This is a genomic window from Nonomuraea sp. 10N515B (assembly GCF_052245915.1).
Classification (GTDB): Bacteria; Actinomycetota; Actinomycetes; order Streptosporangiales; family Streptosporangiaceae; genus Nonomuraea.
This window is the reverse complement of sequence record NZ_JBQQBQ010000001.1, coordinates 397,893-454,699: the sequence shown is the minus strand read 5'-3', so window position 1 is coordinate 454,699 and position 56,807 is coordinate 397,893. Positions and strand designations below refer to the sequence as shown.

Annotated in this window: 47 protein-coding genes and 1 pseudogene (2 of these 48 cut by a window edge); 18 read left to right on the top strand and 30 right to left on the bottom strand. The window is 70.1% G+C overall.

Going from position 1 to position 56,807, the window contains the following annotated elements; all coding sequences use genetic code 11:
- From ACTWQA_RS02020 to ACTWQA_RS02010, 3 genes and pseudogenes are all read right to left on the bottom strand, one after another.
- Positions 1-535, bottom strand: the 5' portion of a protein-coding gene (locus ACTWQA_RS02020) for an ABC transporter permease (protein WP_443157572.1). 242 nt of this gene lie to the left of the window's left edge; 535 of the gene's 777 nt are visible here — the first part of the coding sequence; its start codon is at positions 533-535; its stop codon lies off the left edge, out of view.
- Between the two features lie 142 nt (positions 536-677).
- Entirely contained in the window at positions 678-1,442 is a 765-nt protein-coding gene (locus tag ACTWQA_RS02015; RefSeq protein WP_443157571.1) for an ABC transporter permease, read from the bottom strand.
- Positions 1,442-2,158, bottom strand: a pseudogene (locus tag ACTWQA_RS02010) (ABC transporter ATP-binding protein); the annotation flags it as partial. The pseudogene ACTWQA_RS02010 and the gene ACTWQA_RS02015, both read right to left, overlap by 1 nt.
- 113 nt (positions 2,159-2,271) lie before the next feature.
- Here ACTWQA_RS02010 and ACTWQA_RS02005 point away from each other — a divergent pair.
- Positions 2,272-3,519, top strand: coding sequence for a sensor histidine kinase (locus ACTWQA_RS02005; RefSeq protein ID WP_443157570.1), 1,248 nt, complete (start codon positions 2,272-2,274; stop codon positions 3,517-3,519).
- Complete coding sequence (locus ACTWQA_RS02000) at positions 3,516-4,157, top strand: response regulator (protein WP_443157569.1); 642 nt, start codon at positions 3,516-3,518, stop codon at positions 4,155-4,157. The genes ACTWQA_RS02005 and ACTWQA_RS02000 overlap by 4 nt, the downstream gene beginning before the upstream one ends.
- Before the next feature lie 396 nt (positions 4,158-4,553).
- Here ACTWQA_RS02000 and ACTWQA_RS01995 read toward each other — a convergent pair whose 3' ends face one another.
- Together ACTWQA_RS01995 and ACTWQA_RS01990 are read right to left on the bottom strand one after the other, a co-directional pair.
- Positions 4,554-5,687, bottom strand: coding sequence for a hypothetical protein (locus ACTWQA_RS01995; protein ID WP_443157568.1), 1,134 nt, complete (start codon positions 5,685-5,687; stop codon positions 4,554-4,556).
- 70 nt (positions 5,688-5,757) lie between these two features.
- Entirely contained in the window at positions 5,758-7,014 is a 1,257-nt protein-coding gene (locus ACTWQA_RS01990) for a glucarate dehydratase family protein (RefSeq protein ID WP_443157567.1), read from the bottom strand.
- A 104-nt stretch (positions 7,015-7,118) separates the two neighbouring features.
- On the opposite strand from ACTWQA_RS01990, the gene ACTWQA_RS01985 reads away from it, so the two are divergent.
- Entirely contained in the window at positions 7,119-8,588 is a 1,470-nt protein-coding gene (locus tag ACTWQA_RS01985; protein WP_443157566.1) for an aldehyde dehydrogenase (NADP(+)), read from the top strand.
- Between the two features lie 163 nt (positions 8,589-8,751).
- Here the strand turns inward: ACTWQA_RS01985 and ACTWQA_RS01980 are convergent, their stop codons facing one another.
- The 5 genes from ACTWQA_RS01980 to ACTWQA_RS01960 all read right to left on the bottom strand — a co-directional run bounded on the left by ACTWQA_RS01980 (position 8,752) and on the right by ACTWQA_RS01960 (position 13,592).
- Positions 8,752-9,657 carry a 5-dehydro-4-deoxyglucarate dehydratase gene (locus ACTWQA_RS01980; protein ID WP_443157565.1) on the bottom strand — a complete coding sequence of 302 codons (906 nt, stop codon included), beginning with the start codon at positions 9,655-9,657 and terminating at the stop codon, positions 8,752-8,754.
- A 12-nt stretch (positions 9,658-9,669) separates the two neighbouring features.
- Positions 9,670-10,437, bottom strand: a complete 768-nt coding sequence (locus ACTWQA_RS01975; RefSeq protein WP_443157564.1) for an IclR family transcriptional regulator — start codon at positions 10,435-10,437, stop codon at positions 9,670-9,672.
- A 64-nt stretch (positions 10,438-10,501) separates the two neighbouring features.
- The gene (locus ACTWQA_RS01970; RefSeq protein WP_305923440.1) at positions 10,502-11,362 is read right to left on the bottom strand and encodes a carbohydrate ABC transporter permease; all 861 of its coding nucleotides are present in this window, start codon (positions 11,360-11,362) and stop codon (positions 10,502-10,504) included.
- Positions 11,359-12,285 carry a carbohydrate ABC transporter permease gene (locus ACTWQA_RS01965; RefSeq protein ID WP_443157563.1) on the bottom strand — a complete coding sequence of 309 codons (927 nt, stop codon included), beginning with the start codon at positions 12,283-12,285 and terminating at the stop codon, positions 11,359-11,361. The genes ACTWQA_RS01970 and ACTWQA_RS01965 overlap by 4 nt, the downstream gene beginning before the upstream one ends.
- Positions 12,282-13,592 carry a sugar ABC transporter substrate-binding protein gene (locus ACTWQA_RS01960; protein WP_443157562.1) on the bottom strand — a complete coding sequence of 437 codons (1,311 nt, stop codon included), beginning with the start codon at positions 13,590-13,592 and terminating at the stop codon, positions 12,282-12,284. Before ACTWQA_RS01960 ends, ACTWQA_RS01965 begins: the two co-directional genes overlap by 4 nt.
- A 136-nt stretch (positions 13,593-13,728) precedes the next feature.
- Here ACTWQA_RS01960 and ACTWQA_RS01955 point away from each other — a divergent pair, with 136 nt between their 5' ends.
- The 3 genes from ACTWQA_RS01955 to ACTWQA_RS01945 all read left to right on the top strand — a co-directional run bounded on the left by ACTWQA_RS01955 (position 13,729) and on the right by ACTWQA_RS01945 (position 16,517).
- On the top strand, positions 13,729-14,523 hold the full coding sequence (locus tag ACTWQA_RS01955) for an NAD-dependent epimerase/dehydratase family protein (RefSeq protein ID WP_443157561.1): 795 nt from the start codon (positions 13,729-13,731) through the stop codon (positions 14,521-14,523).
- Between the two features lie 99 nt (positions 14,524-14,622).
- Positions 14,623-15,585 (top strand): LacI family DNA-binding transcriptional regulator, encoded by a 963-nt coding sequence (locus tag ACTWQA_RS01950; RefSeq protein WP_443157560.1) that lies wholly within the window; start codon positions 14,623-14,625, stop codon positions 15,583-15,585.
- Positions 15,582-16,517, top strand: a complete 936-nt coding sequence (locus ACTWQA_RS01945) for an aldose epimerase family protein (RefSeq protein WP_443157559.1) — start codon at positions 15,582-15,584, stop codon at positions 16,515-16,517. The genes ACTWQA_RS01950 and ACTWQA_RS01945 overlap by 4 nt, the downstream gene beginning before the upstream one ends.
- On the opposite strand, the gene ACTWQA_RS01940 is transcribed toward ACTWQA_RS01945, so the two are convergent.
- Positions 16,507-18,942, bottom strand: coding sequence for a SpoIIE family protein phosphatase (locus ACTWQA_RS01940; protein ID WP_443157558.1), 2,436 nt, complete (start codon positions 18,940-18,942; stop codon positions 16,507-16,509). The two genes, ACTWQA_RS01945 and ACTWQA_RS01940, sit on opposite strands and share 11 nt — an antisense overlap.
- 103 nt (positions 18,943-19,045) lie before the next feature.
- On the opposite strand from ACTWQA_RS01940, the gene ACTWQA_RS01935 reads away from it, so the two are divergent.
- Complete coding sequence (locus ACTWQA_RS01935; RefSeq protein WP_443157557.1) at positions 19,046-23,062, top strand: HAMP domain-containing protein; 4,017 nt, start codon at positions 19,046-19,048, stop codon at positions 23,060-23,062.
- Positions 23,062-23,682 (top strand): response regulator, encoded by a 621-nt coding sequence (locus ACTWQA_RS01930; RefSeq protein WP_443157556.1) that lies wholly within the window; start codon positions 23,062-23,064, stop codon positions 23,680-23,682. Before ACTWQA_RS01935 ends, ACTWQA_RS01930 begins: the two co-directional genes overlap by 1 nt.
- Here ACTWQA_RS01930 and ACTWQA_RS01925 read toward each other — a convergent pair.
- Positions 23,672-24,337, bottom strand: a complete 666-nt coding sequence (locus ACTWQA_RS01925) for a tyrosine-protein phosphatase (RefSeq protein ID WP_443157555.1) — start codon at positions 24,335-24,337, stop codon at positions 23,672-23,674. The genes ACTWQA_RS01930 and ACTWQA_RS01925 overlap by 11 nt on opposite strands.
- A 287-nt stretch (positions 24,338-24,624) precedes the next feature.
- Here ACTWQA_RS01925 and ACTWQA_RS01920 point away from each other — a divergent pair, with 287 nt between their 5' ends.
- The 6 genes from ACTWQA_RS01920 to ACTWQA_RS01895 all read left to right on the top strand — a co-directional run bounded on the left by ACTWQA_RS01920 (position 24,625) and on the right by ACTWQA_RS01895 (position 31,185).
- Positions 24,625-26,994, top strand: coding sequence for a DNA translocase FtsK (locus tag ACTWQA_RS01920; protein ID WP_443157554.1), 2,370 nt, complete (start codon positions 24,625-24,627; stop codon positions 26,992-26,994).
- 101 nt (positions 26,995-27,095) lie between these two features.
- Positions 27,096-27,863 carry a helix-turn-helix domain-containing protein gene (locus tag ACTWQA_RS01915; RefSeq protein WP_443157553.1) on the top strand — a complete coding sequence of 256 codons (768 nt, stop codon included), beginning with the start codon at positions 27,096-27,098 and terminating at the stop codon, positions 27,861-27,863.
- A 122-nt stretch (positions 27,864-27,985) separates the two neighbouring features.
- Positions 27,986-29,395, top strand: coding sequence for a 30S ribosomal protein S12 methylthiotransferase RimO (rimO, locus tag ACTWQA_RS01910; RefSeq protein WP_443157552.1), 1,410 nt, complete (start codon positions 27,986-27,988; stop codon positions 29,393-29,395).
- Between the two features lie 82 nt (positions 29,396-29,477).
- On the top strand, positions 29,478-30,047 hold the full coding sequence (gene pgsA, locus ACTWQA_RS01905) for a CDP-diacylglycerol--glycerol-3-phosphate 3-phosphatidyltransferase (protein WP_443157551.1): 570 nt from the start codon (positions 29,478-29,480) through the stop codon (positions 30,045-30,047).
- Positions 30,048-30,077: 30 nt separating this feature from the next.
- A complete protein-coding gene (locus tag ACTWQA_RS01900) occupies positions 30,078-30,542 on the top strand; it encodes a CinA family protein (RefSeq protein ID WP_443157550.1) in 465 nt (154 codons plus the stop codon).
- 286 nt (positions 30,543-30,828) lie between these two features.
- Positions 30,829-31,185 carry a helix-turn-helix domain-containing protein gene (locus tag ACTWQA_RS01895; RefSeq protein ID WP_091084154.1) on the top strand — a complete coding sequence of 119 codons (357 nt, stop codon included), beginning with the start codon at positions 30,829-30,831 and terminating at the stop codon, positions 31,183-31,185.
- Here ACTWQA_RS01895 and ACTWQA_RS01890 read toward each other — a convergent pair.
- The 3 genes from ACTWQA_RS01890 to ACTWQA_RS01880 all read right to left on the bottom strand — a co-directional run bounded on the left by ACTWQA_RS01890 (position 31,182) and on the right by ACTWQA_RS01880 (position 33,555).
- Entirely contained in the window at positions 31,182-31,967 is a 786-nt protein-coding gene (locus ACTWQA_RS01890; RefSeq protein ID WP_443157549.1) for a DNA-formamidopyrimidine glycosylase family protein, read from the bottom strand. The genes ACTWQA_RS01895 and ACTWQA_RS01890 overlap by 4 nt on opposite strands.
- Positions 31,968-32,112: 145 nt before the next feature.
- Positions 32,113-33,012, bottom strand: a complete 900-nt coding sequence (locus ACTWQA_RS01885) for a PP2C family protein-serine/threonine phosphatase (protein ID WP_443157548.1) — start codon at positions 33,010-33,012, stop codon at positions 32,113-32,115.
- 93 nt (positions 33,013-33,105) lie between these two features.
- A complete protein-coding gene (locus ACTWQA_RS01880; protein WP_305923423.1) occupies positions 33,106-33,555 on the bottom strand; it encodes an RrF2 family transcriptional regulator in 450 nt (149 codons plus the stop codon).
- A gap of 236 nt (positions 33,556-33,791) precedes the next feature.
- On the opposite strand from ACTWQA_RS01880, the gene ACTWQA_RS01875 reads away from it, so the two are divergent.
- A complete protein-coding gene (locus ACTWQA_RS01875) occupies positions 33,792-34,970 on the top strand; it encodes an ROK family transcriptional regulator (protein ID WP_443157547.1) in 1,179 nt (392 codons plus the stop codon).
- A 22-nt stretch (positions 34,971-34,992) separates the two neighbouring features.
- On the opposite strand, the gene ACTWQA_RS01870 is transcribed toward ACTWQA_RS01875, so the two are convergent.
- From ACTWQA_RS01870 to ACTWQA_RS01855, 4 genes are all read right to left on the bottom strand, one after another.
- The gene (locus ACTWQA_RS01870) at positions 34,993-36,477 is read right to left on the bottom strand and encodes a glycoside hydrolase family 3 protein (protein ID WP_443157546.1); all 1,485 of its coding nucleotides are present in this window, start codon (positions 36,475-36,477) and stop codon (positions 34,993-34,995) included.
- Between the two features lie 79 nt (positions 36,478-36,556).
- Positions 36,557-37,408 (bottom strand): carbohydrate ABC transporter permease, encoded by an 852-nt coding sequence (locus ACTWQA_RS01865; RefSeq protein ID WP_305923420.1) that lies wholly within the window; start codon positions 37,406-37,408, stop codon positions 36,557-36,559.
- Entirely contained in the window at positions 37,405-38,325 is a 921-nt protein-coding gene (locus ACTWQA_RS01860) for a carbohydrate ABC transporter permease (RefSeq protein ID WP_443157545.1), read from the bottom strand. Before ACTWQA_RS01860 ends, ACTWQA_RS01865 begins: the two co-directional genes overlap by 4 nt.
- A 101-nt stretch (positions 38,326-38,426) precedes the next feature.
- Positions 38,427-39,755 carry an extracellular solute-binding protein gene (locus ACTWQA_RS01855; RefSeq protein ID WP_443157544.1) on the bottom strand — a complete coding sequence of 443 codons (1,329 nt, stop codon included), beginning with the start codon at positions 39,753-39,755 and terminating at the stop codon, positions 38,427-38,429.
- 166 nt (positions 39,756-39,921) lie between these two features.
- Here ACTWQA_RS01855 and ACTWQA_RS01850 point away from each other — a divergent pair, with 166 nt between their 5' ends.
- Positions 39,922-41,079: an ROK family transcriptional regulator gene (locus ACTWQA_RS01850; protein WP_305923417.1), complete on the top strand. Its 1,158-nt coding sequence runs from the start codon at positions 39,922-39,924 to the stop codon at positions 41,077-41,079.
- 12 nt (positions 41,080-41,091) lie between these two features.
- Positions 41,092-41,745, top strand: a complete 654-nt coding sequence (locus ACTWQA_RS01845) for a M15 family metallopeptidase (RefSeq protein ID WP_327584487.1) — start codon at positions 41,092-41,094, stop codon at positions 41,743-41,745.
- A 22-nt stretch (positions 41,746-41,767) separates the two neighbouring features.
- Here the strand turns inward: ACTWQA_RS01845 and ACTWQA_RS01840 are convergent, their stop codons facing one another.
- The 10 genes from ACTWQA_RS01840 to ACTWQA_RS01795 form a co-directional block, all read right to left on the bottom strand.
- Positions 41,768-42,502 (bottom strand): sulfite exporter TauE/SafE family protein, encoded by a 735-nt coding sequence (locus ACTWQA_RS01840; RefSeq protein WP_305923415.1) that lies wholly within the window; start codon positions 42,500-42,502, stop codon positions 41,768-41,770.
- On the bottom strand, positions 42,499-44,334 hold the full coding sequence (locus tag ACTWQA_RS01835) for a gamma-glutamyltransferase family protein (RefSeq protein WP_443157651.1): 1,836 nt from the start codon (positions 44,332-44,334) through the stop codon (positions 42,499-42,501). The genes ACTWQA_RS01840 and ACTWQA_RS01835 overlap by 4 nt, the downstream gene beginning before the upstream one ends.
- Before the next feature lie 50 nt (positions 44,335-44,384).
- Positions 44,385-45,320 carry an ABC transporter ATP-binding protein gene (locus ACTWQA_RS01830; protein ID WP_443157543.1) on the bottom strand — a complete coding sequence of 312 codons (936 nt, stop codon included), beginning with the start codon at positions 45,318-45,320 and terminating at the stop codon, positions 44,385-44,387.
- Positions 45,317-46,282 (bottom strand): ABC transporter ATP-binding protein, encoded by a 966-nt coding sequence (locus tag ACTWQA_RS01825; RefSeq protein WP_443157542.1) that lies wholly within the window; start codon positions 46,280-46,282, stop codon positions 45,317-45,319. The genes ACTWQA_RS01830 and ACTWQA_RS01825 overlap by 4 nt, the downstream gene beginning before the upstream one ends.
- Positions 46,279-47,109, bottom strand: coding sequence for an ABC transporter permease (locus ACTWQA_RS01820; protein WP_443157541.1), 831 nt, complete (start codon positions 47,107-47,109; stop codon positions 46,279-46,281). Before ACTWQA_RS01820 ends, ACTWQA_RS01825 begins: the two co-directional genes overlap by 4 nt.
- On the bottom strand, positions 47,102-48,061 hold the full coding sequence (locus ACTWQA_RS01815) for an ABC transporter permease (RefSeq protein WP_443157540.1): 960 nt from the start codon (positions 48,059-48,061) through the stop codon (positions 47,102-47,104). The genes ACTWQA_RS01820 and ACTWQA_RS01815 overlap by 8 nt, the downstream gene beginning before the upstream one ends.
- Positions 48,061-49,674, bottom strand: a complete 1,614-nt coding sequence (locus ACTWQA_RS01810) for an ABC transporter substrate-binding protein (RefSeq protein ID WP_443157539.1) — start codon at positions 49,672-49,674, stop codon at positions 48,061-48,063. The genes ACTWQA_RS01815 and ACTWQA_RS01810 overlap by 1 nt, the downstream gene beginning before the upstream one ends.
- A 77-nt stretch (positions 49,675-49,751) precedes the next feature.
- The gene (locus ACTWQA_RS01805) at positions 49,752-50,435 is read right to left on the bottom strand and encodes a GntR family transcriptional regulator (protein ID WP_443157538.1); all 684 of its coding nucleotides are present in this window, start codon (positions 50,433-50,435) and stop codon (positions 49,752-49,754) included.
- 26 nt (positions 50,436-50,461) lie between these two features.
- Complete coding sequence (locus tag ACTWQA_RS01800) at positions 50,462-51,241, bottom strand: hypothetical protein (RefSeq protein ID WP_443157537.1); 780 nt, start codon at positions 51,239-51,241, stop codon at positions 50,462-50,464.
- Between the two features lie 62 nt (positions 51,242-51,303).
- Positions 51,304-51,882, bottom strand: a complete 579-nt coding sequence (locus ACTWQA_RS01795) for a TetR/AcrR family transcriptional regulator (RefSeq protein WP_443157536.1) — start codon at positions 51,880-51,882, stop codon at positions 51,304-51,306.
- Positions 51,883-51,971: 89 nt separating this feature from the next.
- On the opposite strand from ACTWQA_RS01795, the gene ACTWQA_RS01790 reads away from it, so the two are divergent.
- Positions 51,972-52,457 (top strand): nuclear transport factor 2 family protein, encoded by a 486-nt coding sequence (locus ACTWQA_RS01790; protein ID WP_443157535.1) that lies wholly within the window; start codon positions 51,972-51,974, stop codon positions 52,455-52,457.
- Between the two features lie 113 nt (positions 52,458-52,570).
- On the opposite strand, the gene ACTWQA_RS01785 is transcribed toward ACTWQA_RS01790, so the two are convergent.
- Positions 52,571-56,807: the 3' portion of an Lhr family helicase gene (locus ACTWQA_RS01785; RefSeq protein WP_443157650.1), read on the bottom strand. It continues 548 nt past the right edge of the window; the window shows 4,237 of its 4,785 coding nt (coding positions 549-4,785); the start codon falls outside the window, past its right edge; the stop codon is at positions 52,571-52,573.

Below are 56,807 nucleotides of genomic sequence, written 5' to 3'. Positions count from 1 at the left end.
TGATCGCGCCTGCGGCGGACCGCAGGATGACGCCGAGCCCCAGGCCGAGCAGGGCGAATGCGGGCACGGTGAGGCTCGTGGCGGTCAGGAGCGGAAGCTTGTCCAGGAGCGAGGTGGCGTAGGCGCCTGAGAAACGGTCGCCGAGCACCCATCGGGAGGCGAGGTAGGTTCCGAACACCGCGGCTGGGCCGACGACGGCGCCCAGCGTGCCCACGACCGCGGCCTTGGCGGCGAGCAGGGGCCAGCGGCGGGGGACGACGGTCAGGCTCATCCTGATCAAGCCGGTGACGTATTCCGGCGTTATGGCGAAGGCGCCGAGGATGCCCATGCACAACTGGGGCACGATCACCACGACCTCTTCCAAATCGGCGATCCGGGCGCTGGGCCGTTTGTCTGGGGGAGCGCTGTCGTACATGCCGGCGGCCATCACCGCGAGTGCAAGGCCCAGGAAGATGGCGCCGAGGCTGAGGCCGATGATCAAGTATGTTGAGCGGACCGAGCGTACCTTCAGCCATTCCGCAGTGAGGACGCTCATGCAGGTGTCCTTCCAGCGGTCGGAAAGGCCATGCTTCCCGCCGCAGGTAGGCCGGTTGCGGCCCTGTCGACTGCATTGGCGTGGGGTGCCTCGTGGGCCTTGCGGTGGGGAAGGGTGCGGGAGTTGTCGTTGACGGGCGTGATCAAGCGTCTCTCCGAGCGAGCAGGTAGGAGCCGATGGCGAGAGCGACGATCGGGTAGGCGACCAGGACGGCGAGTGCCGCCCAGGGAGGCAGGAATCCGTCGCCGAGGCGGGTGGACAGGCGTTCGTCCGCTATCTGGGGCACGAGGTTGGGCAGGAGCAGCGTCGCCACGCGGGTGTTCCACGGCGGTGGGAGGTAGTTGACGACGCCAGGCAGGACGAACAGCAGCGCCACGACCGACACGATCGCCCCCGCCGTCGAGCGGATGGCGGCGCCGAGGCCGAGGCCCACCAGGGCCAGAGCGGTCACCGACAAGCCCGACGCGAGCAGTTTGGGCAGGTCGTCGGCGAAAGGCGTGTCGTTGAAGCCCAGGTGGCGGCCGTTCGCGATCAGGCGGCTCGCTGAGTAGGTGACCAGAAGGATGGCGTTCGCGGCCGCGAATGTGGCCAGGCCGACGATGCCGGCCTTGGCGAGGAGTAACACGCCCCGCTTCGGGACGGTGATGAGGCTGGTGCGGATCATGCCGGTGGCGTATTCGTTCGTGATCGCGAGCACTCCCAGGACCGCGAGGCTGATCTGGACGAGCGGGAGGAAACCCTCTTCCGGCGCCGCCGCCCGCAGTGAACCGCGCTCGTCGGCGAGGCCGCTCACATAGAACGTCCACGCCACGCCGAGGGCCACCGTGAGGGCTGCTGTGCCCATCGCGTGGTAGGTGGAGGTCACGGAGCGCAGCTTCAGCCATTCGGAGGAAAGGATCGCCTTCATCGGCTTACTCCGTATTGCACGCTGTCGGCGGTGAGAGCCATGTAGGCGTCTTCCAGGGACGGGTAGCGGGCGGTCAGCTCCGCGACGGTGGCCTCGGCGATCAGCCTGCCTCGGCCGATGACGACGATGTGCTCGGCGGTGAGTGCCATCTCGCTCATCAAGTGGCTGGAGAGGAGGATCGTGCGGCCCTCGGCGGCGAGGGAACGCATGAGGTCGCGGATCCACCGCACGCCGTCGGGGTCCAGGCCGTTGACGGGCTCGTCGAACATGAGCACGCCAGGGTCGCCGAGTAATGCGGCGGCGATGCCGAGCCGTTGCTTCATCCCCAGGGAAAAGCCGCCTACGCGCTTGCGTGCCACGCCTGAGAGGCCGACCTGCTCGAGCACTTCGGCCACGCGTGTGGCGCTGATGTCGTTGGTGCGGGCCAGGCAGAGCAGGTGGTTGTAGGCGCTGCGGCCACCGTGGACGGCGCCGGCGTCCAGCAGCGCGCCGACCTCGTGCATCGGTCTGCTGAGCGATGTGTAGCGGCGGCCGTTGACCAGTGCCTGGCCGGAGGTCGGGGCGTCGAGCCCGAGGATCAGGCGCATCGTGGTGGACTTGCCTGCGCCGTTGGGGCCGAGGAAGCCGGTGACGTGGCCGGGCTCGACCGTGAAGGACAGGTCGTCCACGGCGGGCGTGTCGCGGTAGCGCTTGGTGAGGTGATGGAGTTCGATCACGGCGTCAAGCGTGCGGTGCGGCGGGCCGCGGGCGCGTCGGACCAGGGTTCGAACTTCAAGGTCAGACCGTGGGTTGACGAGCGAAGGCCATGCCAGCGGCTACGGTTCAACGCGTGGACGAGACCCACCCCTTTTTCGCCAGGCGCCTGAGCCGCGGCCAGCTGATCCTGCTCGATCTGGCGGCGGGACTGGTGACCGCCTTCGTGTTCTTCACCTCGACGGCCAACGCGACGGCGCTGCCGCCCTGGATGAGGATTGCCCTTCCCTTCGCACTAGGGTTACCGCTGGCTGCGCGGCGGCTGTGGCCGCTGTCGGTCTTCTTCCTCACGCTGGTGCTCGCGATCTTCGCCGGGGTGATCGGCGCCGTCGGGTTCCCGTATTTCGCACCTGCGTATGCGCTCTATGTGGTCGCTCTGACCAACCGTGCCGGCACCTTGCTTCCTGTATCCGCCATAGGGACATTGAGCCTGCTCACCATCGTGGGACTCGCCGTGGCGGGCACGCCGCGGCAGCACGCACCGGAGTGGATGCTGCACCTCGACCAGCCGCTCATGGGAATCGCGGCGCTGGGCAGCGCTTGGACAATCGGGCGGGCTGTGCACGAACGGAGGCTGTTCGCCGCGCGCGACGCCGAGCGGCTGGCGGCGCAGGCCGTGACGGAGGAGCGGTTACGCATGGCCCGGGAGCTTCACGACGTCGTCACCCACAGCGTCGGGTTGATCGCGGTCAAGGCCGGCGTGGCCAACCATGTGATGGCGACCAGGCCGGAGGAGGCGCACGACGCTCTGCGGGTGATCGAGACCGCCAGCAGGAGCGCGTTGGTCGAAATGCGGCATCTGCTGGGTGTGCTCAGGTCTGCTGAGGTGCCCGAGCTGGGGCCCGCGCCGGGAGTTGAAGGGCTGGAGGGCTTGGTGCAGCGGACTCGGTCTGCGGGGGTGGAAGTGCAGTTCGAGCTACGGATGGAAGACGATGGCAGCGGACCAGCCGGGGATGGAAGAGGAGTGGGCGGGCGCGACGGTGGCAGGGCGCCGGGGTCTGCGGTTCCTGGGAGGGCGCGGTTGCCTGAGGGGGTGGAGCTGGCGGTTTATCGGATTGTGCAGGAGGCGCTCACCAATGTGGTCAAGCATGCCTCGCCTGCTCGTTGCCGGGTGTCCGTTGTCGCCGACGGGAGGGATGTGCGGATCGAGGTGATCGATGACGGGCCTGGGCGGCGTACGTTGCCGGCGGCGGAAGGGGATGGGCATGGGCTGATCGGGATGCGGGAGCGGGTCATGGTGTACGGCGGGACGTTCGAGGCCGGGAGGCTTCCTGGGCGTGGGTTCCGGGTCTTTGCCCGGCTGCCATACCGGGAGGCCGCGTGATCCGGGTGGTCATCGCCGACGATCAGGCGTTGCTCCGGGGGAGTTTCAGGGTGCTCGTGGATTCCGAGCCCGGTCTGGTTGTCGTGGGCGAGGCCGCTACCGGGGTGGAGGCCGTGTCCGTGGCGATGGAGCAGCGTCCCGACGTGGTGCTCATGGACGTGCGCATGCCGGAGATGGATGGGATCGAGGCCACTCGGCGGATCAAGGACGTCTCCCGCGTTCTTGTGGTGACCATGTTCGACCTGGATGCGTATGTCTACGATGCGTTGCGGGCCGGGGCAAGTGGGTTCTTGCTGAAGGACACGCCGCCAGCCGATCTGCTGGTGGCCATTCGGGTGGTCGCGGGCGGGGAGGCGTTGCTGGCGCCCACGGTGACGCGCAGGCTGATCGAGCAGTTCGCGCGGACTCCTGGCGTGCCGCGGGTCAAGGGACTGGATGGGGTGACCGAGCGGGAGCGGGAGGTGTTGACGCTGATCGCGCGGGGGTTGTCGAATCACGAGATCGCCGATCATCTTCAGGTTGGCATGGCCACGGTGAAGACGCATATCACCCGGTTGCTGGCCAAGCTGGAGGCGCGGGATCGGGCGCAACTCGTCATTGCCGCTTATGAGAGCGGCCTTGTTTCTGCTGCGGGGTAAGGCGGTGGGAGCGGGGTCCCGGTGCCACCGCCGTTGATCACTTGAGGGCTTGCAGGGGTCGCGGTGACGTACGGATCGTGTATCGGAAGTACGGCGGGGCGTTGCACTGCAATCACCGGGTTGGCTTCTTGGTGAGGACGACCATGGGGTCTGGGCGGTTGTGTCCAGTGAGACGTCGCCTGACCTCGGGTGAGCGAGTGGAACTCTTAACCCACTAGGGGTGGTTTTCCTCTCCCGGACAAGACGGTCCGAAGCGGTGCATGTGGGGATGTTCTGATTGGTGGTATGCGCGAGGTGGGGGAGAAAATCGAACCCGGCGGCCTGCGCGTGCCGCTGGCGCTCGGCGGTCCCCGGATCCGTGCCGGTTCTCTTCGGGCTGTCCCTGTACGCCGCCGGCTACCTGGTCTGGCGCAGGGCCTCCGTGAGGGCGGTCAGGCGTTCTCGGGAGGCGAGCCCAGCGTGGTACAGGTGGAACTCCGTCGCACCTGCCTTGGCGTACGTCCTGAGGTGGTCGGCCAGGACGGCGGCGTCGGCGGGGCGGGGTGGGAGGGCGAGGACATAGGCGCCTACTCGCTGGCCCGCACGGGACAGCTCCGTCAGGCGGGTGAGGCGGGTGGCGTCCGTGGACGGGTCGCCCCAGCAGTTGGCCACCAGCGCGTCCGCTCCCGGCTCGCCCGCGGGGAGCGGGGCGAAGGCGCCGGCCGCCCATGGGTCCGGGTTGGCGTGCAGGGTGATGGGGACGTTCGGGGCGGTCCTTCTGGATACGGCGATCAGACGTTCCCTGAGGGAGGTGGACAGGCCGACGCGGATGGCGCGGACCTCGTCCGCCACCGGGCCGAGGGCCTCCTCGACGGTGGTGGGTTGGGGGGCCGACGTGCCGCCCGTGCGGTCTATCGCCGCGCGCACCTGGGTTCGGGTGAGTTCGGGATAGCGGGGGGCGCATGCCTCGCAGAAGCACAGGGACAGCAGGTCCGCGTCCACGGAGGTCCAGTCCGCTCCGGAGGTCTTCTCGTGGACGCTCTGGTGGCCGAACCCCAGCGGTCCACAGGCTTCCAGGATCAGGCCATCCGGCTCGCCGACCGTCAGGATCTCCTGGACGAGGCGTTCGCAGTACTCGATGACGTCCTCGTGGGCCGGGCACAGCGCGTACGGGTACGGGTCGCCGAAGGCGTTGCGTACGGCCAGGTCGGGATGGGCGGCGCCCAGGTGGGAGTTGTGGGTGAGGACGGTCCAGGCGTGGACGGGGAGGCCGACGGCCTTCAGCGCGTCCCTGGCCTGGAGGTAGGCATCGGCGGGGGTCCACGTGGGGGCGGCCGGGACGAGGCGGCTCCAGGCGGACGGGCGTACCGGGAGGTAGAAGGCCGGATAGGGCACGTCCAGGACGCGATGGGACGGATGGTACGGCGTGGCGGCCCGGGTGGAGTGGTAGACGGCGGCCAGGGCGACCGCGTCCACGCCCAGCGCGGCCAGGCGCTCGGGGGCGGAAGGGTCGCCGACGACGTCCCAGGGGTAGACGTAGGCGATGTTCATCGGAGCGGTCTCCTGGTGGACGGGCCGGGTGCGGCGTTCATCGGACGGGGCTCAGTGAGCCGAAACAGGGTCACCACCGCGGCCTCGCCGCCGTGAAGCCAGGCTCGAACCGCTGCATGTACGTCGTGTCGTCACGCGCCACGATCCCGCACTTCTGATACTGCTCGTGCATGCGGGCCAGCGCGTCCCGGTCGAGCTCCACGCCCAGGCCGGGGCCGCTGGGGACGGGGACGGCCCCGTCGGTGAAGCGGAGGCTGCCCGGCGCGACCACGTCCTGCCCGTCCTGCCACGGGGTGTGGGTGTCGCAGGCGAAGGTGAGGTTCGGGGTGGCGGCGGCCAGGTGGGTCATGGCGGCCAGGCTGATGCCGAGGTGGGAGTTGGAGTGCATGGACAGCGACAGCCCGAAGGTGTCGCAGAGGGTGGCGATATGCGCGGAACGTACGAGTCCGCCCCAGTAGTGGTGGTCCAGGAGGAGGACCCCGATCGCGCGGGATGTGATGGCGGGTGGCAGGTGTTCGGGGGTGACCACGCACATGTTCGTGGCGAGGGGCATGGGCACGGCGGCGGCGACCTCGGACATGCCGGGAATGCCGGGCGTCGGGTCCTCCAGGTACTGGAGGGTGCCTTCGAGCTCAAGGCCGACCCGGATCGAGGTCTCGACCGACCAGGCGGCGTTGGGGTCCAGCCGGAGCGGCACGCCGGGGAACGCCTCGTGCAGGGCCTTGGTCGCGGCGATCTCCTGGTCGGGCGGGAAGACGCCACCCTTGAGCTTGATCGACTTGAAGCCATACTCCTTGATCAGGAGCGCGGCCTGCTCGACAACGCCCGCCTCGTCCAGTGCCGCGCCGAATCTGTCCGGCTCCTCGCCCGGGTGGCCGGCCCACTTGTAGAAGAGGTACGCGCTGTACGGCACCGCTTCCCTGACCCGGCCGCCGAGCAGGTCGACGATCGGCACGCCGGCCGCCTTGCCGCGAATGTCCAGGCAGGCCACCTCGAAGGCGGCGAAGACCCGGTCGACGCTCTTCTCCTTGGTGGCGACGCCGGTCAGGCCGTGCAGATCGGTCACCACGTCACCGACGCGCGCGTTGATCCGGGCGTACATCGTGTTCACGGCGTGCACGTCGATTCCGATCAGGGCCTGCGCGCACTCACGCACCCTGCCGAGGTGCTCGAGATCGCCGTACGTCTCACCGAGGCCGGTCAGGCCCTCGTCCGTGACGACCTCGACAATGGTACGGAGGGCCCACGGCTCGTGGACCCCGGCGGCGTTCAGAAGGGGCGGATCCCGGAAGGCAACGGGTGTGACGCGGATCTCCCTGATGATCATACAACCGCCGTCCATATATGTGAACAATAGCCAGATTTGTGGACAAGTTGCCAAAACTGTAAGAATCAGGCTGAAGAAGTGTCAAGACTCCGAAGGGCCATTCGATGATCTACGGACACGACCCCAGGACCGGCGAGACCGTGGGCGCCGCCCTGCAAGAGACCGACAGCGCCGGGGTCGACATGGTCGTTTCTGCCGCGGCCGCGGCCGGCCAGGCCTGGCGGTCGACGCCGGCGGCCGAGCGCGCGCTCGCGCTCGAGGCGGTCGCCGACGCCCTGGCCGCGCACGTGGACGAGCTGTGGCAGCTCGCCGACGAGGAGACCGCGCTCGGCGAGGTACGCCTGCGCGGCGAGGTCGCCCGCACCGCCGGGCAGTTCAGGCTCTTCGCCCAGGTCCTCAGGGACGGCGCGTACGTCGAGGCCATCATCGACCACGCCGACCCGTCGCTCACGCCGCCCCGGCCCGACGTGCGGCGGATGAAGCATCCGCTGTCCGGCGTCGTCGCCGTGTTCTCGGCCAGCAACTTCCCGTTCGCGTTCTCCGTGGCCGGCGGCGACACCGCCTCCGCGCTGGCCGCGGGCTGCCCGGTGGTCGTCAAGGCGCATCCCGGTCATCCGAACACCTCCGAGCGGGTCGCGAAGATCGTGCGGGACGCGCTCCCGTACCCGGACCTGCTGGGTCTCGTGCAGGGCATGCAGGCGGGGATCGACCTGGTGCAGCACCCGTCGGTGGTCGCGGCCGGGTTCACCGGGTCCGTGGCCGGTGGGAAGGCGATCCAGAAGCTGATCGACGAGCGGGAGGTGCCGATCCCGTTCTTCGGCGAGCTGGGCAGCGTCAACCCCGTGGTCGTGCTGCCGTCGGCGCCGGTGGAGGGGGTGGCCGCCGGTTTCGCGGGGTCGCTGACGCTGGGAGCCGGGCAGTTCTGCACGAATCCCGGGCTCATGTTCGTGCCCGAGGGCGACGAGCTGCGCAAGGCCCTGGTGGAGGCCGTCGAGGGGACCAGCGGCGGGCCCATGCTGGCCGAGCGGATCAGGGACGGGTATCTGGGCGGGATCGAACGGCTCGGCGAGCTGCAGCTGCTGGCCGAGGGCAAGCCGGGCGAGGGCGCCTGGGCGGTCACGCCGAAGGTGTTCACCACCGATCTGGACACCTTCGCCGGGAAGCTGCCGCACATCGGCGAGGAGTGCTTCGGGCCTGCGTCGATCGTAGTGACATATCGGGAAATTTCCGATCTGCGGCCCGTGCTCGAGCGGCTGGACGGCTCGCTGACCGCCACCGTCCACGGCACCGACGCCGACGAGGCCGGTGAGCTCGTGGAGGTTCTCAGGAGGAGGGCCGGACGGCTCATCTGGAACGGGTGGCCGACCGGTGTGGCCGTGTGCTGGGCGATGCAGCACGGAGGCCCCTGGCCTGCCGCCACGACGACGCACACCTCCGTCGGGGCCACGGCCATCGACCGGTGGCTGGCGCCGACCGCATACCAGGACTGGCCGGGGGCGCTGCTGCCGGACGAGCTGAAGGATGACAACCCGCTCTCCATTCCGCGACGGGTGGATGGGCGTCTGCAGGTGTGAAGCGCGTAGGCCTGGAGGCGGCGTCGATGCCGCCTCCAGGCGCATCGCCAGGCTCCGGCGATCTCCAGCCGGGTGGCGATGAGCCGCTTCTGCGCCGCGACCTGCTCAGGCTCCGGCGATCTCCAGCCGGGTGGCGATGAGCCGCTTGAGCGCCGCGACCTGCTCAGGCCCCGGCGATCTCGAGCCCAGTGGCGATGAGCCGTTCCAGCACCGCCACATGCTCTGGCGACGGATCCATCAGCGGCGCCCGCACACCCCCGACGTCCAGCCCGCGCAGCCGCACCCCTGCCTTCACCAGCGAGACCGCATAACCGGGCACGGTGTCCCGCAGCTCCACCAGTGGCAGGTAGAACCCGGTGAGCAACCGCTGCACCAGCACCTCGTCCCCGCCGGTCACGGCCTTGTAGAAGGCGAGGGCGATCTCGGGCGCGAACGCGAACACCGCGCTCGAATACAGGCTCACCCCGATCCCCCGGTACGCGGGCACGGTGAACTCGGCGGTCGGCAGGCCGTTGAAGAAGGTGAACTCCTGGTCGGTGGACTGCCGCACGGTCAGGATGATGCGCTGCAGCAGGTCGAAGTCGCCGAGCCCGTCCTTGAAGCCCACGACGTTGGGCAGCTGCGCCAGCGACGCCACGGCCTCGGGCGTGAAGCGTGCGGTTCCCCGCTGATAGACGATGATCGGCAGCTCGACGGTCTCGGCCACCTCCCGCACGTACCGGACCAGGCCGGAGGCGGGGCCGGTGACCAGGTAGGGAGGCATCAGCAGCAGCCCGTCGGCGCCTTGGGCGGCAGCGGCGCGGGCGATCGCCTTGGCGCCGGGCAATGTGCCGCCGGCCCCGGCGAAGACGGGGGCGCGCCCCTCGGTGGCGGCGACGGCCGTGGCCACCACCCGGCTGTATTCGCCGAGATCGAGGGCGTTGAACTCACCAGTGCCGCATGCGGTGAACACTCCTCCCGCCCCGGCCGCGACCCCGTCGGCGACGTGCCGGGCGAGCACCGGTTCGGCCAGCTCCCCATCGACCCCGAACGGGGTCACCGGAAAGAAGAGAACACCATCTAGCCGCATCAGCAGTCCTTTCTAGCGGATGCCCTCCCTGCGCAGAGTGGCAGCCAGCTTGCGGGTGTGTTTGATCACCGCTTCGGTGATCCGCTCGACGTCGGCGGGCGGGAGACCGGCAGGCATGGAGCAGCTGATCGCGTCCGTGGCCGGGATGCGGTAGTCGACCGCCACGGCCACGCAGGCCACGCCGGGCGTGCCCTGCTCGCGCTCGTACGACCAGCCCCTGGTGCGGACCTGGTCCAGCTCGCCGGTGAGCTTGGCCAGGTCGATGATCGTGTGCTCGGTGAGCGACACCAGCGGCTCGGGCAGCAGCGCCACGACCTCGTCGTCGGTGAGCTGGGCGAGCAGCACCTGGCCGAGCGCCGTGACGTGGGCGGGCAGCCGCCGGCCCACTCTGGGGATCACGTGCGCGGCGTCGCGAGACTCCCTGGTCGCCAGGTAGAGCACGTGCGCGCCGTCCCTGCGGGCGAAGTGCACCGTACGCCCGATCTCGTCCCGCAGGTCCTCCAGCATCTCCTGCGCGAACGGCAGCGCGGGATCCTTGTCCAGGTATGCGGTGCCGGTCAGCAGCGCGTGCGGCCCGATCCCGAACGCGGACCTGCCGGAGTCGGTCTCGACCCAGTTGAGCTCGACCAGCGTGCGCATGAGGGCGTGCAGGCTGCTGCGCGGGAACCCGGTGCGCTGCTGGAGCTCCGACAGCGTCAACGTGTCGTGCGACTCGGCCAGGACTTCCAGGATGCGTACCGTCCGCTCGGCGGACTTGACCAGCTGGGGCTCCATGCTCATCCCATCTCGTGCCCTGAGGCTTCAAAGATCCAGGATATGGGATAGCGTCCAGATACATGGACGCTTAACCCTTGACAGCGCCGCTTGTCAGCCCACGCATGAACTGCCGCTGGAACGCCAGGAACGCGATGATCGACGGCAGCAGCGCCAGCAGCGACGCAGCGAGCAGCACGCCGATCCCGACCTCCTCGTCGGAGCGGAGCGAGCGCAGCGCGATGGGCAGCGTCCACATGTCCGACTGGGGCGCGACGATCAACGGGAGCAGATACTGGTCCCAGATCATCGTGAACCCGAAGACGCCGATCACACCGAGCGCGGGACGGCACAACGGCACGATGATCGTAGCGAAGATCCGAAGCTCGCCGGCGCCGTCGATGCGCGCGGCCTCCTCCAGCTCGACCGGCACCTCCTTCATGAACTCGGTCATGACCAGGATCGAGAACCCCCAGGCGCCGACCGGGAGGATCATCCCGGCGTACGTGCCGATGAGGTTGGTGTGGAACACCGGCATGTCGGCCAGGACGAGGGACAGCGGGATCGCGATGATCTCCTCGGGGAGCATCATCGTGGCGAGCATGAGCAGCATCACGAACGTCATGCCGCGGAACTTCTTGCGGGCCAGCGAGTACGCCGCGAAGACGCTCACCAGCATCTGCAGCAGCAGCCCGAAGCCCACGACGATGAACGAGTTGAGCAGGTAGAGGTAGACGTTCTTGTCCTTGGCCTGGACGAAGTTCTCCAGCGTGAACTCCTCCGGCCACAGCGTGAACGACGTCGGGTCGAGGGTCTTGCTGAACGCGCTGATCAGCAACCCCACCAGAGGTCCGGTGAAAACGATCACCATGAGGCCATAAAGGATGACCTTTCCGGTGATGGCCACAGGCCCTCTGCGCGACTCCAACCCCAGAGCGCTGTCGAACCTCATGCCGCCTGCCTCCTGCGCAACAACTGCACGACCACGGTGAGCGCCAGCGTGGCCAGGAACAACACGATTCCGCCCGCCGAGGCGACCCCCAGCTCGTTCGACTGGAACCCGAGCTTGTAGATCAAGGTCATCAGCACTTCGGACGACCCGTTGGGGCCGCCGTTCGTGAGCACGTAGACCTCGACGAACACCCGCAGCCCGCGGATCGCGGCCAGCGTGAACAGGATCCAGAACACCGGCCGCAGCGCCGGCAGCGTGATGTGCCGCAGCCGCCGCCACGTGGAGGCGCCGTCCACGGCCGCCGCCTCGTAGAGTGTGCGGTCCACGCCGACCAGCCCGGCCAGGAAGATCATCATGTCGTAGGGGGTGCCGCGCCAGATGCTCATCAGCATGATCGACCAGAGCGAGGAGTTCTCGCTGGCCAGCCACGGCTGCGGATCGACGCCCACCCAGCCGATGATCGTGTTGAGCATGCCGCTGTCGGCCGGGTGGAACATGATCCGCCACACCTCGGCCACGGCCGCCATCGTGGTCACGACGGGCAGGAACGCCGCCGTCCTGACGAACCACAGATACCGGGCCGGACCCTCGATGAGCAGCGCGAACCCGAGCCCGAGCACGAGCGAGCCGATCGTGGTGCCGAGCGCCAGCACGATGCTGTGCCAGATGGCGGCACCGAACGCGTCGTCGGTGAGGATCGTCTTGTAGTTGTCCAGGCCCACCCACGTGTCAGTGATGTAGTGGACCTCGTGGAAGCTCTTCCACAGGCCTAGGGCCATCGGGATGAACTTGAAGTACAGGAACAGCAGCAACGCCGGCGCCAGGAACAGCCACGCGATCAGCGACCCCCGCCACCGCACCGATTTGGTGCGGCGGTGCGGGGGCGCCGTCCGGGCCCCGGCCCGGGTGAGGGTCGACGTCATGACGCTTTCTGGCTCTGCAGTTCCTGGGTGAGCTTGGTGTTGAGCCCGTCCATCGCCGTCTTCACGTCAGCCGCGCAGTCGGCCCAGACCGTGTTGACGGCGTCGGCGGAGGTCTGGCGGATGGGCGCCCAGTTCGGCACCGGCGGGGCGTACACGGCGAACTCGTACGATTCCTGGAACACCTTCCAGCGCGGGTCCTGGCGCTCGGCGGCCATGTCCACAGTGGTGTTGACCGGTAGGCGGACGATGGCGCCGTTGGCGTCCTTGTTCATGCCGATCTTCTGGCCTTCGGGGGAGATCGCGTACTCGGCGAACTTCTTCTGGGCGTCCTCCATGGACGAGCCGACCATCATGTAGACGTTCTCGCCCTCACCGAGGGTGCCGGGGCCGCCGGACGGGCCCTTGGGCACGGGCAGGACCTCGATCTTGTCGGTGCCGACGCTCTTGACGAAACGGGCGAGCACGTACGGGCCGACCAGATAGATGCCGCCCTGGCCCTTCTCGAACACCTCGTGCGTGACGGTCGTGTCGTTGCTGACCGCGCCGGGGTTGACGGTCTTGGACTTGCAGAACTGGTCCTGCAGGTATTGGACGGCCTCCACGAACTTGGGGTCGTTGGCGGTGGCCGTGTACTTGCCGGGACCGGCGGCCTTGAGGAAGTCCGCGCCGTTGCCGTAGATGAGCGAGGAGGCGTACCAGGAGGCGTAGCCGCGCTTGGTACCGGCGGGGATGACGAAGCCGCTGGTGTCCTTCTGGCCGTTGCCGTCGGGGTCGTTCTCGGTGAACGCGGTGCCCAGCTTGGCGAGGTCCTCCCACGTCTGGGGTGGCTCCATCTTCAGCTTTTCGCGCCAGTCCTTGCGGACGATCAGCGCGAACGCCTGAGCCGAGAACGGGGCGGCGTACACCTTGCCGTCGCTGCCGGTGGCAGCGCTCCACGCCCGGTCCGACAGCTTGTCGCCGCCGGCCAGCGAGGCCTTGTCGACCTCTCTTAACCAGCCCTGCGACTGCATGTTGCCGAGCTGGGCGGTGTCGTTGATGACGATGTCAGGAAGTTGCTTCTGGGCGGCCTGCTGGTTGAGCTTGGTCTCGAAATCGTCGAAGAGGGCCACGACTTTCGTCTTGACACCGCTGGCCTGGGTGAATGCGTCGGCGAGCTTTTTCGCCGTCTTGGCGGAGTCGGAATCGGGCGCCTGCCTGATCCAGATCTCCAACGTGTCGTCAGTAGCTGATGATCCCCCGGAACCGCAGCCTGTCAGCGTTACGGCCAGGGACGCGATGATCGCGGTCCCGAGCAAGCGACGTGACATCAGACCGCCTCCCGTTCACATACGTGGACATGAGTCCGGTTTTTGAACTCGTGGGTGTGAACGTAACTACACGTATGCATCACGGTCAATATTCAAGGATGTGAATTTCAGTCAGAATCGTGTACACCATGGATGCATGCGCATTCTCATGACCGGTGCCGCGGGGAAAGTCGGCACGCTGCTCCGCCCGCGGCTCGCCCGCGAGGGCCGCATCCTGCGGCTCTCCGACCTCCGGGCGGTGGAGACCGGCCCGGGGGAGGAATGGGTGACGGCCGACCTCGCCGACCCGGCCGCCATGGCGGAGGCGATGAAGGGCGTGGACGCGGTGCTCCACCTGGGCGGCCAGAGCCGGGAGCGTCCCTGGGCCGACATCGTGCACGCCAACATCGACGGCATGCAGGTGCTGCTGGAGGCGGCGCGTCAGGAGGGCGTCCAGCACCTCGTGCTCATGGGCAGTCACCACGCCGCCGGCTTCCACACCCGGCCGGCGGGCGGCGAGGACCTGCCGGACTACGCCTTCCCGCGGCCCGACACCTACTACGGGGTCAGCAAGGTCGTCATGGAGGCGCTGGCCGGCCTCTACCATGACCGGTTCGGCATGGACATCACCGTTGTCCGGCTCGGCACCTGCAACGAGGGGCCGCTCGACACCCGCGGGCTGGCGACCTGGATCTCGCCCGACGACCTGGCCCGTCTCGTGGAGGCCGCGCTGGTGGCGCCCGGGTATCACGTCGTCTGGGGGGTTTCGGACAACACGCGGCGGTGGTGGTCGCTGGAGGAGGCCACCTCCCTCGGGTACGTCTCCCGGGACGACTCCGAGTCGTTCGCGCCGGCGCTGATCGCCGAGCACGGCGAGCCGGATCCGACGCAGCCGATCCACGACCGGGCGGGCGGCGTCTTCACGCTCAACGAGCTGGGCGGCTCCTGGTAACCGCGGAGTGCGGTAGCAACCGGTTGCAGGAACCTTGACGACCGGACTGGCGAACGTCAAGGTTTACTCTTGGCAACCGTTTGCAAGGGAGGACGGGCGATGACGGCGACGATCAAAGACGTGGCGCGCGCCTGCGGCGTCCACGTGTCCACCGTGTCGCGCACCTTCTCCGCACCGCACCTGGTCAATCCTGCCACCAGGAGCAAGGTGATGGCCGTCGCGGACGACCTCGGCTACCGCCCCAACCGGGCGGCCAGAGCGCTCACGACGGGACGCACGTTCAACATGGGCCTCATCGTGGCCGACATCTCCAACCCGTTCTTCCCGCCGCTCATCAAGGCCGCCCAGGCGCAGGCCAGGGGTCGCGACTACCACGTGTTCGTGGCCGACACCGACGAGGACCCGCGGGTGGAGGAGGAGCTGATCAGGACGTTCACCAAGCAGGTGGACGGCGTCCTGCTGTGCAGCCCCCGCCTGTCCAACCGGATGATCGAGCGCCTGGCCGAGGACGTGCCGTTCGTGGTGATCAACCGCCGGATCAAGGGCATGCCCGCGGTGCTCATGAACGTCGCCCAGGGCGCCAAGCTCGCCCTGGAGCACCTGACCGGGCTCGGCCACCGCAGGATCGCCCTCGTGTCGGGCCCGATCGGCTCGTGGACCAGCAACGAGATGCAGGGCGTCGCCGCCGAGGCGCCGGGGCTCGACCTCGTCTTCTTCGGCCCCAACCAGCCCACGGAGTCGGGGGGCCTGGCCGTGGCCGCGGACGTGGCGGCCTGCGGGGCGACCGCCGTGCTGGCGTACAACGATCTCGTCGCGCTTGGCCTGATCGAGGGGCTGGCCGCGATGGAGATAGGGGTACCAGACCAGATAAGTGTCATCGGGTTCGACGACATCCTGCCGGGCCGGCTCAACCGGCCCAAGCTGACCACGGTGGCCATGCCCGCCGTGGCAGCTGGGAGGATGGCCGTCGATCTGCTGCTGCAGTCGGGGGGCGAGGGCGCGACAGTGACCCTCGACACCGCCCTCATAGTTCGCGAGTCCACGGGAAGGGCGCAAAAATGATCTTCGGAACGCTGCCGTCGGGGGAGCAGGTCGAGCAGGTGGAGCTGTCGTCAGGACGGCTGCGTGCCGAAGTGCTCACCCTGGGATGCATCGTGCGCTCGCTGGAGGTGTCGGGCCGCAACGTCGTGCTCGGTCTCGACTCGGTGGAGGACTACCTGACCCGCAGCCGCTACTTCGGCGCGGTCGTCGGCAGGTACGGCAACCGCATCGCGAACGGCCGCTTCACCCTCGACGGCGTCGAGTACCGGCTGCCGATCAACAACGGCCTCAACAGCCTGCACGGGGGCCTCGAGGGCTTCGACCGCAAGGTGTGGACCATCCAGGACCGCTCCGGCGACGCGGTGACGCTCACGCTGACCAGCCCCCACGGCGACCAGGGTTACCCGGGCACGCTGACCGCGCAGGTCACCTACACGCTGGCGGACGACGCGCTGCGCATCGACTACGCGATGGAGGCCGACGCGCCGACCGTGGTCAACCTGACCAACCACTCCTACTTCAACCTGGCCGGCGCCGGCGACGTACGCGACCACGTGGTGCGCCTCGAGGCCGAGCACTACCTGCCGGTGGACGAGCACAAGATCCCCACCGGGGAGCTCGCGCCGGTCAAGGGCACGCCGTTCGACTTCACCGAGCCGCACGCCGTCGCCGAGCGCTACGACGGCGCCTACGACCACTGCTTCGTCCTCGACGGCGGCATGCAGGTCACGGCCGGCGGCCTGACCATGGAGGTCACGACCACCGAGCCGGGCGTGCAGTTCTACACGGGCAGCATGCTCGACGGGGTCGCGACGCCGTACGGGCCGTTCGCCGGGTTGTGCCTGGAGACGCAGCACTACCCCGACTCGCCCAACCAGCCGCACTTCCCCTCGACCGTGCTGCGGCCGGGCGAGCGCCGCACCTCCACCACCACCTACAGGTTCACGTCCTGACCTGCCGCAGCGGGGCGGCCTTGATCACCAGCAGGGCGACGTCGTCCTGCGACGGCTCGGCGGCGAACGTCTCGACCGCGTGCCGCACCCGTTCGGCCACCGCGTGGGCGCTCAGCTCCGTGCAGCCGGCCAGCAGCGCCGCCAGCCCGTCGCCGTCGTCGAGCAGGCGGTCGCCGTCGCGCCGCTCGGTCACGCCGTCGGTGACGCACAGCAGCACCTCCTCGGGCGCCAGCTCGAACGTCTCGACGTAGAACCTGGCGTCCGCCTCGATGCCCAGCAGCAACTGCGGCGTCGCGACCGCCTGGACCGTGCCGTCCGCCCGCAGCAGCAGGGGCGGCGGATGGCCGGCCGAGGCGACGGTGCACAGCGCGCCGCCCTGGGCGAGCGGGGTCAGCTCGCCGCACAGCAGGCTGAGGAACCTGCCGTCCTCGCCCTCCTCCAGCAGCGCCTGGTTGAGCCGGTCGAGGATGTCGGCCACCGTGTAGTGCTCCTTGGCGAGCAGGCGTACGGCGTGCCTGGCCAGCCCGGTGACCGCGGCCGCCTCGGGCCCGCTGCCGCACACGTCGCCGAGCGCGAAGCACCAGTGGTCGGCCACCGTGAACAGGTCGTAGAAGTCGCCGCCCACGTCGGCGCCCTCCTCGGCCGGCTCGTAGACGACCGACGACTCCAGCCCCGGCATGGGGGCCACGCGCATGGGCAGCAGGCTGCGCTGCAGCACCCGCGACGTGGTGGCCTGCCGGGCGTACAACATGGCCGTGTGCAGGTTGAGCGCCACCAGCCGGCACAGGTCCGCCAGCAGGTCGGCCAGCTCCAGCGGCAGGGTCGGCTCGGCGCGGCCGATCACCAGCGCGCCGTGCGACCTGCCCTGGGTGAGCAGCGGGAACGACAGCACCGTCTCCGGGCCGACCGGCCAGCTCACCTCGGTGAGCGCGGTGCGTGGGATGGCCGGCAACAACGTGCGCAGCTCGGCGTTGTGCCGCTCCTCGCTGTGCCAGACGTGGGCGAGCCTGGTCATCCCCGCCAGATCGGTCAGGTAGACCGCCGCCCAGGTGGCGATCTTGGGGACGACGAGCTGCGCGGTCAACGCCGCGATCAGCTCCTCGTCGTGCACGCCCGCCAGCAGCTCGCCCGCCTCGGCCAGGAACGACAGCCGCCCCCGGTGCGCCCGGTCCTCCTCGGCCAGCCGCTCGCGCTGCACCGGCACGGCCACCTGGTCGGCGATGTGCTGCAGGCTGACCGTCAGCTCCTGGTCGAAGCGCCCCGGTTGGGTGGCCGTCACCACGATGTAGCCGGTCACCTCGCCGGACACCAGCAGCGGCGCGCACGCCAGCGAGCGGGCCCGCAGCTGCTCGGCCAGCTCGACGTCCTCGGCCAGCAGGTCGTCGAGCATCGTGGGCGCCTTCCTGCCGGCGCTGAACACGCCCGTGGCCAGCACCCCCACCAATCCCGCCGTCGCGCCGGCGCCCGCCGCCACGCCGAACCTGTCGCCGCCGTCGGCAGAGAGCAGCACGTACGCGGCGTCGCCGCCGCTGGAGACCTGGACGATGTGCGCGATCGTGTCGAGCAGCTCCGCGAACGGCATGTCCTGGTCGAGCAGGTCCTTGATCCGCCGCCCCGCCTCCCTGCGCATCGGCGCGGGCGGCGGCGTCAGGACGTAGCGGTGGTCGGCGGCCACCACCATCCAGATCGCCGACCGCTGACCCCGTGCCCGCAGGTGCGAGACGTAGACGGGCATCATCGTGCCGTCGAGGTGCCGCATGTGGGCCTCGCCTCGCCAGCGGCCCAGGCCGAGCGTGTCGGCGAGGGTGAGCGCGTACGGGCCGTGGCCGCGCCAGGCGACCAGCTTCTCCAGCGACCCGCCGACGACCTCATCGGCCTGCCAGCCGAGCAGCTTCTCCGCCTCCGAGTTCCACGATTCGACGACCCCGTCGCGGTCGCAGACGATGACGCCGACATGCAGGGACTCGGCGGGCGGGGCGATGGGGAGCGAGGCGGACAGGGCCTCCTGCCGGTCGAAGCCGTCGCCGAGCTCCATGCGCACCCAGACCCGCTTGGCGGTCTTGGTGTACGTGACGCCCCAGGCGTCGGCCAGCATGCCCGCGAGCGCCAGCCCGCGCCCCGAGGTGCGCATCGTGTCGGCAGGAACGGCCTCGGCCTCCTCGATGGTCCTCGTCGGATGGTGGTCGTCGACCTCGATCTCCAGCTTCGCCGGGATGGCCTCCACGTTCAGCCGGCAGGTCAGCTCGATGCCGGTGCCCGCGTGCACCACGGCGTTGGTGACGAGTTCGCTGGTCAGCAGCACGGCGTCCTCCGCCAGATGGCCCAGCCGCCATTCGCCGAGCACCTGGCGTACGAACTTGCGCGCATGTGCCGGGGCATGGGGAGTGCCGTCGAAGGCCGTGCTCGACACCCGGGTCGTGTCCACTGTGCGTCCTAGAACATCACTCGATGTGGCAGTTCGGTCACTCTCAGAGTGGCAGACTGATGCCGTTGATACCTCCAGTTCTCCAGTTGTGAAGAAGGCCGCCATGGTCGCGCAGTTGGAACCCCCCTACGTACGTGGATCGCTCCACCTGTCGGACTTACGGCCCCTGCTCACAGCGCTGCAGGGGCTGCGTGACGGGAACTTCCGGCATCGCCTCGACGTGCCTGACGATCCGGTCCTGGCCGAGCTGGCGATCGTGTTCAACCAGGTCGTCGAGCGCAACGAGCACCTGACCGCCGAGCTGACCCGGGTGCGCGGCGAGGTGGCCAAGCACGGGCGCCTCGACGAGCGGGTCGCCTCCAGCCCCGGCACGGGAAGCTGGGCGGTCAACGTGACCGCGGTCAACTCCCTGATCGACGCGCTGGTCATTCCCGCGGCCAAGGCCACCCGCGTGCTCAACGCGGTCGCGGACGGCGACCTGTCGCAGCGGGTCGATCTGCAGGAGGACAACCGGCCGCTGCGCGGCGGCCTGCGGCTGATGGGCAAGGCCGTCAACCGCATGGTCGACCAGCTCGCCCTGTTCTCCAGCGAGGTCACCAGGGTGGCGCGCGAGGTCGGCACCGAGGGTCGGCTCGGCGGCCGCGCCAAGGTGCAGGGCATGTCGGGCAGCTGGCGCGATGTGACCGAGGCGGTCAACGCCATGGCCGGGCGGCTGACCGCGCAGGTGCGCGACATCGCGGTGGTCACCACCGCCGTGGCCAGGGGCGACCTGACCAGGCAGGTGACGGTCGAGGCCACCGGCGAGCTGCTGGAGCTCAAGCTGACCGTCAACACCATGGTCGATCAGCTGTCGTCGTTCGCCAGCGAGGTGACGCGGGTCGCCCGCGAAGTCGGCACCGAAGGGCAGCTCAGCGGGCGGGCCGAGGTCAAGGGCGTGCTCGGCACCTGGAAGGACCTCACCGACAACGTCAACTTCATGGCCTCCAACCTGACCACCCAGGTGCGCTCGATCGCCCAGGTGACGACCGCGGTGGCCAACGGCGACCTGTCCAAGAAGATCACTGTCGATGCCCGGGGCGAGATCCTCCAGCTCAAGGACACCATCAACACGATGGTGGGTCAGCTGTCGGCGTTCGCCGACGAGGTGACGCGGGTGGCGCGTGAGGTGGGCACGGAGGGGCGGCTCGGCGGCCAGGCTCACGTACGCGGGGTGCGCGGTGTGTGGAAGGACCTCACGGACAACGTCAACTTCATGGCCTCCAACCTGACCGAGCAGGTCCGCGACATCGCCCAGGTGGCCACCGCCGTCGCCCAGGGCGACCTCAGCCGCAAGATCAGCGTGGACGTCAAGGGCGAGATGCTCCAGCTCAAGGACACCGTCAACACGATGGTGGGTCAGCTGTCGGCGTTCGCCGACGAGGTGACACGGGTGGCCCGTGAGGTGGGCACGGAGGGCCGGCTCGGCGGTCAGGCCCAGGTGCGGGGCGTTTCCGGCGTCTGGAAGGACCTCACCGACAACGTCAACTTCATGGCCTCCAACCTCACCAGCCAGGTCCGCAACATCGCGCAGGTCGCCACCGCCGTCGCCAACGGCGACCTGTCCAAGAAGATCACGGTGGACGCCCGAGGCGAGATCCTCCAGCTCAAGGACACCATCAACACCACCGTCGACAAGCTGTCGGCGTTCGCCGACGAGGTGACGCGGGTGGCGCGTGAGGTGGGCACGGAGGGGCGGCTCGGCGGTCAGGCCCAGGTGCGGGGAGTGAGCGGCGTCTGGAAGGACCTCACCGACAACGTCAACTTCATGGCCTCCAACCTCACCAGCCAGGTCCGCAACATCGCGCAGGTCGCCACCGCCGTCGCCAACGGCGACCTGTCGAAGAAGATCGACGTGGACGCTCGCGGCGAGATCCTCGAGCTGAAGACCACGATCAACACGATGGTGGACACGTTGTCGTCGTTCTCCTCCGAGGTGACCCGCGTCGCCCGCGAGGTCGGCTCCGAAGGCAGGCTCGGCGGGCAGGCCGAGGTCGAGGGTGTCTACGGCACCTGGGAACGCCTCACCAAGAACGTCAACGAGCTGGCCTCCAACCTCACCACCCAGGTCCGTGCCATCGCCGAGGTCGCCAGCGCCGTCGCGCAGGGCGACCTGAGCCGCGCGATCAGCGTCGAGGCCAAGGGCGAGGTCGCCGAGCTGAAGAACAACGTCAACCTCATGGTCGCCAACCTGCGCGAGACCACCCGCGCCAAGGACTGGCTGGAGAGCAACCTGGCCCGCATCGCCGGCCTCATGCAGGGTCACCGGGATCTCGTCGAGGTGGCCGACCTCATCCTGCGCGAGCTGACGCCGCTGGTCAGCGCCCAGTACGGCGCCTTCTTCCTGGCCGGCCACGACTCTCCCGACGGCTCGCTCGCCTACATCGCCGGCTACGGCGCGGCCCACGACGTGCTGCCCGGACCTGGCAGTCCCGGGTCGGGACTGATCAGGCAGGCGGCGCTGGAACGCAAGCGCATCCTGCTGGAGGACGTGCCGCCCGGATATATCAAGGTTCACTCGGGGCTGGGGGAGGCCGCCCCGGCCAGCGTCGTGGTGCTGCCGATCCTGTTCGAGGACAACGTGCTCGGCGTGATCGAGCTGGCCTCGTTCAGCCGGTTCAGCGACGTGCACCTGGCCTTCTTCGACCAGTTCGTGGTGACCATCGGCGTCGCCATCAACACGATCATCGCCAACTCTCGCACCGAGGCGCTGCTGTCGGAGTCGCAGCGGCTGGCCCAGCAGTTGCAGGGCCGCTCGGACGAGCTGCAGCGCCAGCAGGCCGAGCTGCGCAAGACCAACGCGGCGCTGGAGGAGAAGGCCCACCTGCTGGCCACCTCCTCCCGCTACAAGTCGGAGTTCCTCGCCAACATGTCCCACGAGCTGCGCACGCCGCTCAACAGCCTGCTCATCCTGGCCAGGCTGCTGGCCGACAACCCGGAGGACAACCTGTCGGCGCAGGAGGTCGAGTTCGCCACCACGATCCACAACGCCGGCAGCGACCTGCTCCAGCTCATCAACGACATCCTGGACCTGTCCAAGATCGAGGCGGGGCGGATGGACGTGCGCCCGGAGAAGCTGCCGCTGAGCAAGCTGCTCGACTACGTGGATGCCACGTTCCGGCCGCTCACCGTGGATCGGGGGCTGACGTTCGAGATCGAGGTACGCCCCGGCACGCCGCGCGAGCTCTACAACGACGAGCGCCGGCTCCAGCAGATCCTGCGCAACCTGCTGTCGAACGCCGTCAAGTTCACCTCCTCCGGCGAGGTCCGCCTGCAGGTGTCCGTCGATCCCGCCAGGCGGACGCCGGAGGGCGAGGTCCTGGTGTTCGCCGTCAGCGACACCGGGATCGGCATCGCGGCCGACAAGCTGCCGGCCATCTTCGGCGCGTTCCAGCAGGCCGACGGCACCACGAGCCGCAAATACGGCGGCACGGGACTGGGCCTGTCGATCAGCAGCGAGATCGCCCGCCTGCTCGGCGGTGAGATCCACGCCATCAGCACTCCGGGGGTCGGCAGCACGTTCACGCTGTACGTGCCCGCAGGGTGCCCGGCGCCGGGCGTCTCCGGCGACACCGACTGGCAGCCCGCGCCCAAGCCTGTGGAAGCCCGTGCCGCGCAGCCGCAGGCCGAGTGGCCGACCGTGGACACCGACGACCTGTGGCAGTCCGCCACCAAACTCAGCCTGCTCAAGGACGGCCCGCTCGGGGAGGCGTTCGCGGGGCGGCGGGTGCTGATCGTGGACGACGACATCCGCAACGTCTACGCCCTCACCCATGTGCTCGGCCGGCTCGGCATGGAGATCGTCTACGCCGAGAACGGCAGGGAGGGCATCGAGGCATTGGAACGTGACGAGCGCATCGACCTCGTGCTCATGGACGTGATGATGCCGGAGATGGACGGCTACGAGACGCTCGCCGCCGTACGGGAGATGCCGAGGTTCGCCGAGCTGCCGATCATCGCGCTCACCGCGAAGGCCATGCCCGGCGACCGGGAGAAGACGATCTCCTGCGGCGCGTCCGACTACGTGCCCAAGCCCGTGGACCTCGACCATCTACTCGAAGTGATGCGAGGGTGGATCGAGTGATGAACCGCCAGGTCAAGATCCTGCTGGTCGACGACAACGAGGAGAGCCTGGTCGCGCTGGAGGCCATCCTGCGGCCGCTCCAGCAACGGCTGTTCAAGGCCCGGTCGGGGCAGGAGGCCATGAAGCTCATGTTGCGCCACGACTTCGCGGTCGTGCTGCTCGATGTGCTCATGCCCGGCATGGACGGGTTCGAGACCGCCACCCACATCAAGCGGCTCGACCAGACCAGGGACGTGCCGATCATCTTCCTCACCGGCACCGAGCCCAGCTCGGGCGCGGCCTTCCGCGGCTACGCGGTCGGCGCGGTGGACTACCTCACCAAGCCCTTCGACCCGTGGGTGCTCAGGAGCAAGGTCGCCGTCTTCATCGAGTTGTTCCGCAAGACCGCGGTGCTGGTCGAGCAGACCACCCTGCTCACCCAGCTCGTCGACGACCATGAGGCGCTGTCGGACTTCGCGAAGCGGCTCGGCGCGGTCGAGTCCCGGCTGGCGAGCGTGGCCGAGGCCGCCTCCGGCGACGAGGGGCTGCGGGACACGGTCAAGGAGCTGGCCGACCGGGTGGCGGCCATGCAGGCCGCGTTCGATGTGATCTCCTCTGTGGAGGGCCGGGTCAGGGAATGAGGGCGGCCCGCAGGCGCGCGGCGTGAGCGGGGGTCAGGCCGCCGGCGAGCAGGACTCGCTCGGCGCCACCCTGTGCGCTCAGCGCGGCCAGGAACGTGCGCATCGCGCTCTCGGGCGCCTCCAGCAGCGCCGGGGGCATGCCGGGCGGCAGCGCGATGCCGAGCGTGAGCATCAGGTCCGGCAGCGCCTTGGCGGTGAGCGCGTAGTCGCGCACGATGGCCTCGTGGTCCACGCCGACCAGGTCGAGGATCAGCGCGATCACGATGCCCGTGCGGTCCTTGCCCGCGGCGCAGTGGACGAGCGCGGGCAGCCCGTCGGCGATCTCCGCGACGACCCCGGCGAGCCAGGTCCTCCTGTGCTCGAGCAGGCCCACGTACATCTCGCCGAGGTCCAGGTCTGCCGGGAGCGTGGCCAGGTGGGCGGGCGAGGCGACGGAGCCGGCGCCGAGCGGCGCGTGCCTGACGGCGCCGCCCAGGACGGGCGCCCAGTCGCCGGGCGTGCGCTCGTCGTCGCCGCGCAGGTCGGCGATGAGCCGCAGGCCCGCCACCAGCTCCGCGTCCGCGAGGGTGAGCGTGTGCGGCTGGGCGGAGCGGTAGAGCACGCCCGGGCGCAGCGCGGTCTCGACCGCCACGTCCCGGAAATTGAGGAGAGGCATGTATCCCAGTAAGGAAGGCCTTGCCTGCGGCCATGCGGCCTTTGCGTGGACATGAAGTGAATCTCTCGTCACCTTTGACGAGAGTGATGTGAGGGGTGTTCGGCGAGCCTCCGCGCGCGGCGCGGTGTCTCCGACGTACCTTTGGCATCATGGCCACCCGTACGCCGAAAAGCGCATCGAAGGGGCCGGCGAAGCGGTCGACCTCGGCTCGCTCGACCCCCGCGAAGCGGACCGGAACGTCGGCGGGGTCCAGGGCGAGGGGAGCCGCCTCTGGCCGCAAGCCCTCGATGACCCACCAGGATCCGATCAGCTGGGTCTTCACGATGATCGGCAAGCTGATCGTCGGGCTGTGGATGTTGTTCGCGAACGGCGTCGGCAGCATGGCTCGCGCGCTGGGCAAGAACGCCCGCGAGCTGGATCCGGCGCACCGGCGCGACGGGATCGGGCTGACGGTGCTCGCGGGCGCGATCGTGCTGGCGGCCATGACCTGGCGCAACGCCGACGGGGCGATCTCCGGCGTGGTCAACACCACCGTACACGGCGTGTTCGGGTCGCTGGCCTGGGCGCTGCCGCTGCTGCTCGGCCTGCTGGCCTGGCGCTACCTACGCCACCCCGACCAGAACGCCGACACCGGCCGCATGGTGATCGGCTGGGCGGCGCTGCTCGTCGGCGTGCTCGGCGTGATCCACGTGGCCAACGGCACTCCCTACCCGGCCGGCGAGGGTCAGGGCATGGACAAGGTGTCGGCCGCCGGCGGCATGATCGGGTTCATCGTGTCGGCGCCGCCGATGAGCCTCCTGCCGCCGTGGATCACGATCCCGCTGCTGCTGCTCCTGTCCGGCTTCGGTGTGCTGGTGATCACCGCCACCCCCGTGCACCGGATCCCCGAGCGGCTGGGCGAGCTCAAGCACATGTTGTTCGAGCGGCACGCCGAGCCACAGCCGCGCGAGCCGGGCAGGAAGCGGACCCGGGTCAAGAAGTCCGACGCCGGCGAGGGCGGCGACACGGTCAAGCCCTACGACACCCCCGTCCTAGCCGAGAAGCCGGACAAACGGGCCGATCACTCTCCGGAGATCGTGCCCGGGCTGACCGACGAGGAGGAGCCGCCCGCCGCCGAGGCGGAGCGCAGGCCCGAGCCGCCGCAGCCGACGCCCGCGCCGCGCAAGGTCGAGCAGCTGGTGCTGTCGCCGCAGGCGGGGCCGTACAGCCTGCCTGACCTGCAGTTCCTCAAGCAGGGCAGCGCGCCCAAGCCGCAGACCAAGGCCAACACCACCGTGGTGAACGCGCTGACCAGCGTGCTCGAGCAGTTCACGATCGACGCGCAGGTGATCGGGTTCACCCGGGGGCCGACCGTGACCCGGTACGAGATCGAGCTGGGCCCCGCGGTCAAGGTCGAGAAGGTGACGGCCCTCACCAAGAACATCGCCTACGCCGTTAAATCCGCAGATGTCAGGATTTTGTCGCCCATCCCGGGCAAGTCGGCGATCGGGGTGGAGATCCCGAACGCCGACAAGGACCTGGTGTCGCTCGGTGACGTGCTGCGTTCCCAGGTGGCGCAGGCCGACCACCACCCGATGATCGTCGGGCTGGGCAAGGACGTCGAGGGCCGCACCATCGTCGCGAACCTTGCCAAGATGCCCCACCTGCTCATCGCGGGCGCCACCGGCGCCGGCAAGTCGGTCTGCGTCAACGGGCTGATCACCAGCATCCTCATGCGGGCCACGCCGGACGAGGTGCGCATGGTGCTGGTGGACCCCAAGCGGGTCGAGCTGAGCGTGTACGAGGGCATCCCACACCTCATCACCCCGATCATCACCAACCCGAAGAAGGCCGCCGAGGCCCTCGAATGGGTGGTGGGCGAGATGGACCGGCGCTATGACGACCTGGCCGCGTCGGGGTTCCGGCACGTGGACGAGTTCAACAAGGCCGTGCGGGCGGGCAAACTGCAGCCGCCGCCCGGCAGCGAGCGGGTCTACCAGCCGTACCCGTACCTGCTGGTGATCGTGGACGAGCTGTCGGACCTCATGATGGTGGCGCCGCGCGACGTCGAGGATTCGATCGTGCGGATCACGCAGCTGGCCCGCGCGGCCGGCATCCACCTGGTCATCGCCACCCAGCGGCCCAGCGTGGACGTGGTCACCGGCCTGATCAAGGCGAACGTGCCGTCCCGGCTGGCGTTCGCGGTCTCGTCGCTCACCGACTCGCGGGTCATCCTGGACCAGCCGGGCGCCGACAAGCTGGTCGGCCAGGGTGACGCGTTGTTCCTGCCGATGGGTGCGAGCAAGCCCATCCGCATCCAGAACGCGTTCGTCTCGGAGAAGGAGATCGCCGAGATCGTCTCGTACTGCAAGGAGCAGATGCAGGCCGAATACCGCGATGACGTCGCCGCCGCGCCGGTCAAGCGGGAGATCGACGAGGACATCGGCGACGACCTCGAGCTGCTGATCCAGGCGGCGGAGCTGATCGTGACCACCCAGTTCGGCTCGACCTCGATGTTGCAGCGCAAGCTGCGGGTCGGCTTCGCCAAGGCCGGGCGGCTCATGGACCTGCTCGAGAGCCGCAACGTGGTCGGCCCGAGCGAGGGGTCCAAGGCTCGCGAGGTGCTCGTGAAGCCGGACGACCTCGCGGGTTTGCTGGCCGACCTGCGTGGCGAATGACCCCAATGCGTCCCTGCGGGGTAGCTACTGGTTGAATATGAACCACTACGCAATGTTGTCGTGGTGGTTCAGACCAGGCGCCATCGGGGAGGCGTTTCGCCGTGCAGGAGCAGAGCATCGGAGCCATACTGGCGGCAGCCAGGCAGTCGGCGGGGCTGACGGTCGCGCAGGTGAGCGCGGCCACCCGGATCCGCGAGGCGATCATCCATGGCATGGAACAGGACGACTTCGATCAGTGTGGTGGCGAGTTCTACGCCAGGGGGCACGTCAAGGCCGTGGCCCAGGCCGTGGGGCTGGATCCCGAGGCCACCGTGCACCTCTACGACCAGCAGCACGGCGGGGCGCCCCAGCCGGTGCGGGCGGCGGCGGTGTTCCAGGCCGACAGGAAGATCAACGTGCCGGTGCGGCGGGGGCCCAACTGGACGATGGCGCTCGGGGTGGCGCTGGCGATCGTGGTGGTTTTCGGTATGATGCGGGTGGTCGGCGGGGCGGGCGACCACGTGCAGACCGCCGGCGTGCGGCAGGTCTCGGCCCGGCCGAGCGTTCCGCCCAACACACCCATCACGGAGACGCCCAAGCCGTCACGCAGCGTGAGCAAGCGCATGGTGACCGTGCAGCTCAAGGCCAGGCGGTCGTCGTACGTGAACGTGCATGACGCGGAAGGTCGCCCGTTGTTCTCCGGGACGTTGAGGGCCGGCAGGACCTCCACCTGGCGCACGCCGGAGAAGGTCAACCTGGTCCTGAGTGACGCCAGTGCGGTGTCGGTGCTGGTCAACGGCAAGAGGGTGACGGGGCTCGGGGGACGGGGGGAGGCGGTGCGGCGCTCGTTCGAGGCGCCGAAACAGCAGACGCGGCAGCGCGCGAGGTAATCGGCGGGGCCCACGCGACCCCCAAAAGGGCGCAGGAGAGGCGTTCTGTCGGTCGGGGGAAGCAAGCTTCCCCCGACCCGTGCATCGGGTAGTGGCCAACTCCCGATACCGTAGTGTTCACCATGTCATCCCGCCGAACCGCATCGCTGATCACTCTGGGCTGCGCCCGCAACGAGGTCGACTCCGAGGAGCTGGCCGCGCGACTCGAGGCTGCCGGCTGGCAGCTGGGCGACGACGACCCCGATGTCGTCGTCGTCAACACGTGTGGCTTCATCGACTCCGCCAAGAAGGACTCCATCGACACGCTCCTGGCGGCCGCCGACTCCGGCGTGAAGGTGGTCGCCGCGGGCTGCATGGCCGAGCGCTACGGCAACGAGCTGGCCGAGGCGCTGCCCGAGGCCAGCGCGGTCATCTCCTTCGACGACTACGCCGAGATCGGCGACCGGCTCGACGACGTGCTCGCGGACCGGCCGCTCAAGCCCCACACGCCACGTGACCGCCGCACGCTGCTGCCCATCTCACCGGTGGAGCGTGCCAGCGCACCCAAGACCCACATCCCCGGCCACGGCGACCTTCCGGACGGCCTGGCGCCCTCCAGCGGGCCGCGCGTGCTGCGCAAGCGGCTCGACGAGAGCCCCGTGGCCTCGCTCAAGCTGGCCTCCGGCTGCGACCGGCGCTGCACGTTCTGCGCCATCCCGGCCTTCCGCGGCTCCTACGTCTCGCGCACACCGGACGAGCTGCTGGCCGAGGCCGACTGGCTGGCCCACCGGGGCGTGCGCGAGCTCGTCCTCGTCAGCGAAAACTCCACGTCCTACGGCAAGGACCTCGGCGACCTGCGGGCACTGGAGAAGCTGCTGCCGCAGCTCGCCGCGGTGGACGGCATCGAGCGGGTGCGGGTCAGCTACCTGCAGCCGGCCGAGCTGCGTCCCGGCCTGATCGACGTCATCACCGGCACCGACGGTGTGGCCCCCTACTTCGACCTGTCCTTCCAGCACGCCAGCAACAGCGTGCTGCGCAGGATGCGCCGGTTCGGCGATCCCGAGCGCTTCCTGGGGCTGCTGGGAGCCGTGCGTGAGCGCGCCCCTGAGGCCGGCGTGCGCTCCAACTTCATCGTGGGCTTCCCCGGGGAGACCGAGGAGGAGTTCGGCGAGCTGGTGAGCTTCCTGGAGGAGGCCAGGCTCGACGTCATCGGCGTGTTCGGCTACTCCGACGAGGACGGCACCGAGGCGGCGCACCTGCCGGGCAAGCTCGACCAGGACGTCATCGACGAGCGCGTGCGGGTGCTCACCGCGCTGGCCGAGGAGCTGACCGCCCAGCGGGCGGAGGAGCGCATCGGCACCGAGGTCGACATTCTGATCGACGACGACCTGGGCGACGGCGGCTACGAGGGCCGGGCCGCCCACCAGGGGCCGGAGGTCGATGGCTCGGTCACGGTGCAGGGCATCGGGTTGGTCAGGGGGCAGATCGTGCGCGCGCTCGTGGTCGACGCCGAGGGGGTCGACCTGATCGCGCGCATCAAGGCCGGTCCATGATTGTGTTCCTCGACGGCCTCCTGCGCTCCGCTCCTCGGTCGCCGGCGCTCCCTGCGATGCTCACTCCGGAGGCCGTCTCGTGATGAAAGACGAGCGCCGGGTGGTGAGCCCGTGGAACATCGCCAACATCCTCACGGTCCTCCGGTTGGCGCTCGTCCCGTTCTTCGTCGTCTGCCTCTTCCTGCCGGGCGCGGGCTGGCGGGTGGCCGCGCTGGCGGTGTTCGCGGTGGCCTCTTTCACCGACCACCTCGACGGCGAGCTGGCCCGCCGGTACGGCCTGATCACCGACTTCGGCAAGATCGCCGATCCGATCGCGGACAAGGCGCTCACCGGCGCCGCACTGGTGTGCCTGTCGATCCTGGGTGAGTTGCCGTGGTGGGTCACGGGGGTCATCCTGGGCAGGGAGCTCGGCGTCACGGCGCTGAGGTTCGTGTTGCTGCGGCACGCGGTCATTCCGGCCAGCTATGGCGGCAAGGTCAAGACGGTGTTGCAGATCGCCGCGATCGTCCTCTATCTCCTGCCGTGGGTGCCCGACGTGGTGCGGTGGGTGGCGATGGGCGCTGCGCTGATCGTCACGGTGGCCACCGGCGTCGACTATGTGATCCGGGCCGTGAGGTTGCGTAAGGTGGCCAGGCAAGCGCGCGGGGAGTGATCGACGGTGGATGTGGCCGGGGTTCTGTCCATGCTGGTGCAGCGGTCCGCCACGGTGGCGGTGGCCGAGTCGATCACCGGCGGGCTCATCGGGGCCGCGTTCACGTCGGTGTCCGGGTCGTCGAAGGCGTTCCGCGGTGGGGTGATCTCCTATGCCACCGATCTCAAGCGGGAGCTGCTCGGCGTGCCGGGGGAGCTGCTGCGGCGCGAGGGGGCCGTGCACCCGGAGGTGGCCGCGGCCATGGCGGAGGGGGTCGCACGGCTCTGCGGGGCCACGTACGGGCTGGCCGTGACCGGGGTGGCCGGGCCTGAGCCGCAGGACGGCAAGCCCGTGGGGACCGTGCACATGGCCGTTTCTGGACCTGGCGGGCAGATTTGGTCCCGGGAATTGAGACTTGATGGGTCGCGCGAACGTATCAGGGTAGAGACGGTGGACGAGGCCGTTGATCTCCTGGCAGGTGTGCTGAAGGCGAACATAGGGGAACAATCCGGATGATTACCGTGTTACGTCCCCAGCGAACATGCCTGACGCGGTCTGACGCGGTGTCGGTGGATACGGGTACGGTGGAGCTGTGAGTGAGGTCCGTGAGCCAACTGCAAGCACCGAGCGCCCGGCAGGCGGGCCTGATGAGTCGCGCAATGAGGCACGAGCGGCGGTTCAGGGGCAGCGACGCCCAGTGATGACGGCGAGGAGTATGTACGAAGCTAAGAAGACCAAAGTGCGGCACGATCCGATCGCGCGAGGCGTGGTGAAAACTTCCGCGCCGGGGAGGGAGCGACAGATGATTCTGCTGCGTCAGCTGCTCGGCGATGTGCTGAGGCGGTTGCGGGTGCGGCAGGGACGCACGCTACGCGAGGTGTCCACGCTTGCCCGTGTCTCGCTCGGCTATTTGTCCGAGGTGGAGCGCGGCCAGAAGGAGGCCTCGTCCGAGCTGCTCGCGTCCATTTGCGGCGCGCTCGGGGTGCCGCTTTCGCAGGTGTTGCGTGAAGTGTCCGACCAGTTCGCGCTGGCGGAGCTCCAGGCGGCTCCTGTGCTTGCCGATGTGCCGGAGCACGAGCGCCTGCCCCTTGCCGAGACGGTTCCCGGGTCGATCTCCGACTCCGTGTTCCCCGAAGTCAAGGACATGGTGGCTGCCTAGCTCGGCTGGCAGCCGGCACACCACAGGATCAGCCGCTCCTGTGGCTGCGCCCCCATCTCCCCGCGGCTGATGCGGGTGCCGCAACGGCGACAGGGCCTCCCCGCCCTGCCATAGACCCAGGTCTGGTTCGCCGGGCGGCGATCACCTGTGGTCACCGTGCCCGCGTACGTCTTGTTGGCGTCCAGGAGTCGCTGCGCCAACGACACGAGCCCGTTGAGATCCTCGATCTCCCCGACTTTTCGCCACGGCCAGATCCCCCGCAGGAACAAGGTCTCGGCGCGATAGATCGTGCCGATCCCCGCCAGGTTGCGCTGATCGAGCAGCGCCTCCCCGATGGTCCTGCCGGGCGCCGCTCGCAGCCTCCGCACGGCCTCGTCCGGGTCCCAGCCCGGGCCGAGCAGATCCGGGCCGAGATGGCCCACCACGCGCGCCTCCTCGCCGGTTCTGACCAGGTCCACCGTGCCGAGCTTGACGCCCATCGCCGTCCACTCCTGATTGGCCAGGATCAACCTGACCTGGTCGCCGGGGGGTGGTGCGATGTGGGCCGAGGCCGGCTTGATTCTCCAGCTGCCGTCCATCCGGAGGTGGGTGTGGAGGGTCAGGTCGCCTTCGACGCGGGTGAGCAGGTGCTTGCCCCGTGAGAGCGTGGTGAGCACCGCGCGGCCCGTCAGGTCGGCGGTGGCATATCGAGGGACGCGGAAGTCGGACCTGATGAGGATGCGGCCGTCCAGAGCGTCCCGCAGGCGTGCGGCCGTCCGATAGACGGCGTCTCCTTCAGGCATCTCTCGGCGCCTCCGGGCATTTCTCTAGGCAGCTCTCCAGGCCTAAGCCCTTTGCTGCGGGCCGATCTCCAAGCTAAAGCTACGCGGAAGTGACCCGCTCATCCGCCGGCGCGCAGAGCTGGTGCAAGGGTGGTGGGGTGGCTGGTCAGGCCTCGTGGTGGTGTCGGGCGCCGGGGGATGACGGCGGATGCGGGGCCGGTTGGGCCAGGATCAGGGTCAGGTCGTCGGATCGGGTGCGCGTGGCGTGCCCGCGCAGCAGGTCCAGCAGGTCGCGCACGGCCTCCTCCAGTGTCGGGGCGGTCAGGGCGGCATGCAGGTGCTCGTCGAACGGCAGCTGGGCGCCGCTCCGGTCGCGGGTCTCGGTGAGCCCGTCGGTGAACAGCAGCAGGCGGTCCGACGGCAGCAGGCGGACGCGCCACACGTACGGGTCGGGGGACAGGCCCAGCGGCCGGCAGGGGCGGGGCGGCTCGAGCACGCGCAGCCGGCTGCCGATCCGGATGGGGCCGGGATGGCCGCAGTTGACGAGCAGAACTCCACCGGGCACGAACTCGGCGAGCAGGACGGTCACGAAGTCCTCGGGACCCAGATCGGGGCCGATGCGGGTGTCCAGGTCACGAGCCAGGCAGACCAGGTCAGGGGCGGTGGCGGCGGTACGGCGGAAGGCGCTCAGCACCGCCGCGCTGAGATGGGCCGCGTCCAGGCCGTGGCCTTTGACGTCCCCGATGATCAGCCGCGCCCCCGTGGCCGTGGCGATGGCCTCGTGCAGGTCCCCGCTGATGCGGGCGCCGAGGGTCGCCGACCGGGTGTGGGCGGCCAGGTGGACGCCGCCCAGCTCGGTGGGCCACGAAGGGATCATCGCCCGCTCGGCTATGCGGGTGATGCGGTTCACGTCGGCGCGCTGCCGTTCATGACGGCGGGCGAGGGCGACGCACAGCAGCCCGCCGACGGCGACGATCGGCGTCCGCATGAGGAAGTGGGGCAGCTCCGAGCCGTCTCCCAAGAACGGCGGCAGGAGGGTCAGGGCGAGCGCCGCGACCGTGACCAAGGTGGTCTGGCGGACGGTCAGGTTCTCACTCTTAGTGACATTGTGGTGGCGATTCCGGCAAACAGGCGAGGCACTGGGACGGCGTGTGCCGGCTCAGTCCCAGGCGGCGGGGTCGGCGGCGAGCTGGCGAACGCGCTCGGGCAGCGCCCCGGAGGCGACCTGTTCGAGCGTGACCTCCTCCAGGATGGCGCGCTCGGTCGCCCGCAACGCGATCCACACCTGCTGCAACGACTCCGCCGGCCCCCGGTAGCCGACGTGCTCGGGCCGCTCGCCGCGTACGTTGGCCAACGGGCCGTCCACGGCCCTGATCACGTCTGCCAACGAGATGGCGGAGGCGGGCCTGGCCAGTACGTATCCACCCTCGGGCCCCCGCTGTCCCCGTACCAGCCCGGCGCGGCGCATCTGGAGCAGGATGTTTTCCAGGTATTTGGGTGGCATGTCCTGTTCCTTGGCGAGCTCGCCCACGGTGGTCGGGCCCGCACCGGCTGCGGCGAGTTCGGCGGCGGCTCGGAGGGCGTAGTCGACACGAGCGGAGAGGCGCATGTTTTCGATTATCCCTCCTGGTCAACACTGGTTAGGCGCAAGGTCGTCAGAACGGGCACGAGACCCGAATCCGGCAGGGCCTTCCACCCGGGGCTGATCGGCGGGTTACGATGCCGAGCGCGGGGGCGCGACGACGGGGTGATCATGCGGAAATCTCGTGTTCACCTGCGACGTCACGCGCGGATGGGAGCGCTAAACTTCCAACAACCTTTTCCGATGTGACGGTGGGATTCAGCGTGGAGCGACGCCCTGGTGTGCCCAGACTACTCAGGGAGATCAACGACCGGGCCGCACTGGAGCTGTTACTGGCCACCGGGCCCATGACGCGTGGTCAGATCGGCGATCTGACCGGCCTGTCCAAGGTCACGGCGTCGCAGACGCTGGCCAGGCTGGAGGAGCGCGGCCTGGTCGAGGTGGTCGGCGCGCAAGCCGGCGGCCGCGGACCCAACGCGGCGCTTTACTCCGTGATCGCCTCCAGCGCATACGTGGCCGGGCTCGAGGTGGGGCCCGACCTGATCTCGAGCGCGATCGCCGACATCCACGGCCACACGATCGCCGATGTCACGGTGGACCCGCATGCCCACGACGACCCGGTCTCCGCCGTGCACGACGCGATCGTGAAGGCGTGCCGCGGCGCCAAGGTAGGTCTCGGCAAACTCCGCGGAGTCGTGATCGGCACCCCGGGTGTGGTCGATCCTCGCAGCGGCGACGTCCGCTTCTCCTTCGACCTGCCCGGCTGGCACGAGGGCATCCACGAGGCCCTGGCCGGCGACCTGCGGCGCGAGGTGACGATCGAGAACGACGTCAACCTCGCCGCCATCGCCGAGCGCGCCGACGGGGCCGCCAAGGGCCTCGACGACTTCGTGCTGCTGTGGTCGAGCCGCGGCCTGGGCATGGCCGTCATGCTCGGGGGCAAGCTGCACCGGGGGCGTTCCGGCAGTGCGGGCGAGATCGGCTACCTGCCGGTGCCCGGTGTGCCGCTGCCCGAGGACATCCGCACCCTGCCGGGGCGGCTCCCCTCGCTGGCGGGTGGCCTGCAGTCGCTGGTCAGCGCCGAGGCGGTCAGCGAGCTGGCCCGCGAGTACGGCTTCGCGGCCGCGAGCGCCGGCGAGTGCGTCAAGGTCGCGGTGGCCGCCGGAGCCGAGGGCGAGCCGTTGCTGGATGAGGTCGCGCACCGGCTGGCTCTCGGGGTCGCGGCGGTCTGCGTGATCCTCGATCCCGGGTTGGTGGTGCTCGGAGGCGAGGTGGGGCACGCGGGCGGACGGGCGCTCACCTCCCGTGTGGAGGAGGCGGTCGCCAAGATCTGCCCCGTACGGCCCCATGTGGCCACCAGCACCGTGGAGGGCAATCCGGTGCTGCGGGGGGCGGTGCTGGCGGCGCTCCAGCAGGCGCGCGAGGAGATCTTCAGCTCCTAGCCTCGCGGCGGCGGCCGGCCGCCTACGCCGAGCGCTTCGGCTCGAGGGAGGCGACGCGAGGCCGCCGGCCGTCCGTGAGGAGCTCCACAGCGGCCCTGGCGTTGGCCCGGGCCGCCCCGTACGTGGCCAGATAGGCCGCGCTGCCCGGCCGCCAGATGGGCAGCCCCATCTCGACGACGATCGTGTCGGGCCGGGCGGCGACCAGGGTGGAGACGAGCGCACGGCTGTCGGCGTACCGATGGGCGTCTTTGACCACCACCACCAGCGAGCGACCCCTGGCACGCTCCAGGAGCCGCTCGGCGACGGCCTCAGCCGGCGCGACCCGGACCACCTCGCCCTCGGGCAGCCACGGCGCGACGCCCCACGGGACGTCGCCGACCGCGATGGTCGGAGGCGTGTCGACCTCCACGACCAGCGGATCGGTCAACGGTCCTGCCGACCCGTGGAGCCTGACCGCGCGCCTGGCGGCGTCCAGGCCGACGTCCGCCGGCTCGTCCTGCGTGCCCGCACCCGACCCGAACCAGGCCCGCAGCCGGTCGGCCCGGGCCGCGGCCTCCTCCAGGCGCTCGGCCGGCAGCCGCCCGTCGCCGACGGCGGCCACGATCTCGGCGATGATCCCCAGGATCTCGTCGTAGCCCGGCTTCGGCCCCAGGCAGAGCAGGTCGGCCCCGGCCGTGAGCGACTGGACGGCGCCCTTGGCGAGCCCGACGCCGTCGCTGATCGCCTGCATGTCCAGCGCGTCGCTGACCACCACGCCGTCGTAGCCGAGCTCGCCCCTGAGCAGCCCGGTGATCGCGGCGGGCGAGAGCGTGGCGGGCTGGTCGCCGGTCAGCACGGGCACCGCGACGTGCGCGGTCATGACGGAGCGCGCCCCTGCCTCGATGGCGGCCATGAACGGCACCAGCTCCCTGGCACGCAGCACGTCCAGGGTGACGTCCACGACCGGGACGGCCAGGTGCGAGTCGACCGTGGTGGCGCCGTGGCCGGGGAAGTGCTTGACGCAGGCGGCGACCCCGGCCGACTGCAGACCCTGGACCGCGGCCACCGTGTGCCTGGCGACCAGCGCGGCGTCGTCGCCGAACGCCCTGGTGCCGATCACCGGGTTGTCCTCGGCGGTGTTGACGTCGGCCGCGGGCGCCATGTCCAGGTTGACCCCGGCGGCGATCAGCTCGGCCCCGATGGCCCGGTAGACCCGGCGGGTGAGCTCGACGTCGTCCACGGCGCCGAGCGCGGCGTTGCCCGGGTAGGGGCTGCCGACGTGGTAGGCGAGCCTGGTGACGTCGCCGCCCTCCTCGTCCAGGGAGATGAACGGGTCGCCGGCCGCCCGCAACGCCGCGGTGAGCCCCGTCACCTGCTCGGGCGTGGCGATGTTGAAACCGAACAACGTGACGCCGCCGAGACCGTGTTCCAGCTCGTTCAGGACCCAGCCGGGCGCGGTCGTGCCGTCGAAGGCGACGAGCAGTGTGCCGGCCGCGAGACGGCGCAGCCCCCGATCACTCTGACTCATGGCTCCTCATCAGGTTCAGGGCAGGGTCAGGGGTACGGCCCGCGTGAAGGCCGCACCCGCCCTGCGAAATATGGCGAAATCAGCCTTTGACAGCCCCGGCCACCAGGCCGGAGACCATGCGGCGCTGCACCAGCAGGAAGAAGGCGATGACCGGCAGGGTCATCAGCGTGGAGGTCGCCATGATGGCGCCCCAGTCGGTGCCCCGCTGCCCGAAGAAGAACTGCAGGGCCACCGGCATTGTGTAACCCGTGGTGTCCTTCATCAGGACCAGCGCGAAGATCAGGTCGTTCCACGCGGTGATGAACGAGAAGATGCTCGTGGCCACCAGACCCGGCGCAACCAACGGGAAGAGCACCTTCCAGAAGGTGGTGAACCGGCTCGCGCCGTCGATCCACGCCGCCTCCTCCAGCGACTTGGGGACCGCGGCGACGAACGTCCGCAGCATCCAGATGCCGAACGGCAACGTCAGACCGACCTGGATGACGATCAGCCCGAGCAGGTTGTCGTAGAGCCCGAGGCGCCGGACGTTCAGGAACAACGGAATCAGGAGCGCCTCGGTCGGGATCATCTGCACGATGAGCAGGGTGATCAGGAAGCTCGTACGCCCCTTGAACCGGAAACGCGCCACCGCGGTGGCCGCGAGCAACGCGAACGCCGACCCGATGAGCACCGTGCCGAGCGCCACGATCGCGCTGTTGCGCATGTAGACCCAGATCGAGTTGCCCGCCACGCCGTCGGTGAGGACCGTGTTGACGTGCTCGAAGGTGAAGTGCGTGGGGAACGGGATGAAGTCGGTGGTGAAGATCTGGTCGTTGGCCTTGAACGAGGTCGAGACCATCCAGTAGACGGGGAAGACCGCGAAGAGGAAGACCAGGACCCCGGCCGTGTTCAGCGCGATCTTGTTGAGCCGTTTGCGGGCCAGGGGGGTCATGTCAGGTCCTCCTGCTTGACCATCTGCCGGGTGTAGAACGCGGTGACGATGAGCAGGATGATCGTCAGCACCACCGCGATGGCCGCGCCCGTGCCCATCTTGGGCGGCGCCTTGAAGGCCTCGGCGAAGGAGAAGAGCGACAGGTTGAACGCCTCGCGGTTGGTCGGCCCGTTCAGCAGCACGTAGAGCTGGCTGAGCACCTTGAAGTCCCAGATGATCGACAGGATCGTCAGGACGGCGAAGACCGGCTTCAGCAGCGGGAAGGTGATCTTCCTGAACGTGCGCCACGGGGTGGCGCCGTCCACCCTGGCCGCCTCGTACAACTCGGCGGGGATGCCGCGCAGGCCGGCCAGCACCGACACCGCGACGAACGGGAAGGACGCCCAGACCACCGTGAGGACCAGCACGACGTAGACGGACCACGCGTCGTTGAGCCACGGCTGGCCGCTCCAGTCGGCCCGGCCGAAGATCAAGGTGGACAAGGCGTCGGGGAGCAGATTGAGCGCCCAGTTGATGATGCCGGCCTCGGCGTCGAAGAGCCAGCGCCAGATCGTGCCCTGGGCGACCGGTGGGACCGCCCACGCGGACATGATGCCGATGATGACGAAGGTGGACATCCGCTTGCTCAGCCGGTTGAGCAGCACGCCGACGGCGGTGCCCAGGATCAGGGTGAGGGCCACGGTGACGGCCGCGAAGACGACCGTGTTCCGCAGCGAGGACCAGAAGATGTCGTTGTCGAAGAGCTTGGTGTAGTTGTCCAGCCCCACCCACTCCGGCTCCGCGACACCGCGGATCACCCGGAGGCTGATGCTCTGGAACGACATGATGATCATCTGGATCATCGGGTAGAGCAGCAGCCCCGCGATCACCACAATCCCAGGGACGAGCAGGACGTACGGGATGGACCACCCGGGCATCCCGCTGCCTCGAGCAGGCTTGCGTGAACTGTGGCGGCGCCGCCCAGGGGCGGAGGTGTTGCCTCCGCCCCTGGGCGCGAGCGTTGACGTGTTCGCCATGGTCACGACTGGTTGAGGATGTCTTCGAGTTCCTTGTTGGCCTTGGCGAGCGCCTCATCGGCCGTGGCCTTGCCCTCGATGACCGAGCGGGCGGCGTTCTGCAGGACCGCCTTGGTCTCGTTGGCCTCGGTCCACTGCGGGTCGGCGGGGAACGCCTTGGCCTTGGCGAAGGCGGCGGCGAACGGCGCCTGCGCCGGGTCCTTGGCCAGCTCGGCGAGCGTGTCCGGGTAGACGGGCAGCAGGCCGCCGTCCAGCGCGTAGCGGTCGGCCCACTTCTTGCTGGTGGCGAGCTTCACGAACTCGGTCGCGAGCTCCTTGTTCTTGGCGTCGTTCCACACGGTGATGTCGTTGCCGCCGAAGAACGCGGGGGTCTCGCCGCCGCTCTTGGACGGGAGCGGGAAGAAGGCCATCGCGTCCTCCTTCACCTTGCCCTTGCTCTCCTCCTTGATGGTGGCGATGTCCCACGACGCGGTGAGGTACATGCCGACCTTGCCGTTGGAGAAGCGGGTGCGGATGTCCGTGGTGTTCTGCGTGAGGCGGGACTTGCTGGACGCGCCCGAGGACACGATGCCCGTATAGGTCTCGAAGCCGGTCTTGAAGGCGGGGTCGGTGAGCTTGCCGACCCACTTGTCGCCCTCCTTGACGGCGTACTCGCCGCCCTCGGACCAGGCCATCGCGCCGAGCAGGTGGTTGGCGTCGGAGCCGCCGTTGAAGGCGAAGCCGTCGACGTCCTTGCCCTTCTCGTCCTGGATCTTCTTGGCCGCCGCGAGGACCTCGTCCCAGGTCTTCGGAACCTCGATCTTGAGGTCTTCGAACCAGTCCTTGCGGTACATGACGGCGCGGGTGCCGGCGCCCCACGGCATGGCGTAGACCTCGCCGTCGATGGTCTCCAGGCCGAAGAGGTTCTTCGGGATCTGCGCGTGCTCGCCGCCGGCGGTGATCGAGGTGACGGGGGCCAGCGCGTCCTGGCTCTGCCAGAGCGGCACCTGGTCGTTGCCGATCTCCGTGACGTCGGGGCCCTCGCCGCCGGCCGCGGCAGCCGTGAACTTGTCGTTGACCTGCGGCCACGGGATCCACTGCACGGTGGCATCCGCACCGGTCTGGGTCTTGAACTCGGCGACGAGGTCGTCCATGTACTTCTGGGACGGCTCGTTGGGGTCGCCGAGGCGCCAGACGGTGATGCTCTGGCCCGCGTACTTGGGACCAGAGGCGGAGGCGGAGCCTGAGGCCTGCGGCTGGGGCGTGCTCGGCTCTCCGGAGCCACATGCGGCCAGGCCCAGGGCCAGGGCGGCCGTGGTGACCGTAGTGGCCGTGATCTTCGCGATCCTCACTAGCGTTCTCCCTTCCCGGCTAATCGCGTCGGGTCTGCGCTCATCGGGTGCTGAGCCTGTGGTCCGCACCTGGCTGATCGTCAGTGTCGAATTGGTGCTAAACTAACAAGAAACTTTCTTAAAAGAAACTGCCGTTAGCGTTTCGTTGCCAGAGGGGAGAGGTCCCGTGACACGAAATCCCGGTGTGCCACGGCTGCTGCGCCGCCTGAACGACCGGACGGCCCTGGAGCTCCTTCTCGCCGAGGGCCCGCTCACCCGCGCTGAGCTGGGCGAACGCACCGGGCTTTCCAAGGTGACCGCGGGACAGCTGCTCGCGAGGCTGGAAGAGCGAGGGCTGGTGGAGGTCGCCGGCGAGCGGGCCGGCGGGCGCGGACCCAACGCCGCCCTCTACGGCGTGGTCCCCTCCAGCGCGCACGTCGCCGGCCTCGAGGTGCTGCCCGACGCCATCACCGTCGGTGTGGCCGACATCACCGGCAGGACCGTGGTGGAGGTCGTGGTCAATCCGACCGACGGCGACCCGGTCGCCACCGTGCACCAGGCCGTACGGCGGGCCTGCGAGGCGGCCAGGATCACCCTGCCGCAGTTGCGCTCATTCGTCATCGGCACCCGCGGCGTGGTCGATCCCGGCACCGGCGACGTGCGCTTCTCCTACGACCTGCCGTCCTGGCACGTCGGCGTGCTGGCCAGCCTGCGCGGGGCCCTCGGCGCCTCGGTGACCATCGAGAACGACGTCAACCTCGTCGCCCTCGCCGAGCACCACTACGGCGCCGCCGTCGGCGTCGACGACTTCGTGGTCCTCTGGGCAGGTGTCGGCCAGGGTCTGGGCGTCATGCTCGGTGGCCGCCTGCACCGCGGCAACACCGGCGGCGCGGGCGAGATCGGCTGGCTGCCCGTGCCCGGCGAGCCGCTGCCCGCCGATGTCACCCAGCCGCAGTCGGGCTCCTACCAGCGGCTGGTGGGCCAGGCGGCGATGGACGGGCTGGCCAGGGGCCACGGCATGAGCGTGCGGCCGAGCGCCGACCTGGTCCGCGCCGCCGTCGCCGACGGCCGCTCCGGCTTTCTCGACGCCGTCGCGGATCGGCTGGCCGTCGGCGTCGCGGCCGTCAGCGTCGTGCTGGACCCCGGGCTCATCGTGCTCGCCGGCGACGTCGGGCGGGCCGGAGGTCCTGAGCTGGCCGCCAGGGTCGAGGAGGCGGTGGCGAAGGTCTGCCCGACGCGGCCCAGCGTGGTCACCACGGGAGTCGCCGGGAACCCCGTGCTGCGCGGCGCCCTGGTCGCGGCCTTGGAGCAGGCCCGAGAGCAGGTTTTCTCCGACACTGTGTGAGAATTTCTGCCCATGTGGCACCCCGCACACGGCATCGTCCTGATCTCCGACCCCCGCGTGACCGCCATCCCCGTCCACGACAACGGGGAGCCGCTGGTCGAAGTGCGGGGACGGTTGAGACTCGACGACCGGATGGCCGACGAGGAGGGCGCGTACGGCCGCCTGCGTGCCGGCCTGCTCGACCGGCTCGAGCGGGCGGAGAAGGAGCTGCCCGCCGGATACCACCTCCTGATCGTGGAAGGCCACCGCTCCATCGCGAACCAGCGCCAGACCTTCGACGACTACCGGGCCGAGCTCGCCCATCGTTTTCCCAGCATGACGGCCGACGAGCTGCATGCGGCGGCCAGCCGCTACGTCTCGCCGGTCGAGGTGGCCCCGCACACCGCGGGGGCGGCCGTGGACCTCACGCTCTGCGACGCCGACGGCGCCGAATACGACCTGGGCACCGCGATCAACGACACTCCCGAGCAGAGCGCGGGCGCCTGTTACACCGCCGCCGCCGGGATCCCGGGGGACGCGCGCAGGCACCGCAAGATCCTCGCGACCGCCCTGGAATCGGCGGGCCTGGTCAACTACCCCACGGAATGGTGGCACTGGTCCTACGGCGACCGTTACTGGGCGCTGATGACGGGCTCTCCCCACGCCCTCTACGGCCCGGCCCACTGACCCTCGCGCCCGCCAAGCCGGGCTAGCGCAGGGCGAGCGCCACGGCCACCCCCAGTCCGAACGCGACGACCACGCCCCGGAGGACCTTGGCGGACATGAGCCGTGCCACCCGCGTGCCGAGCAGCCCGCCCGCCAGGCTGGCCGGCGCGATCACCGCCACCGCCTGCCACTGCACGGCCCCGAACAGCGAGAACGCCACCACCGACACGGTGCTGATCACCAATGCGAGCACCGCGCGCACGGCGTTCACCCGGTGCAGGCCTTCGTGCAGGAACATCCCGAGCACGGTCAGCAGCAGCACGCCCATGCCGCCGTTGAAATACGCGCCGTAGCAGCCGCCCAGGAACACCCCGGCGTACACGAGCTTGCTCGGCCGCCCGTCACCGCCGAATCGCCGGCGCAGCCACGGCTGCGCCAGCAGCGCCAGGCTGGCGAACGCCACCAGCCACGGCACGATCGACTCGAACAGCCTGCCCGGTGTCAGCAGCAGCAACGCGCTGCCCACACCCGCGCCCAGCACGGCCGTGGCACTCAGCATCGCGGCCCCGCGGCGTTGCCCGCGTAGCTCGGCCCGGTAGCCGAGCACGCCGCCCAGGTATCCCGGCCACAACGCCACCGCGTTCGTCACGGACGCGGTCAGACTCGGATAGCCGAACGCCACGAGAGCGGGGAAGGAGATGAGGGTGCCGCCGCCGGCCAGGGCGTTCACCGCCCCGGCCAGCAGACCGGCCACCATCAGGAAGAGCAGATCCGTCATCGGCCGACGGCGTAGCCCTGAGCGCCGCGGGGGTTGGCGGCGGCTTTGAGGAAGGCGCCGTCGCGAGCCACCGCGCTGAGCCTGCCCAGCGTCCACGAGCCCTGGAGCTCGACCTCGTGCCCGCGCCGCCGCAGCTCCGCCACCACGTCAGGGTCCAGGCGGTCCTCCGCGTGCAGGACTCCGGGGCGGGAGCCGCGCGGGAAGAACGAGCTGGGGAAGTGCTCGGAGTGGAACATCGGCGCGTCGATGGCCTCCTGCAGGTTCAGGCGGCCGTGGACGACGGCCAGGAAGAAGTTCACGCTCCACTGGTCCTGCTGGTCGCCGCCCGGCGTGCCGAACGCCAGCCACGGCCGCCCGTCCCTGAGCGCGAACGACGGCGACAGCGTGGTGCGCGGCCGCGTCCCGGGTCTCAGCGACGCCGGCAACCCTTCCTGGAGCCAGAACATCTGGGCTCGCGTCCCCAGGCAGAAGCCCAGCTCGGGAATGGTGGGCGAGCTCTGCAGCCAGCCCCCGCTGGGAGTGGCGGAGACCATGTTGCCCCAGCGGTCGACGACGTCCACGTGGCAGGTGTCGCCCCGGACGGTCCCGTCGCGCGCGACGGTCGGCTCGCCGACGCCTTGTCCGACGTGCCCGAGTCCGACGCCCTGCGGCGCGCGCGCCCCGGAGATGCCGGGCGCGCTGCTGGCCGTGCCGGGCGCGGGGAAAGCCGGCAATCTCGGCGCACGCCCGCCCGGAGCGCCCGGCCGCAGGTCGAGACTGGCCTCCACGCCGACCAGCCGTCGCCGCTCGGCGTTGTACGCCGCGCTCAGCAGGTCGGACATGGTGCCGGACTCGGGCACGTCGGACATGGTGCCGGACTCGGGCGCGTCGGACAAGGTCACGTGGGCGTCGCCGTACCAGGCCTCGCGGTCGGCGAAGGCCAGCTTGGCGACCTCGGTCACCGTGTGCACGTAGTCGGCGCTGAGATAGCCCATCGCGTCCAGGTCGAACCCGTCGAGCATCGCCAGCTGCTGCAGGAACACCGGCCCCTGACCCCACGGCCCGGTCTTGCACACGGTGTGCCCGCGATAGTCGAAGGTCAGCGGCTCCTCGACCGATGCCGACCAGCGCGCCAGGTCGTCGCCGGCGAGCAGCCCACCGTGCACCTCGCCGGAGCTGTCCCGCCAGGCCGTCTTGGCGCTGAACTCGGCGATCGCCTCCGCGACGAACCCCTCGTACCACGCCCTGCGGGCGGCCTCGATCTGCCCCTCGCGGCTGCTCGACGCGGCCTGCGCCGCGGCGACCAGCTTCCGGTAGGTGGCGGCCAGCACCGGGTTGGCCAGCTTCGACCCGGCCGCCGGCACCTGCCCGCCGGGCAACCAGGTCGCCGCCGACGTCGGCCAGTCATCGTTGAACAGTCCTTCGACCGACTCGATGGTGGCGGCGATGCGTTCCAGGACCGGAATGCCGTTCTCGGCGTAGTGGATCGCGGGGGCGAGTACGTCGGCCAGCCGCCAGGTGCCCCAGCGTTCCAGCATCAGCATCCATCCGCCGAAGGCCCCCGGCACGGTGGCAGCCAGCAGCCCGGTGCCGGGCACGATGTCCAGGCCCAGCTCCGTGAAGCGCTCGATGGTGGCCGCGGCGGGCGCCACGCCCTGCCCGCACACCACGGACACTTTCTGCTCGGCCTCGCTCCACAGCAGGATCGGCACCTCGCCGCCGGGGCCGTTCAGGTGCGGCTCGGCGATCTGCAGCACGAAGCCGGCGGCGACTGCCGCGTCGAAGGCGTTCCCGCCGCGTTCCAGCACGCTCATGCCGGTGGCCGAGGCCAGCCAGTGGGTGCCGGCGACCATGCCGAAGTCGCCCGACAGCTCGGGCCTGGTGGTGAACAAGCTCTCTCCCTTTATCGACTTGCTGTGACAAGGTGGCACGCGGCCGGATGGCCGGTGCCGCTCAACGGGGGTTCGTCGGTCCGGCAGACGTCGTACGCCAGCGGGCACCGCGTATGGAAGCGGCACCCCGACGGCGGATCGACCGGACTCGGCACATCACCGCTGAGCACGATCCTGCGCCGCTCCCGCTGCCTGACCGGATCCGGCACCGGCGCCGCCGACAGCAGAGCCTGCGTGTACGGATGCCGCGGCTCGGCGAAGATCTCGGCCGTCGGCCCCGACTCCACGATCTTGCCCAGGTACATGACGGCCACCCGGTCGGCCAGGAACTCCACCACGGACAAATCATGCGTGATGAAGAGGCATGAAAAGCCCATATCCCGCTGCAGATCGGTGATCAGGTTGAGCACCGACGCCTGCACCGACACGTCCAGCGCCGACACCGGCTCGTCGGCCACCACCAGCTTGGGCTCCAGGATCAACGCCCTGGCCAGCCCCACCCGCTGCCGCTGCCCGCCGGACAGCTCGTGCGGGAACCGCGTGCGCATCTCCGCCCGCAGCCCCACCTTCTCCAGCATGGCCGACACGCGCCTGGAGGTCTCCCGCCGGTCGGCCGCCTGGTGCCTGAGCAGCGGCTCGCCGACGATGCGCTCGATGGTGAAGCGCGGGTTGAGCGAGGAGTAGGGGTCCTGGAAGACCATGTGGACGTCCCTGCGCAGCGGGCGCATGGCCCGGCGCGACAGGTGGGTGACGTCGCGCCCGTCCAGTTCGATCCGGCCGGACGTGGGCTGGGTCAGCCGCAACACGCACTTGCCGACCGTGGACTTGCCGCTGCCGGACTCGCCGACCAGGCCGAGCACCTCACCCTGGCCGATCTCCAGCGACAGTCCGTCCACCGCGCGTACTGGGCCGTAGTGTTTGACCAGGTTGTCGATCCGCAGAATCACTGCTCGCCTCCGGGGTGGAAACAGGCCGCCAGATGGCCGGGCGCGTGCTGGTCGAGCGAGGGCCGCTCCATGCGGCAGTCGGCCTGCGCACGCGGGCAGCGGGCCTGGAAGGCGCACTCGTCCGGGTCGGACAGCGGTGACGGCACCATGCCGGGGATCTCGGCCAGCCGCCCGTTGACGGCGGCGGACGGCAGGGCCTTCATCAGACCCAGCGTGTACGGGTGCCGCGGGTTGGCGAACAACTCGGTCACCGCGGCCTGCTCGACGGCGCGGCCGGCGTACATGACCACGGCTCGGTCGGCGATGTCGGCCACCACGCCCAGGTCGTGCGTGATGAGAATGATCGCCGTGCCGAGCCGGTCACGCAGGTCGCGGAACACGTCCAGCACCCCCGCCTGGATCGTCACGTCGAGCGCTGTCGTGGGCTCGTCGGCGATCAGCACCCGGGGCGAGCAGGCCACCGCGATCGCGATCATCACGCGCTGCCGCATGCCGCCGGACAGCTGGTGCGGGTATTCCCTCATCCTGCGCTGCGGCGCCGGAATGCCGACCAGCTCCAGCAGCTCGACGGCCCGGCCGCGGGCCGCCTGGCGGGAGAGCCGCTCGTGCCTGCGCAGCACCTCGATGATCTGGTATCCGACGGTGAACGACGGGTTGAGCGAGGTCATCGGCTCCTGGAAGACGACCGACACCTCCTTGCCGCGGACGTGCCGCATCTCGGCCTCGGGCAGCGTCGTGAGCTCACGTCCGCCCAGCCTTACCGACCCGGACAACCTGGTCGTGTCCGGTGGCAGGAGCCGGGGGACCGACATCGCGGTGACCGATTTGCCGCAGCCGGACTCGCCGCACAAGGCCAGGATCTCGCCCTCCTCCAGCGTCAGTGAGATGTCTCTGACGGCCTGTACCAGGCCGTCCTCGGTATCGAAGCCGACGGCCAGGTCGGTGATCTCCAAGAGGCTCATCGGAAGCTCCTCGGGTCCAGGACGTCACGCAGGCCGTCGCCGAGCAGGTTGAAGCCCAGCGTGGCCAGGGCGATCATCAAGCCGGGCCAGATGGCCAGCCACGGCGCGTCGCCCAGGTACTGCTGGGCGGTGGTCAGCATCACGCCCCACGACGGTGTCGGCGGCTGCACGCCCAGCCCCAGGAACGACAGCGTGGACTCGCCGATGATGGCCGCCGGGATGGCCACCGTGGCCTGCACGATGAGCGGGTTGGCGCAGTTCGGGAGCACGTACCGGAAGATCAGGTAGGCGTCGCTCGCGCCGTCGGCGATGGCCGCCGCCACATAGTCCATCTCCCTGACCGCCAGCACCTCGCCGCGCGTGATCCGGATGACGGCCGGTAGCTGGGCGAAGCCCAGCGCCAGCACCACGCCCCTCAGCGACGGCCCGATGATCGCCGCCAGCCCCACCGCGAAGACCAGGAACGGGAACGCCAGCGTCACGTCCACCAGCCGCATCACGACGGGGTCCAGCCAGCGCCGGTAGAACCCGGCGACCAGCCCGATCGGGATGCCCACGGCCATCGCCAGCAGCGTGGACAGCACGCCGGCCTGGAGCGACACCTGGGCGCCGTGCGCGATCCTGGCGAAGGCGTCCCTGCCGAGGTCGTCGGTGCCCATGGGGTGCGCGGCCGACGGCGGCGCCAGTGTGGCCAGGTAGTCCTGCGCGGCCGGGTCGCCGGTCACCAGCGGCCCGGCCAGCGCCAGCAGGAGGAACGCGGTCACGAGCGCCAGCCCGGCCATCGGCATCGGCCGCCGGCGGAAGCGCCGCCACAACCGGTCAATCATGGCGCACCCCCGACAGCCTGATCCGCGGGTTGAGCGCCGCGTACGCGAGGTCGACCAGCAGGTTGACCAGGACGTACCCGACGACGGTGATCAGCACGACGGCCTGGATGACCGGGTAGTTCCTGGTCAGCACCGCGTCCACGGTCAGCTTGCCGAAGCCGGGGATCACGAAGATCTGCTCGGTCACGACTGCGCCGCTGATGAGCGCGCCGAGTTGCAGGCCGAGCACGGTCACCACCGTCGTCAGGCTGTTGCGCAGCGCGTGCGCGCCCACGACCTTCACCTCGGACAGGCCCTTCGACCTGGCGGTCCTGACGTAGTCGGCCGACAGCGCGCCCAGCATGGCCGAGCGGGTCTGCCGCATCAGGATCGCCGCGAACCCGGTGCCGAGCACGAGGGCGGGCAGGATCATGCGCTGGAGGTTCGCGGCGGGGTCCTCGGTGAAGGGGGTATACCCGGAGGCGGGCAGCACCCGCCAGGTGACCGCGAACAACAGGATGCCGAGCAGGCCGAGCCAGAAGTGCGGCACCGACAGCCCGGCCAGGCCGAATCCGGTGGCCACGTAGTCGGCGAACCTGCCGCGCCGGACGGCGGCCACGATGCCGGCGCCCACGCCGACGACGATCGCGACCAGGATGGCCAGCGCCGACAACTCCAATGTCACGGGCAGCCGCTCGGCGATGATGTCGATCACCGGCAGCTGGTCCTGCGTCGAGCGGCCAAAGTTGCCGGTGAGGGTCTGGGCGACGTAGTCCACGTATTGGGCGGGCAGCGGCTTGTCCAGGCCGAACTCCTTGCGGATGGCCTCGACCACGGCGGGCGAGGCCTCCTCGCCCGCCATGACCGTGGCCGGGTCGCCCGGCAGCGCCCTGACCCCGAGGAAGATCAGGATGCTGGCCAGGAACAACACGATCACCGCCGACCCGCAGCGCCGCAGAATGAACCAGAGCATTACGCGGCGAACCCGGCGGTGACGAAACGCGGCAGGCCGTCCTTGAAGTATTGGACGCCCGCGACGGTCTTGCTCATGCCCAGGTAGTACTTGCTGTGGTACAGGTACAGGACACCTCTGATCTCGGCGGCCTTCTTCATGGCGGAGGCGTATAGCTCGGCGCGCTCGGCGGGGTCGGACTCGGCGGCGGCCTGCTTGATCGGGTCGTCGATGCCCGGGTCGGACATGCCGCTGTAGTTGTTGCTGCCGCCGGTGGTGACGAGGTTCGTCAGGTTGCCATCCGGGTCCACGCGGCCCGACCAACCGTTCAGCAGGACGTCGAACTTGCCGGACTTGCCCTGCTCGAGCGTGCTGACGAACTCGGCGGTCTGCACGCTCACGTTGAAGCCCGCCTCCTTGGTCATCTGCTGGATGACCTGCGCCAGCCGTACGTTGGTCGCGTCGTTGGGGCTGGTGAGCGTGACCGGGATCGGCGTCGGCACGCCGCTGGCCTGTACGAGCTGCTTGGCCTTGGCCAGATCGCGCTTGGGGCAGGTCAGATCCTGGGCCCGGAACTGGCTGTCCAGCGGCACGGGGAAGCAGTCGGGTTCGTGCAGGCCGTTGTAGACGGTCTTGTTGATCAGGTCGCGGTCCAGCGCCAGCTCGAAGGCCTCGCGCAGCTGCGGGCTCGTGGCCAGGGCCGTGTTCACCGTGCCGGGCTTCTCGGTGGAGCCGTCGGCGTTGCCGGTGTTGATCGTGATGCCGTAGTAGCCGAGGCCGCCGCCCGACACGACCGTGAGGTTCGGATCGGTCTGCACCCCCTTGACCGTGGTCGTGGCGAGCTGGTCGCCCACCTGCACGTCGCCGGACTTGAGGTTCGCGGCCCGGACGTTCGGGTCCACGATGATCTTGTATACGATCTTGTCGAGCTTGACCTTGGCCGCGTCGTAGTAGTCGGCGGCCTTTTCCAGCACGATCTGGCTGCCCGACGTGCGGCCGGCGAATTTGAACGGCCCCACGCACACCGGGCTCGCGCCGAAGTTGTCGCCCGCCGCGTCCAGGGCCTTCGGCGACATGATCATGCCGGCGCGGTCCGCGAGCTGGGCGGTCAGCGGCGTGAACGCCCGCGTCAGCGTGAGCGTCACCGTGGTGGGATCGACCACGGCGACCTTGGACACCGCGGCCAGGTCGGCCTGCCGTGCGGACTTCTCCCAGGTGCGATGCCGGTCCAGCGACTTCTTGACCGCCTCGGCGTCGAACGCCGTGCCGTCGTTGAACGTCACGCCCTCACGCAGCTTGATCGTCACCTCCTTGCCGTCGCCGGACACCTCGGGCGGGGCGGCGGCCAGCTGGGGGACCAGCGTGGCCTGCGCGTCGATGTCGTAGAGCTTCTCGCACATGTTCGCGAACACCTCGCGGCCCACCAGCGTGGTCGAGATGCTCGGGTCGAGCGCGTCGGGGTCGGCGTTGAGCGCCACGTTGAGCGTGCCGCCGGCCTTGACCGGCCGGTTGTCAGCCGTGGCGGCGGCGATGGAGGGAGGGGCGGCGGGCGTGCTGCTCGAGCCGGCTCCTCCGCCACAGGCTGTCAGGCCGAGGGGGAGGATGGCGAGTGCCGCGACGAGCCTGGGTCTCATATGGGCCTCCGTGGGACGGTTTAGGAGACTGTATACAAGACCTTACATTTCACTGGTGTTCAGATTACGGCTGGGTGTTAACTCGGTATTTCGGTCTTGCTCGATGCGCGGCCCGCTGCCGCCAAGAACGACCGCCGCGCCGCCGCCACATGCGCGACGGCTCTGGCCTGAGCCTCGTCCTCGTCACCCGCCGCGATGGCCTCGCACAGGCCCAGGTGCTCCGACCAGGAGTGCGGCCCGCGGGTGGAGGCCGTCTGGCTGAAGACCCACTGCGCCCGCTGAAGCATCGGCTTCATCACCAGGCTGAGGTAGGAATTGCCCGTCGCCTCGCCCACCGCCAGGTGGAAGGCGGTGTTGAGGTCGGCCACCTCCTCCAGCCGGCCCGCCTCCACGGCCTGTTTGGCCTGCTCGAGCATCCGGCGCAGCCGCTCGGCGGTGGCCGGGGTGCGCTTGCGTGCCGCCAGCCGCGCCGCCAGCCCTTCGATCGCCATGCGTACGTCGAACAGCTCCTCGGCCTCCGCGGCGGACAGGCGCGCCACCGTGGCGCCCAGGCGGGGGACGACCTCGACGAAACCCTCGGCGGCCAGCACCCGGATGGACTCCCGCACGGGGTTGCGCGACACGCCCAGCTGGGCGGCCAGCCGGTCCTCCACCAGCCGCGCGCCTTGGGGGAGCTCGCCGGAGAGTATGCGGCGCCGCAGCTCCCCGGTGACCTCGTCGCGCAAGCTCCGATGGGCCGCGCCCAACGTCACATCAGCCATCTCGGGACTCATCGTATACAGCGCCGTCACTTCGTCCGCTCGGGACGCCAGTCGTCCTCCGTCGCCTCTCTGCTGACCTCCCACATACGGTCGAACTCCGCCTTGAAGTGCTCGTACCAGAAGTGGTCGCGACGTGGGGTGAGCGTGAAGACCGGGTCCCTGCCCGCCGCGCTGTGCGTGCCGAGCTCGACGTGGATGACGCCGTCGTCCTCACCGGCATCCAGCAGCACCAGCCCGAACGCGGGCACGAACGGCAGGAACCGCACCTCGACTCCCTCCAGGTCGCGCAGCAGGTAGATCGTGGACGTGACCCGGTGCTCGAACACGTCGGATTGCTCGGGAATCGTGCTCCTCCTGGCCGCCTCCTCCGGGACCGCGCCCTTCGGATCGATCAGCAGGACCTGGACCGACGCCCCGCGGGCCAGGCCCTTACGCAGCTGCTCGACGTGCGCACGGATCGTGCGGCTCAGCGTCACCCCGGCGAAGCGGATGTCGGCGGCGCGGGCGACCCGCTCGTCGAGCCCCTGCCGCACGGTGGTCAGGAAGGCGTCGCCGGCCAGCTTCGCTTCCACCAGGCGGTTGAGGTCGGCGACCCGCGCTTCGAGGTCGGCGACCTGGTGGCGGGGGCCGAGCGCGTTCACCGCGACCAGGGCCAGCGTGGCCAGGATCGCGGCGCTCACGACCTGCGGGTTGACGACGCTGAAGACGCCGAGCACGCCGACGACCAGCGCGATGAGCGCCGTCAGGTAGATCTCGAGGTTCTTGCCGGTGCTGACGTCCGCGCGTAAGCGCTTCAGGGGACCCATGCACTCAGTTTCCCGCGTTGGCGTGGCGCACGATCCACAGACCGGTGCCGTGCATCCCGACGCTAGGAGAGCCGGTCGAAGACGGACTCCACTGCGGCCGGCAGCCGTGCCGGATCGTCGCCGGCGAGCGCTCTCCCCGCGTAGTAGGCCGCCAATGCCATCTCCGCCGCGATGGCGGCGATCTCCGGGCTCGCGCCCTGGCCGGCGAGCAGGTCGCGCAGGAGCTCGGCGTACCGGCGCTGTTTGGTGAGGCTGCGGGCGAGCAACTCGGGATGGCTGGCGACCAGGCGCTCGTGCCGGGTGTAGGCGGCGGGCTCGGCGGTGATCCGGCGCACGTAGGAGGCGACGATGCGGCGCGCCACCGCCAGCGCGGCAGGCAGTGCGTCCCCGATCGGCCGGTCCGCGGTGATCTCCGTAGCCTCCGCCAGCACCGCTTCGAGATCGCCCCCGTCGGCGAAGACGACCTCCTGCTTGTCTCCGAAGTAGCGGAAGAAGGTGGCCCGCCCGACCTCGGCGCGCTCGGCGATGTCGGCGACCGTGACCTTGTCGAAGCCGCGCTCCTCGAACAGCACGTAGGCCGCCTCGATGATCGCCTCACGGGACCGTTGCTGCTTGCGCTCCCTGAGCGAGCCCTGCTCCATACCTCCCAGTCTATTGAGCACGGCATGGCGATACTGCGGATCATAAGATACTAAGTCTCAATCGGAGCGTCATAAGAATTCGGCCCATCATGGTCACCGCCGCACTCGCACTCGCCCTCGCCGTGATCGGCACCGCAGCGCCCGCCCTCGCCCGGGACAACGGGGGCACCGAACGCCGGACCGCGGCGTTCATCTCGGCACTCGAGCGCGAGGACCTCGCAACCGTGTCGGCGCTGCTGGACCCCGATGCCACGCTGACGCTGCCGCTGTCCTTCTCCGGCCGCCGGGAGGACGCTTCCCGTTTCACGGGTAAGGAGCAGGTGCTCGGATACGTCAAGAACGCGTTCGCGCTCTTCGGTCGCATCGACCTCGTCAACGTCAAGACGAGCGTGTCCGCGGCGGGGACCACGTCGTTCGTCCAGGCGGACGGCGACTTCACGACCGCGGACGGGCGCCCGTACCGGAATGTGTACGTCTACGCCTTCGAGTGGCGGGCCGGGCGTATGGTCAAGGGCGCCGAATACGCCAACCCCGTGACCTTCTGGGCGACCTTCCCCACCACCCCAGGCTGCTGACCGCCGCTCACGCCGGCCGCCCGCTCACGCCGGCCGCCCGCTCACGCCGGGCCGCCGGCCACGTAGGTCTCTAGGCCTTCGTCGTGGCGGTGGCCCGGCTGGCATTGGGCAGGTCAGGCGCGCAGGCGCAGCCCTCGGGGCGTCGGGTGGAAGCCGGCCGCCTCCAGCGCCGCCGCCAGCGGCGACTCGATGATGGAGGCGCCGTCGGCCCGCTCGACTGTCAGCTTCCCGAGCGCCCCGTCACGCACGGCGAGGGCCAGCGCGTCCACGGCGGGCTGCAGCCGGTCGCCGTCGGTGAACGACAGCAGCGTCTTGCCGCCCCGTTCGACGTAGAGCACCAGGTGGCCGTCGACCAGCACGACCAGCGACCCGGCCTTCCGGCCAGGCTTGTGGCCGACGTCGCCGGGATGCTGCGGCCAGGGGAGCGCGGCGCCGTACGGGCTGGCCGGGTCGGCGGCGGCCAGCACCACGGCCCGCGACCCCCCGGCCGACCCGCCAAAGCCCCCACCGCTGGCACCCTGCCCGAACCCGTCGCCGCCCGTCGGGGCGATGCCGGGAGCCATCGCGCGCATCCGGTCCACCGCCCCGGGCTGGGCGAACTGGGCGCCCCCGAGACCCTCCACGAAGTAACCCCGGCGGCACCGGCCGCTCTCCTCGTACGCCCGCAAGACCTGATAAATGGGTGTGAAGCCCCCCGGCAGCCGTTCCGACGTCACCGCACCCCGGGTCACCACCCCGTGCCGTTCGAGCAGGACCTCGGCCTGCGCCTGGGCCCGCTGGGTCGCGTCGGCGGCCGGTGCGGGCAGCAGCCACCACCGCCCGGCCACGGTCGGCGGCCCGCTCCTGGTCGGCAGCACCGCCCGGCGCCGCCGCGTCGTGGCCGGCCGGTGCGCGGGACGTCCGGTGCCGAGCGTGGCCCGCAGCGGCGCCAGCGTGTCCCCGGACACCCGCCCCGACCACACCAGGTCCCACAGCGCGGACACCAGCGTCTGGTCGTCCAGCGACCCCAGCTGGTCGGAGATGCCGCGGAAGAACAGCGCACCGCCGCCCCCCAGCACCTCGAGCACCCGTTCGTGCACCGGCGTCGTCGTGATCTCGGCAGGCTCCGGCAGCAGCAGCGGCGCCGTGTCGGCGAAGTAGAGCGACACCCACCCGTCACCGCCCGGCAGCGTTCCCTGCCCGACCCACATGACCTCGCCCGACGAGGTCAGCTCGTCGAGCAGCGCCGGATGATAGCCCGGCACCCGCGACGGCAACACGAGCGTCTCCAGTGCGGACGCGGGCACAGCGGCTCCCTGAAGCTGCTCGATGGAGCGGACCAGCGAGTCCATGGCGCGCGCCGCCCCCGCTCCGCCCCGCGTCCCGAAGCCACCGGCCCCGCCCTGCCCAGCCGAGGCGCCCGGTCCTGCCCAGCCGGGGCCCGCGGATGCCGGACCGCCCGTGCCGGTGATGCCGTGCCAGACAGGCAGGAACAGGGCAAGCGTCTCGGGGGCGACCGGCTCGACCTCCTTCCGCAGCCGGGCCAGCGACCGGCGCCGCAACATCCGCAGCACCCCGGCGTCGCACCACTCCTCACCCCGCCCGCCAGGCCGGAACTCCCCGCTGACGACCCGCCCGGACGCGGCCAGCCGCCGCAGGGCGTCGGTCACCACGGCCACGCCGAGCCCGAAACGGGCCGCCGCCGTGCCGACGTGGAAGGGGCCGCGGGTGCGGGCGTGCCGCGCCACCAGGTCGGCCAGCGGATCGGCCACCGGCTCCAGGAACGCGTGCGGCACCCCCACGGGCAGCGGCACGCCCAGCGCGTCACGCATCCGCGCCGCGTCCTCGATCGCCGCCCACTGCTCCTCGCCCGCGATCCGCACCTTGATGGCTCGTCGCGCGCGTACGAGCTCCTCCAGCCAGGCCGGGTCGCCGCCGCGTACGCTCACGTCGGGCGCCAGCAGCGGTCCGTGCGAGCGCAGCAGGTCCGCGAGGTCCTCCACGTCGCGCAGCGGCCGGTCGAGCCTGGCCAGCTCCCGCTCGCTGTCGGAGATCACGTCGGGGTCGAGCAACTCGCGCAGGTCGGCCTGGCCGAGCAGCTCCGCCAGCAGCGTGGTGTCCAGCGCCAGGGCCTGCGCCCGGCGCTCGGCCAGCGGCGCGTCCCCCTCGTACATGAACGCGCCCACGTAGTGGAACAGCAGCGACGCGGCGAACGGCGAGGCCTGCGAGGTCTCCACCTCCACCAGCCGCACCTTGCGCACCGCGATGTCCCGCATGAGCCGCACCAGCCCCGGCACGTCGAAGACGTCCTGCAGGCACTCGCGCATCGTCTCCAGCACGATCGGGAACGACGCGTACTGTGAGGCCACACCCAGCAGGTGGGCCGCCCGCTGCCGCTGCTGCCACAGCGGGCTGCGCCGGCCGGGCACGCGGCGTGGCAGCAGCAGCGCCCGCCCCGCGCACTCCCTGAACCGGGAGGCGAACATGGCCGACCCGCCCAGCTCCTCGGTGACGATCTGCTCGATCTCCTCGGCGTCGAACGCGGCTACGTCGGTGGGCGGCTCGGCCAGCGTGTCCGGGATGCGCAGCACGATGCCGTCGTCGGAGTGCACGGCCTGCACATCGACCCCGTAACGCTCGCGCAGCCGCCGGTTGATCGCCAGCGCCCACGGGGCGTGCACCCGCGCGCCGTAGGGGGAGTGGATCACCACCCGCCAGTCACCGAGCTCGTCGTGGAAGCGCTCGACCAGCAACGTGCGGTCGTCGGGCACGTAGCCGGTGGCCTCCCGCTGCTCCCGCAGATAGGCCAGCAGGTTGCCCGCCGCGTATTCGTCCAGACCAGCCGCCCGCATCCGCTCCGTCGAATCGTCCTTGGCCTGCTCGCGCAGGAACTGCCCGATCGCCTGCCCCAGCTCGGCCGGCCGCCCCGGCGCGTCGCCGTGCCAGAACGGCAGCTTGCCCGGCTGACCGGGGGCGGGCGAGACGAGCACCCGGTCGGCGGTGATGTCCTCGATCCGCCACGACGTGGCGCCCAGCACGAACACGTCACCCACGCGCGACTCGTAGACCATCTCCTCGTCCAGCTCGCCCACTCTGGAGGCCCGCTCACCCACCAGGAACACGCCGAACAGGCCCCGGTCGGGGATCGTGCCGCCGTTCGTCACCGCCAGCCGCTGGGCGCCGGGCCGACCCTGGAGCGTGCCGGTGACCCGATCCCACACGACGCGCGGGCGCAGCTCGGCGAACTCCTCGCTCGGGTAGCGCCCGGCCAGCATGTCAAGCGTGGCCTCCAGTGCGGTGCGCGGCAGCGTGGCGTAGGGGGCGGCCCGCTTGACCACCGACTCCAGCTCGTCGACCGTCCACTCCTCCAGCGCGGTCATCGCCACGATCTGCTGGGCCAGCACGTCGAGCGGATTACGTGGATAGCGCAGCTCCTCGATCTGGCCGCTCTTCATCCGCTCGGCCACCACGGCGGTCTGCACGAGATCGCCGCGGTATTTCGGGAAGATCACGCCTTTGGAGACCGCGCCCACCTGGTGACCGGCCCGGCCGATGCGCTGCAGGCCGCTGGCCACGCTCGGTGGCGCCTCCACACACGCGACCAGGTCCACCGCGCCCATGTCGATGCCCAGCTCCAGGCTGGAGGTGGCGACCACGGCGGGCAGCCGGCCCGACTTGAGCGCCTCCTCGATCTGCGCCCGCTCCTCCTTGGAGACCGAGCCATGGTGCGCCCGCACGATCTCCGTCACCACGCCCTTGCTGCCTCCGGCCTGCGCCATCATCTCGGCGGGTGTGCGCTTGGGCGGCTCCCAGCGCGAACCGGCAGGCGCCCCTTGACCCGGGTCCCGGCCCGGACCTGCAGGTGCTCCCTGGCCCGGCTCCTGGCCTGGACCTGCAGGCGCTCTCTGGCCCGGCTCCCAGCCCGGACCTGCAGGCGCTCCCTCGTCCGGCGCAGTCTCCCAGATCGACAGGTCGACGGCATCGGCGCCGCCACGCTCCCGCTCGTAGGCCAGCTCGTTGAGCCTGGTGCACAGCCGCTCGGCCAGCCGTCGCGAGTTGGCGAACACGATCGTGGAGCTGTGCTCTCCGATCAGATCGAACAGCCGCTCTTCGACATGAGGCCAGATCGACCTGTTGGCGGGCTCGGGAGTCTCCAGGGCGAAGTCGTCGCCCTCCGCGCGCGGTCGGCCTTCCATTTCGGTCATGTCCTCGACCGGGACCACGACCTCGACCTCGATCCGCTTGTCCGCCGGCGGCTGCACCACCGTGGCCGGCCGGGTCCCGCCGAGGAACGCCGCCACCTCACTCACCGGCCGCACGGTCGCCGACAGCCCGATCCGCTGCGCGGGCCGCTCGAGCAGCGCGTCCAGC

Excerpts from the sequence above, each read along its gene's own strand:
- ACTWQA_RS01815 (WP_443157540.1), bottom strand. The coding sequence starts at position 48,061 with ATGCTCTGGTTCATTCTGCGGCGCTGCGGGTCGGCGGTGATCGTGTTG.
- ACTWQA_RS01945 (WP_443157559.1), top strand. The coding sequence starts at position 15,582 with ATGATCTTCGGAACGCTGCCGTCGGGGGAGCAGGTCGAGCAGGTGGAG.
- ACTWQA_RS01835 (WP_443157651.1), bottom strand. The coding sequence starts at position 44,334 with ATGGTCGCCGGCACCCACTGGCTGGCCTCGGCCACCGGCATGAGCGTG.
- ACTWQA_RS01880 (WP_305923423.1), bottom strand. The coding sequence starts at position 33,555 with ATGCGCCTCTCCGCTCGTGTCGACTACGCCCTCCGAGCCGCCGCCGAA.
- ACTWQA_RS01870 (WP_443157546.1), bottom strand. The coding sequence starts at position 36,477 with ATGAGTCAGAGTGATCGGGGGCTGCGCCGTCTCGCGGCCGGCACACTG.
- ACTWQA_RS01925 (WP_443157555.1), bottom strand. The coding sequence starts at position 24,337 with ATGCCTCTCCTCAATTTCCGGGACGTGGCGGTCGAGACCGCGCTGCGC.
- ACTWQA_RS02015 (WP_443157571.1), bottom strand. The coding sequence starts at position 1,442 with ATGAAGGCGATCCTTTCCTCCGAATGGCTGAAGCTGCGCTCCGTGACC.
- ACTWQA_RS01845 (WP_327584487.1), top strand. The coding sequence starts at position 41,092 with ATGTGGCACCCCGCACACGGCATCGTCCTGATCTCCGACCCCCGCGTG.
- ACTWQA_RS01825 (WP_443157542.1), bottom strand. The coding sequence starts at position 46,282 with ATGAGCCTCTTGGAGATCACCGACCTGGCCGTCGGCTTCGATACCGAG.
- pgsA (WP_443157551.1), top strand. The coding sequence starts at position 29,478 with ATGAAAGACGAGCGCCGGGTGGTGAGCCCGTGGAACATCGCCAACATC.
- ACTWQA_RS01950 (WP_443157560.1), top strand. The coding sequence starts at position 14,623 with ATGACGGCGACGATCAAAGACGTGGCGCGCGCCTGCGGCGTCCACGTG.
- ACTWQA_RS01810 (WP_443157539.1), bottom strand. The coding sequence starts at position 49,674 with ATGAGACCCAGGCTCGTCGCGGCACTCGCCATCCTCCCCCTCGGCCTG.
- rimO (WP_443157552.1), top strand. The coding sequence starts at position 27,986 with ATGTCATCCCGCCGAACCGCATCGCTGATCACTCTGGGCTGCGCCCGC.
- ACTWQA_RS01995 (WP_443157568.1), bottom strand. The coding sequence starts at position 5,687 with ATGAACATCGCCTACGTCTACCCCTGGGACGTCGTCGGCGACCCTTCC.
- ACTWQA_RS01795 (WP_443157536.1), bottom strand. The coding sequence starts at position 51,882 with ATGGAGCAGGGCTCGCTCAGGGAGCGCAAGCAGCAACGGTCCCGTGAG.
- ACTWQA_RS01980 (WP_443157565.1), bottom strand. The coding sequence starts at position 9,657 with ATGCGGCTAGATGGTGTTCTCTTCTTTCCGGTGACCCCGTTCGGGGTC.
- ACTWQA_RS01970 (WP_305923440.1), bottom strand. The coding sequence starts at position 11,362 with ATGAGGTTCGACAGCGCTCTGGGGTTGGAGTCGCGCAGAGGGCCTGTG.
- ACTWQA_RS01960 (WP_443157562.1), bottom strand. The coding sequence starts at position 13,592 with ATGTCACGTCGCTTGCTCGGGACCGCGATCATCGCGTCCCTGGCCGTA.
- ACTWQA_RS01935 (WP_443157557.1), top strand. The coding sequence starts at position 19,046 with ATGGTCGCGCAGTTGGAACCCCCCTACGTACGTGGATCGCTCCACCTG.
- ACTWQA_RS01860 (WP_443157545.1), bottom strand. The coding sequence starts at position 38,325 with ATGCCCGGGTGGTCCATCCCGTACGTCCTGCTCGTCCCTGGGATTGTG.
- ACTWQA_RS01955 (WP_443157561.1), top strand. The coding sequence starts at position 13,729 with ATGCGCATTCTCATGACCGGTGCCGCGGGGAAAGTCGGCACGCTGCTC.
- ACTWQA_RS01920 (WP_443157554.1), top strand. The coding sequence starts at position 24,625 with ATGACCCACCAGGATCCGATCAGCTGGGTCTTCACGATGATCGGCAAG.
- ACTWQA_RS01790 (WP_443157535.1), top strand. The coding sequence starts at position 51,972 with ATGGTCACCGCCGCACTCGCACTCGCCCTCGCCGTGATCGGCACCGCA.
- ACTWQA_RS01895 (WP_091084154.1), top strand. The coding sequence starts at position 30,829 with ATGATTCTGCTGCGTCAGCTGCTCGGCGATGTGCTGAGGCGGTTGCGG.
- ACTWQA_RS01865 (WP_305923420.1), bottom strand. The coding sequence starts at position 37,408 with ATGACCCCCCTGGCCCGCAAACGGCTCAACAAGATCGCGCTGAACACG.
- ACTWQA_RS01820 (WP_443157541.1), bottom strand. The coding sequence starts at position 47,109 with ATGATTGACCGGTTGTGGCGGCGCTTCCGCCGGCGGCCGATGCCGATG.
- ACTWQA_RS01800 (WP_443157537.1), bottom strand. The coding sequence starts at position 51,241 with ATGGGTCCCCTGAAGCGCTTACGCGCGGACGTCAGCACCGGCAAGAAC.
- ACTWQA_RS01805 (WP_443157538.1), bottom strand. The coding sequence starts at position 50,435 with ATGGCTGATGTGACGTTGGGCGCGGCCCATCGGAGCTTGCGCGACGAG.
- ACTWQA_RS01840 (WP_305923415.1), bottom strand. The coding sequence starts at position 42,502 with ATGACGGATCTGCTCTTCCTGATGGTGGCCGGTCTGCTGGCCGGGGCG.
- ACTWQA_RS01890 (WP_443157549.1), bottom strand. The coding sequence starts at position 31,967 with ATGCCTGAAGGAGACGCCGTCTATCGGACGGCCGCACGCCTGCGGGAC.
- ACTWQA_RS01900 (WP_443157550.1), top strand. The coding sequence starts at position 30,078 with ATGCTGGTGCAGCGGTCCGCCACGGTGGCGGTGGCCGAGTCGATCACC.
- ACTWQA_RS01975 (WP_443157564.1), bottom strand. The coding sequence starts at position 10,437 with ATGAGCATGGAGCCCCAGCTGGTCAAGTCCGCCGAGCGGACGGTACGC.
- ACTWQA_RS01985 (WP_443157566.1), top strand. The coding sequence starts at position 7,119 with ATGATCTACGGACACGACCCCAGGACCGGCGAGACCGTGGGCGCCGCC.
- ACTWQA_RS01930 (WP_443157556.1), top strand. The coding sequence starts at position 23,062 with ATGAACCGCCAGGTCAAGATCCTGCTGGTCGACGACAACGAGGAGAGC.
- ACTWQA_RS01990 (WP_443157567.1), bottom strand. The coding sequence starts at position 7,014 with ATGATCATCAGGGAGATCCGCGTCACACCCGTTGCCTTCCGGGATCCG.
- ACTWQA_RS01965 (WP_443157563.1), bottom strand. The coding sequence starts at position 12,285 with ATGACGTCGACCCTCACCCGGGCCGGGGCCCGGACGGCGCCCCCGCAC.